The sequence below is a fragment of the Streptomyces sp. NPDC059201 genome, from assembly GCF_042754585.1.
GTDB lineage: Bacteria > Actinomycetota > Actinomycetes > Streptomycetales > Streptomycetaceae > Streptomyces.
In genome coordinates, this window is sequence record NZ_JBHZBB010000007.1 from 222,193 (window position 1) to 279,367 (window position 57,175).

Annotated in this window: 47 protein-coding genes (2 of these 47 running past the window's edge); 30 read left to right on the forward strand and 17 right to left on the reverse strand. The window is 72.9% G+C overall.

Translation table 11 applies throughout. The annotated features are described in order from the left end of the window. The 6 genes from ACFXMG_RS23375 to ACFXMG_RS23400 all read left to right on the forward strand — a co-directional run. Window positions 1–475: the 3' portion of a hypothetical protein gene (locus ACFXMG_RS23375; RefSeq protein ID WP_383814533.1), read on the forward strand. Its footprint begins 8 nt before the window's first position; the window shows 475 of its 483 coding nt (coding positions 9–483); its start codon lies beyond the left edge, outside the window; it ends in the stop codon at window positions 473–475. 4 nt (window positions 476–479) lie between these two features. Beyond that, on the forward strand, window positions 480–1,544 hold the full coding sequence (locus ACFXMG_RS23380; RefSeq protein WP_383814532.1) for an endonuclease/exonuclease/phosphatase family protein: 1,065 nt from the start codon (window positions 480–482) through the stop codon (window positions 1,542–1,544). 17 nt (window positions 1,545–1,561) lie between these two features. Beyond that, window positions 1,562–1,798 (forward strand): DUF2630 family protein, encoded by a 237-nt coding sequence (locus ACFXMG_RS23385; protein WP_383814530.1) that lies wholly within the window; start codon window positions 1,562–1,564, stop codon window positions 1,796–1,798. A gap of 111 nt (window positions 1,799–1,909) precedes the next feature. After that, window positions 1,910–3,895 (forward strand): FUSC family protein, encoded by a 1,986-nt coding sequence (locus ACFXMG_RS23390; protein WP_383814529.1) that lies wholly within the window; start codon window positions 1,910–1,912, stop codon window positions 3,893–3,895. Between the two features lie 333 nt (window positions 3,896–4,228). Beyond that, window positions 4,229–5,701: an APC family permease gene (locus ACFXMG_RS23395; protein ID WP_383814527.1), complete on the forward strand. Its 1,473-nt coding sequence runs from the start codon at window positions 4,229–4,231 to the stop codon at window positions 5,699–5,701. Window positions 5,702–5,765: 64 nt separating this feature from the next. Then, on the forward strand, window positions 5,766–6,755 hold the full coding sequence (locus tag ACFXMG_RS23400; protein WP_383814525.1) for a hypothetical protein: 990 nt from the start codon (window positions 5,766–5,768) through the stop codon (window positions 6,753–6,755). 43 nt (window positions 6,756–6,798) lie between these two features. On the opposite strand, the gene ACFXMG_RS23405 is transcribed toward ACFXMG_RS23400, so the two are convergent. After that, on the reverse strand, window positions 6,799–8,859 hold the full coding sequence (locus ACFXMG_RS23405; RefSeq protein WP_383814524.1) for a PhoX family protein: 2,061 nt from the start codon (window positions 8,857–8,859) through the stop codon (window positions 6,799–6,801). Window positions 8,860–9,097: 238 nt separating this feature from the next. Here ACFXMG_RS23405 and ACFXMG_RS23410 point away from each other — a divergent pair, with 238 nt between their 5' ends. Both ACFXMG_RS23410 and metG read left to right on the forward strand, forming a co-directional pair. Then, window positions 9,098–11,554, forward strand: coding sequence for a VWA domain-containing protein (locus ACFXMG_RS23410; protein ID WP_384338779.1), 2,457 nt, complete (start codon window positions 9,098–9,100; stop codon window positions 11,552–11,554). Between the two features lie 66 nt (window positions 11,555–11,620). Further along, complete coding sequence (metG, locus tag ACFXMG_RS23415) at window positions 11,621–13,228, forward strand: methionine--tRNA ligase (protein ID WP_383814520.1); 1,608 nt, start codon at window positions 11,621–11,623, stop codon at window positions 13,226–13,228. 65 nt (window positions 13,229–13,293) lie between these two features. Here the strand turns inward: metG and ACFXMG_RS23420 are convergent, their stop codons facing one another. Continuing rightward, the gene (locus tag ACFXMG_RS23420; RefSeq protein ID WP_383814518.1) at window positions 13,294–13,635 is read right to left on the reverse strand and encodes a DoxX family protein; all 342 of its coding nucleotides are present in this window, start codon (window positions 13,633–13,635) and stop codon (window positions 13,294–13,296) included. 150 nt (window positions 13,636–13,785) lie between these two features. Here ACFXMG_RS23420 and ACFXMG_RS23425 point away from each other — a divergent pair, with 150 nt between their 5' ends. The 5 genes from ACFXMG_RS23425 (at window position 13,786) to ACFXMG_RS23445 (ending at window position 17,466) form a co-directional block, all read left to right on the forward strand. Further along, window positions 13,786–14,289 carry a hypothetical protein gene (locus ACFXMG_RS23425; RefSeq protein WP_383814516.1) on the forward strand — a complete coding sequence of 168 codons (504 nt, stop codon included), beginning with the start codon at window positions 13,786–13,788 and terminating at the stop codon, window positions 14,287–14,289. 393 nt (window positions 14,290–14,682) lie between these two features. Further along, window positions 14,683–15,717 (forward strand): helix-turn-helix domain-containing protein, encoded by a 1,035-nt coding sequence (locus ACFXMG_RS23430; RefSeq protein ID WP_384902030.1) that lies wholly within the window; start codon window positions 14,683–14,685, stop codon window positions 15,715–15,717. Window positions 15,718–16,248: 531 nt separating this feature from the next. Further along, window positions 16,249–16,755, forward strand: coding sequence for a GNAT family N-acetyltransferase (locus ACFXMG_RS23435; RefSeq protein WP_383814562.1), 507 nt, complete (start codon window positions 16,249–16,251; stop codon window positions 16,753–16,755). A gap of 34 nt (window positions 16,756–16,789) precedes the next feature. After that, entirely contained in the window at window positions 16,790–17,035 is a 246-nt protein-coding gene (locus tag ACFXMG_RS23440) for a ribbon-helix-helix protein, CopG family (RefSeq protein ID WP_383814512.1), read from the forward strand. Further along, on the forward strand, window positions 17,032–17,466 hold the full coding sequence (locus tag ACFXMG_RS23445; RefSeq protein ID WP_383814510.1) for a PIN domain-containing protein: 435 nt from the start codon (window positions 17,032–17,034) through the stop codon (window positions 17,464–17,466). Before ACFXMG_RS23440 ends, ACFXMG_RS23445 begins: the two co-directional genes overlap by 4 nt. 124 nt (window positions 17,467–17,590) lie before the next feature. Here the strand turns inward: ACFXMG_RS23445 and aspS are convergent, their stop codons facing one another. Next, complete coding sequence (gene aspS, locus ACFXMG_RS23450) at window positions 17,591–19,414, reverse strand: aspartate--tRNA ligase (protein WP_383814508.1); 1,824 nt, start codon at window positions 19,412–19,414, stop codon at window positions 17,591–17,593. Between the two features lie 205 nt (window positions 19,415–19,619). Between aspS and ACFXMG_RS23455 the strand changes: the two genes are divergently transcribed. Both ACFXMG_RS23455 and ACFXMG_RS23460 read left to right on the forward strand, forming a co-directional pair. Further along, entirely contained in the window at window positions 19,620–21,809 is a 2,190-nt protein-coding gene (locus tag ACFXMG_RS23455; protein ID WP_384338777.1) for a SpoIIE family protein phosphatase, read from the forward strand. A gap of 133 nt (window positions 21,810–21,942) precedes the next feature. Next, the gene (locus tag ACFXMG_RS23460) at window positions 21,943–22,755 is read left to right on the forward strand and encodes an MBL fold metallo-hydrolase (protein ID WP_383814504.1); all 813 of its coding nucleotides are present in this window, start codon (window positions 21,943–21,945) and stop codon (window positions 22,753–22,755) included. Here ACFXMG_RS23460 and ACFXMG_RS23465 read toward each other — a convergent pair. The 3 genes from ACFXMG_RS23465 to ACFXMG_RS23475 all read right to left on the reverse strand — a co-directional run bounded on the left by ACFXMG_RS23465 (window position 22,752) and on the right by ACFXMG_RS23475 (window position 25,580). Continuing rightward, window positions 22,752–23,819: an AI-2E family transporter gene (locus ACFXMG_RS23465; RefSeq protein WP_383814502.1), complete on the reverse strand. Its 1,068-nt coding sequence runs from the start codon at window positions 23,817–23,819 to the stop codon at window positions 22,752–22,754. The two genes, ACFXMG_RS23460 and ACFXMG_RS23465, sit on opposite strands and share 4 nt — an antisense overlap. 132 nt (window positions 23,820–23,951) lie before the next feature. Next, a complete protein-coding gene (locus tag ACFXMG_RS23470; protein WP_383814500.1) occupies window positions 23,952–24,914 on the reverse strand; it encodes a pirin family protein in 963 nt (320 codons plus the stop codon). Between the two features lie 165 nt (window positions 24,915–25,079). Next, window positions 25,080–25,580 carry an SseB family protein gene (locus ACFXMG_RS23475; protein ID WP_383814498.1) on the reverse strand — a complete coding sequence of 167 codons (501 nt, stop codon included), beginning with the start codon at window positions 25,578–25,580 and terminating at the stop codon, window positions 25,080–25,082. A 208-nt stretch (window positions 25,581–25,788) separates the two neighbouring features. On the opposite strand from ACFXMG_RS23475, the gene ACFXMG_RS23480 reads away from it, so the two are divergent. Together ACFXMG_RS23480 and ACFXMG_RS23485 are read left to right on the forward strand one after the other, a co-directional pair. Then, window positions 25,789–27,618, forward strand: a complete 1,830-nt coding sequence (locus tag ACFXMG_RS23480) for an acyl-CoA dehydrogenase (protein WP_383814496.1) — start codon at window positions 25,789–25,791, stop codon at window positions 27,616–27,618. A gap of 318 nt (window positions 27,619–27,936) precedes the next feature. Beyond that, a complete protein-coding gene (locus tag ACFXMG_RS23485) occupies window positions 27,937–29,244 on the forward strand; it encodes a M18 family aminopeptidase (RefSeq protein WP_383814494.1) in 1,308 nt (435 codons plus the stop codon). Between the two features lie 4 nt (window positions 29,245–29,248). Here ACFXMG_RS23485 and ACFXMG_RS23490 read toward each other — a convergent pair whose 3' ends face one another. Next, window positions 29,249–31,060 carry an NHL domain-containing thioredoxin family protein gene (locus ACFXMG_RS23490; RefSeq protein ID WP_383814493.1) on the reverse strand — a complete coding sequence of 604 codons (1,812 nt, stop codon included), beginning with the start codon at window positions 31,058–31,060 and terminating at the stop codon, window positions 29,249–29,251. Window positions 31,061–31,261: 201 nt separating this feature from the next. Between ACFXMG_RS23490 and ACFXMG_RS23495 the strand changes: the two genes are divergently transcribed. The 3 genes from ACFXMG_RS23495 to ACFXMG_RS23505 all read left to right on the forward strand — a co-directional run bounded on the left by ACFXMG_RS23495 (window position 31,262) and on the right by ACFXMG_RS23505 (window position 34,167). Further along, entirely contained in the window at window positions 31,262–32,857 is a 1,596-nt protein-coding gene (locus ACFXMG_RS23495; protein WP_383814492.1) for a hypothetical protein, read from the forward strand. A 3-nt stretch (window positions 32,858–32,860) separates the two neighbouring features. Beyond that, the gene (locus tag ACFXMG_RS23500; RefSeq protein ID WP_383814491.1) at window positions 32,861–33,610 is read left to right on the forward strand and encodes a hypothetical protein; all 750 of its coding nucleotides are present in this window, start codon (window positions 32,861–32,863) and stop codon (window positions 33,608–33,610) included. Between the two features lie 71 nt (window positions 33,611–33,681). Beyond that, window positions 33,682–34,167, forward strand: coding sequence for an LURP-one-related/scramblase family protein (locus ACFXMG_RS23505; protein WP_384902039.1), 486 nt, complete (start codon window positions 33,682–33,684; stop codon window positions 34,165–34,167). An 18-nt stretch (window positions 34,168–34,185) separates the two neighbouring features. On the opposite strand, the gene ACFXMG_RS23510 is transcribed toward ACFXMG_RS23505, so the two are convergent. Further along, window positions 34,186–35,394 carry a trans-sulfuration enzyme family protein gene (locus ACFXMG_RS23510; RefSeq protein WP_383814488.1) on the reverse strand — a complete coding sequence of 403 codons (1,209 nt, stop codon included), beginning with the start codon at window positions 35,392–35,394 and terminating at the stop codon, window positions 34,186–34,188. A 152-nt stretch (window positions 35,395–35,546) separates the two neighbouring features. Here ACFXMG_RS23510 and ACFXMG_RS23515 point away from each other — a divergent pair, with 152 nt between their 5' ends. Then, complete coding sequence (locus tag ACFXMG_RS23515; protein ID WP_383814486.1) at window positions 35,547–36,155, forward strand: hypothetical protein; 609 nt, start codon at window positions 35,547–35,549, stop codon at window positions 36,153–36,155. Here the strand turns inward: ACFXMG_RS23515 and ACFXMG_RS23520 are convergent. Continuing rightward, window positions 36,124–37,314, reverse strand: coding sequence for an SMI1/KNR4 family protein (locus ACFXMG_RS23520; protein WP_383814484.1), 1,191 nt, complete (start codon window positions 37,312–37,314; stop codon window positions 36,124–36,126). The two genes, ACFXMG_RS23515 and ACFXMG_RS23520, sit on opposite strands and share 32 nt — an antisense overlap. Before the next feature lie 32 nt (window positions 37,315–37,346). Then, on the reverse strand, window positions 37,347–38,150 hold the full coding sequence (locus ACFXMG_RS23525; RefSeq protein ID WP_383814483.1) for a carbon-nitrogen family hydrolase: 804 nt from the start codon (window positions 38,148–38,150) through the stop codon (window positions 37,347–37,349). 163 nt (window positions 38,151–38,313) lie between these two features. Here ACFXMG_RS23525 and ACFXMG_RS23530 point away from each other — a divergent pair, with 163 nt between their 5' ends. Beyond that, window positions 38,314–39,141, forward strand: a complete 828-nt coding sequence (locus tag ACFXMG_RS23530; RefSeq protein WP_383814482.1) for a maleylpyruvate isomerase family mycothiol-dependent enzyme — start codon at window positions 38,314–38,316, stop codon at window positions 39,139–39,141. 13 nt (window positions 39,142–39,154) lie between these two features. Here the strand turns inward: ACFXMG_RS23530 and ACFXMG_RS23535 are convergent, their stop codons facing one another. The 6 genes from ACFXMG_RS23535 to pdhA form a co-directional block, all read right to left on the reverse strand. Continuing rightward, window positions 39,155–40,471, reverse strand: a complete 1,317-nt coding sequence (locus ACFXMG_RS23535; protein ID WP_383814480.1) for a nitrate/nitrite transporter — start codon at window positions 40,469–40,471, stop codon at window positions 39,155–39,157. Then, window positions 40,468–41,142, reverse strand: a complete 675-nt coding sequence (locus ACFXMG_RS23540) for a GntR family transcriptional regulator (protein ID WP_383814478.1) — start codon at window positions 41,140–41,142, stop codon at window positions 40,468–40,470. Before ACFXMG_RS23540 ends, ACFXMG_RS23535 begins: the two co-directional genes overlap by 4 nt. A gap of 98 nt (window positions 41,143–41,240) precedes the next feature. Then, a complete protein-coding gene (locus ACFXMG_RS23545) occupies window positions 41,241–41,711 on the reverse strand; it encodes a hypothetical protein (RefSeq protein WP_383814476.1) in 471 nt (156 codons plus the stop codon). 74 nt (window positions 41,712–41,785) lie between these two features. After that, window positions 41,786–43,189 (reverse strand): dihydrolipoamide acetyltransferase family protein, encoded by a 1,404-nt coding sequence (locus ACFXMG_RS23550; protein ID WP_383814474.1) that lies wholly within the window; start codon window positions 43,187–43,189, stop codon window positions 41,786–41,788. A 10-nt stretch (window positions 43,190–43,199) separates the two neighbouring features. Next, window positions 43,200–44,180 carry an alpha-ketoacid dehydrogenase subunit beta gene (locus ACFXMG_RS23555; protein ID WP_383814472.1) on the reverse strand — a complete coding sequence of 327 codons (981 nt, stop codon included), beginning with the start codon at window positions 44,178–44,180 and terminating at the stop codon, window positions 43,200–43,202. Between the two features lie 2 nt (window positions 44,181–44,182). Continuing rightward, window positions 44,183–45,364 (reverse strand): pyruvate dehydrogenase (acetyl-transferring) E1 component subunit alpha, encoded by a 1,182-nt coding sequence (gene pdhA, locus ACFXMG_RS23560; protein WP_383814470.1) that lies wholly within the window; start codon window positions 45,362–45,364, stop codon window positions 44,183–44,185. Between the two features lie 342 nt (window positions 45,365–45,706). Here pdhA and ACFXMG_RS23565 point away from each other — a divergent pair, with 342 nt between their 5' ends. The 3 genes from ACFXMG_RS23565 to ACFXMG_RS23575 all read left to right on the forward strand — a co-directional run bounded on the left by ACFXMG_RS23565 (window position 45,707) and on the right by ACFXMG_RS23575 (window position 47,983). Next, window positions 45,707–46,366, forward strand: a complete 660-nt coding sequence (locus ACFXMG_RS23565) for a response regulator transcription factor (protein ID WP_351844912.1) — start codon at window positions 45,707–45,709, stop codon at window positions 46,364–46,366. A gap of 153 nt (window positions 46,367–46,519) precedes the next feature. After that, window positions 46,520–46,951: a pyridoxamine 5'-phosphate oxidase family protein gene (locus ACFXMG_RS23570; protein WP_383814468.1), complete on the forward strand. Its 432-nt coding sequence runs from the start codon at window positions 46,520–46,522 to the stop codon at window positions 46,949–46,951. A 15-nt stretch (window positions 46,952–46,966) separates the two neighbouring features. After that, on the forward strand, window positions 46,967–47,983 hold the full coding sequence (locus ACFXMG_RS23575; protein WP_383814466.1) for a phosphotransferase: 1,017 nt from the start codon (window positions 46,967–46,969) through the stop codon (window positions 47,981–47,983). An 8-nt stretch (window positions 47,984–47,991) separates the two neighbouring features. Here the strand turns inward: ACFXMG_RS23575 and ACFXMG_RS23580 are convergent, their stop codons facing one another. Beyond that, complete coding sequence (locus ACFXMG_RS23580; protein WP_383814465.1) at window positions 47,992–49,680, reverse strand: protein kinase; 1,689 nt, start codon at window positions 49,678–49,680, stop codon at window positions 47,992–47,994. Between the two features lie 289 nt (window positions 49,681–49,969). Between ACFXMG_RS23580 and ACFXMG_RS23585 the strand changes: the two genes are divergently transcribed. The 5 genes from ACFXMG_RS23585 to ACFXMG_RS23605 form a co-directional block, all read left to right on the forward strand. Next, window positions 49,970–51,646, forward strand: coding sequence for a protein kinase (locus ACFXMG_RS23585; protein WP_383814463.1), 1,677 nt, complete (start codon window positions 49,970–49,972; stop codon window positions 51,644–51,646). Window positions 51,647–51,865: 219 nt separating this feature from the next. Next, complete coding sequence (locus ACFXMG_RS23590; protein WP_383814461.1) at window positions 51,866–52,753, forward strand: hypothetical protein; 888 nt, start codon at window positions 51,866–51,868, stop codon at window positions 52,751–52,753. 98 nt (window positions 52,754–52,851) lie between these two features. Further along, the gene (locus ACFXMG_RS23595; RefSeq protein WP_383814459.1) at window positions 52,852–53,535 is read left to right on the forward strand and encodes a PadR family transcriptional regulator; all 684 of its coding nucleotides are present in this window, start codon (window positions 52,852–52,854) and stop codon (window positions 53,533–53,535) included. A gap of 140 nt (window positions 53,536–53,675) precedes the next feature. Beyond that, a complete protein-coding gene (locus ACFXMG_RS23600; RefSeq protein ID WP_383814457.1) occupies window positions 53,676–54,419 on the forward strand; it encodes an ABC transporter ATP-binding protein in 744 nt (247 codons plus the stop codon). Then, window positions 54,416–57,175: the 5' portion of an FtsX-like permease family protein gene (locus ACFXMG_RS23605; protein ID WP_383814455.1), read on the forward strand. 102 nt of this gene lie beyond the right edge of the window; only the first 2,760 of its 2,862 coding nucleotides appear in the window; its start codon is at window positions 54,416–54,418; its stop codon lies beyond the right edge, outside the window. The genes ACFXMG_RS23600 and ACFXMG_RS23605 overlap by 4 nt, the downstream gene beginning before the upstream one ends.

A 57,175-nucleotide genomic window follows, 5' to 3' on the forward strand; every position in this document is an offset into this window, starting at 1 on the left:
ACGCACCCGCCCGAAGCCACGGGCGCGGACGGCACGGGCGGCACGGCTCCGGCACACGGCCGGCGCCGTGCTCCTGGCCCTCGCCGTCACGGGCGCGGCCACCGGCTGCGACGCCGCCAAGGACGCCGCCGGGGACATCGTCTCCTCGGCGACCGCCGCCGTCGCCTCGGCCGCGCAGCAGAAGATGGACGAGATCAAGGACGGGGTGAACGCGGCCGGCGACGTGAAGGCCGGGGCGACCTCCGTCGACGGGGACCGTACGGTCGCCACGATCACGGCCACCAACCCCAAGACCTCGACCGCCGACTACACGGTCATGGTCACCTTCCGCGACGACGGCGGGAACTTCCTCGACACGGTCGTCCTGAACATCGACGGCGTCGCCGCCGGAGCCTCCAAGTCCGGTACGGCGCGCAGCAATCGGACGCTGAGCGGGGCGACGACCGCGGAGATCACGCAGGCCCTGCGACACTGAGGGAGTGGACCGAGCCCCCGCCGCCGTACCCGACAAGGACACGGCGGCCGTCACCCCGCCTATGCCTCAGCCCCCGCGCCCATCCCCGCCTCCGCCGCCGCCCCTGCGGCCCAGGCTCCGCACCCGTGCGGCCGCCTGGGCCGCCGGGCTGCTCCTGGTGGTCCCGGGGGTCATCGCCGGGTGCCGGGCGCTCGGCACGGACGGCGTCACGCCCGTCCCCCAGCTGCTCGCCTTCCTCCCCTGGCTCACCGTCCCCGCCGGGCTCGGACTGCTGCTCGCGGCCGTCGCCCGGCGCCGCGGCCTGACGTTCCTCGCCGTCCTCGTCCTCGCCGGCACCGCGTGGACGTCGCTGCCGCACACGCCACTGCTCGCCGTCACGCACGGCATCCCCGTCGCCCGGGTCCGTGTCATCGCCGCCAACGTCGAGTTCGGGCAGGCCACCGGCTCCCTCATCGACCTCGCGCGACGGGAGAAACCCCAGCTCCTGTACGTCTCCGAGTGCGACCCCGCCTGCGGGCGCGCCCTCACCGCCGCGCTCTCCCGGCAGCTCCCGCACCGGGTCTCCGTCGACGCGGAGGGCTCCTCCGGGTCCGTCATCCTCAGCGCCTACCCGCTGCGCGACCGCTCCGACGTGCCCGCCGCGATGGGGATGCCGGGCGCCACCGCGGAGATCGCCGGACGGACGGTACGGCTCCAGCTCGCGCACCCGCTGCCGCCCGTGCCCGGCCAGGTCGGGCTCTGGAAGACCGAACTCGCCCGCCTGCGGGAGGCGGTCGCCGCCCGGCCCCCCGGCGAGAGCCTGATCCTGGCCGGCGACTTCAACGCCTCCCAGGACCACGCCGCCTTCCGCGCCTTCTCCGCCGACCGCATCCTCCTCGACGCGGCCCGCGCCACCGGCTCCTCCCGCACCCCGACCTGGCCGGCCGAGGGCCCGCTGCCGCCGTTCGTCCAGATCGACCACGTCCTCACCACCCCCGACCTCACCGCCGTCGCCACCCGCTTCCTCCCGATCCCCGGCAGCGACCACCGGGCCGTCCTCGCCGACCTCGACCTGCACGACGGACGCTGATCGGCGACGCTGGGAGCATGGACAACGAGCAGATCCTCGACGACATCGGAGCGCTCGTGGAAGAGGAACGCACGCTGCGCCGGCGCACCGGCGGTCTCCTCCCCGAGGAGCGGGCGCGCCTGGCGGAGCTGGAGGTCCGCCTGGACCAGTGCTGGGACCTGCTCCGCCAGCGCCGCGCCAAGTCCGAGTTCGGCGAGGACCCCGACACGGCCGCCCTCCGCCCCGCCGAGGAAGTGGAGTCGTACCGCAACTGACGCGGCGACGGACACCACGACCGTCACCATGACCGACACGGCGACGAACACCACAGCCGCCACCGCATCCGCCACCGCAACCCCCGCCCCCACCCCACGTAAGTTGGGCGCATGGGTCGTGAACGTCGCGGGAATGGTCGGCTTGCTCCTCCCGCGTGGCTGACCGCGGGACTCAAGCCCGCACCCGCGCCCATCCCCTGGGCCGCCGTGGCCCGCGCGTCCCTCGCGCTGTCGCTGCCGCTCGCCGTCGGACTCGCCCTGGACCGGCCCGCCGAAGGCGCCCTCGTCTCCATGGGCGCGCTCTCCGGCGTCATCGGCGACACGGCCGACGCCTACCGGATGCGCGTCTTCAACATCGCCGTCCCCCAGCTCTTCGGCGCCCTCGGCGTCACCCTCGGCACGCTCGTGTTCGGGCACGGCTGGCTCGCGGTCGCGACGCTGACGCTCGTCGCGCTCGTCTCCGGGATGATCTCCTCGATCGGCGCGGTCGCCTCCGCCTCCGGACTCCTCCTGCTGCTCAACGCCGTCGTCGGCGCCGGACTCCCCATGCCGGACCCGTGGTGGAAGGCGCCGCTCCTGCTGAGCCTCGGCGGGCTCGTCGTCCTCGCCCTCACGCTCCTCGGCTGGCCGCTGCGCCGCGTCACGCCCGAGCGGGCGGCGGTGGCCGCCACGTACCGGACGGTCGCCGAGTTGTACGAGGCGGCGGGCTCGGAGACGTACCAGGAGAAGCGCCACGCGGTCACCGCCTCCCTGAACCAGTCGTACGACCTGATCCTGGCCCGCCGCACCCGCCAGCACGGCCGCACCTCCTCCCTCGCCCGGCTGCTGGCCCAGCTCAACGTGCTGGTCCCGCTCCTGGAGGCCGCCCCCGCCGCCGACCTGCGCGTACGGCTCTACGGCCCGCTGCCCCCGGCCGTCGCCACCACCATCCGCGCCCTCGCCGACACCGTGGAGACCGGCCACACGGACACCCACCCCGACACCCACCCCGATCAGCACCCTGAACAGCACCCCGTCTTCCCCTCCCCCGCCCGCCCCGCCGAGAAGGCCGTCGAGCACGCGCTCCGGCACGCCGCCACCGTCGTCCACGAGGCCGAGCCCGACCCCTACAACGTCGACGACCGGCTCGGACGCCCCGCCGCGCTCACCGTCCGCGCCCGCCGGGCCGGGCGCACGATGCTGCTCTCCGAGCCGTCCTGGCGGTACGGGCTCCGCCTGGCGCTCTGCATCGGCCTCGCGCAGTCCCTGGTCTCGCTGGTCCCGGTGGAGCGCTCGTACTGGGTGGCGCTCACCGTCACGTTCGTGATGAAGCCCGACTTCGGCTCGGTCTTCTCGCGCGCCGTGCTCCGCGCCGTCGGCACCTGCCTGGGGCTGGTCTCCGCCGCGCTGGTCCTCTCCGAGGTACCCCGGGGCTGGTGGGACGTGCCGGTGATGGTGGTGCTCGCCGCGCTCATCCCGGCCTTCTCCGCGAAGGGGTACGCCTTCCAGACCGCGGCCATCACCCCCGTCATCCTGCTGCTCTCCGACGCCCTCAACCAGCAGGGCTTCGACCTCGTCCTGCCCCGCCTGTACGACTCCCTCATGGGCTGCGGCATCGCGCTGATCGCCGGCTACCTGCTCTGGCCCGAGTCCTGGCACAGCCGGATCGGCGACCGGCTCGCCGACGCGGTCGCGGACACCGCCGCGTACGTGGACCGGGCCTTCGGCGGCCCGGCCGACGCGGGCCGGCTGCGGGCCCGGCGCAAGCTGTACCGGGACCTGTCGGCGGTCCGCTCCGAGTTCCAGCGCGCGCTCACCGAACCGCCGCCGACCGGCACCCGCGCCGCCGCCTGGTGGCCGCTCGCCATCGCCGTCGAGCGGATCGTGGACGCCACCACCGCCGCCCGCATCCGCGTCGCCCACGGCGCCCCGCCGCCGGACCCGGCGGAAGTCACGGCCGTGGCGCGGGAACTGCGCGAACTCGCCGAGGGCCTGCGCACCACCGACACCCTCGTCGCGGTCGGCACGGAGCTGCCCGGCGACGACGAGGGCGTCCTCGCGCCGGTCCGCCAGGAGGTGCGCGCGGCCCGCGCCATCGCCGGTCCCGAGCTGCGGTAAACCCCTTCCGGGGCGGTACGCGGGGGCGCAGAGGAGGACTTACCGGCGGTCACGGAACGGAACCCTCCTGCCACCGTTACCGGATGCCACCGGGGCGACTACGATGCGCTCGACCGCACCGCCGTCGTCAGCGCCCGCACCCTTGCCCGTGCCCGCTCCCGGCCCGCCAACCGGCACGCCGAACGGGCCACTTCACCCTGCCCGCTCGTCCCGCCCCTCCTCCGTACCCCCTCCGTACCCCTCGCCGTCACGCTTCACCGTTCCCTCCCCCGCCGTACCCCTCCGCCGTCCGGAACCCCCCACATCCGATCCCAGGACTCCGAGGACACCGTCATGCGCACGACCACCAGCAGAGGGCTCCAGCCCAATGTCCTCGGCACCTTCGACACGATCGTGATGGCCGTCGCCGGCAGCGCCCCCGCCTACTCGCTGGCCGCCACCACCGCCGTGCTCTTCGGGGCGGTCGGGCTGGCGGGGCCCGCCGCGCTGCTCTACTGCGCGATACCGATGTTCGGCATCGTCCTCGCCTACGCCCGCCTCGGCCGGATCGACGTCAACGCGGGCGCCGGCTACTCGTGGGTGGGCCGCACCCTCCACCCCTTCCTCGGCTTCCTCTCCGGCTGGGCGCTGGTCTTCGCCGCGACCGTGTTCATGGTGGCGGGCTCGCTGCCGGCCGGAGCGCTCACGCTCGCCCTCTTCGACCAGGACCTCGCCGCCTCCACACCGCTGGCCGCCGCCGTCGGCGCCTGCTGGTTCCTGCTGATGCTCGGCGTCGTCCTGGGCGGCACCCGGCTCACCGTACGGGCCCAACTCCTCATGTCCGGGATCGAGATGGCGATCCTGCTGGCCTTCGTGCTCGCGGCGGTGGCGCACCGCGGCCAGGCCGTCGCCTTCGACTGGTCCTGGTTCGGCCTCGGGCACTTCCACGGGCCGGAGGGCTTCGCGGCGGGCGCGCTGATCGCCGCGTTCTACTACTGGGGCTGGGACGTCACCAGCAACCTCAGCGAGGAGACGCGCGACAGCCGGCGGACGGCCGGGCTCGCCGCGCTGGTCGGCGTCGGCTTCGTCTTCCTCCTCTTCGTGGCGTTCACGGTCGTGGTGAACGTCCTGCTGCCCGCCGACCGGATCCTGGCCGCCGGACCGAACGTCCTCGCCGTCCTCGGCCAGGAGATCTGGCCCGGCGTCGGCGGGAAGCTGCTCGTCGTCGCCGTCGTCCTGTCCACGGTCGCGACCCTGGAGACCACGCTGCTCCAGGTGACCCGCTCGCTCTTCGCGATGGGCCGCGACCGGACCCTGCCCGCCGCCCTCGGCCTCGTCCACCGCCGCTGGAACACCCCGTGGGTGGCCATCGCCGCCGTCGGCGCCGCCGCCCTCGTGCTCTTCGCCGCCGCGGCGTCCGCCGGTTCCGTCCAGCGGATCCTGCGGGACGCGGTCTCCGCGATCGGCCTCCAGATCGCGTTCTACTACGGCCTGGCCGGCATCGCCGCCGCCGTCGCGTACAAGTCCCTGCTGCTGCGCTCCGCGCGGAACCTGCTGCTGGGCGGGGTGTGGCCGCTGCTCGGCTCCGCGTTCATGCTGTGGACCTTCGTCGAGTCGCTCGGCGAGCTGTCCACCACCGCCCTCACCATCGGCCTCGGCGGCCTCGCCGCCGGGCTGATCCCGATGACCGTGTACTGGCGCAAGGGCAGCGACTACTACCGTCCGGCCCGCCTGGACGCCTCCCGCGCCCTCGCCGCCGCGGACGAATCGGCCCCGGTCTCCCCGGGCACCCGCCTGCGGGACAAGAGCTACGCCACGGACTTCTGAAGCCCGGATCAGCAGAGGCGATCGACCGAAGCACCGACCGAAGTACGACCGAAGGAGGTCACCCATGGGCGTACGCCGACGCGCCCTCAGGCGGTCCCGCGGGGAGCGGTTCACGCCCGACTTCGACCCGGACTTCGGTGACCGCGCGCTGACGGAGGCCCGCCACGACATCGTGATCGGCCGCTGGCAGGGCGTACGGGACCTGCTCGCCGTCACCGGTGACGACTGGGCCCGCCGCACGCACCGGATCCGGCTCCTCTCGCACGCCGCCGCCGGCAGCTCCACCGTCGAGACCTGGCGGGCCGCCGAGCCCGGCAGCGCGGACGCGGCGGTGCTGCGGGCGGCGACCGAGGTGGTACGGGTCTTCGACGCGGCCATCGCGGCCGGCCGGGGCGCGACGGTCGACCGGTCCCGGATCGACACCGCCGTGGACGCCTGCCGGGGCGCGGCGGACGCGGCGCCCGCCGACCCGATGCCGTGGGTGTCGCTGCTGTCGGTGGCGCGGCTGTACGAGGGCGGCGTGCCGCGCCGCGAACTGCGGTACTGGTTCGACGAGTTGCGCCGCCGCGACCCGTACAACACCGAGGGTCACGTGCAGGTGCTCCGCTACCTCTCGGCCCGCTGGCACGGCACCCACGGCTCGATGTACGACTTCGCGCGGGACGCGGCGGGCGTGGCCCCGCCCGGCTCGGCGCTGCCGGTCCTGGTGCAGGTGGCGCGGGTGGAGGAGTACCGCTACATCGCGGACGGGGCGCTGGGGCGCGGCCCGGTGCGCGGCTTCGACCAGCACTGGAAGCACGAGCTGGCGGTGACCGAGCTGCGGCGCACGTACGACCGCTGGATCGGCGGCCGGGACCGTACGCGGCCGGTCGCGCCGGAGGAGGTCGGAGACCTCAACTTCCTCGCCCACGCGGCGTGTTACGCGGGCCAGGTGGAGCCGGCGCGGGAGCTCATGCGGATGCTCGGCGTGCGGGGGGCATGGGTCCCGTGGGCGTACACGGGCGAGCCGGAGGAGCAGTTCGTCCGCTTCCGGGAGGGCCTGGGGGTCGACTGACCACCCCCAGGCCCTCCTCAGGCCCCTCTCGATCGGACGCCGATCAGACGCCGATGTCGCGGCCGTCGGCGCGCCAGACGGCGACGACGGACGGGCGGACGATCTTGCCGGGGCCGTCGGGCCAGGTGGAGGCGGGCTTCTCGACGGAGGCGCCGTCGATCTCGCCCGGGTGCTGCACGGCGACGAGGACGCGGCGGTCCTGGATGACCGGGCCGCAGGTCTCGGCGCCCTTGGGGACGGTGAGGAACTGCTTCAGCTCGCCGCGGCGCTCGCCGTGGACGGCGACGCCGAAGAGGCCGTCGTGGGTGCCGAGGGCGTTGCCGTCGGTGGAGATCCACAGGTTGCCGTGCGGGTCGAAGGCGACGTTGTCCGGGCAGGAGATGGGGGAGACCTTCTCCTTCGGGTAGCCGGCGAAGTAGGTGGCCGGGTCGTTCGGGTCGCCGGCGACGAGGAAGAGGCGCCAGGCGAAGCCGTCGGAGGACGGGTCGTCCCAGTGCTCGGCGAGCTCCAGGATCTGCCCGTGCTTGTTGAGGTTGCGCGGGTTGGCCTCGTCGGCGCCCGGGTTGGTGCCCTTGCCGCGGTTGCTGTTGTTGGTCAGGGCGACGTAGACGCGGCCGGTGCGCGGCGACGGCTCGACGTCCTCGGGCCGGTCCATCTTCGTCGCGCCGACCTTGTCGCCGGCGAGGCGGGTGAAGACGAAGACCTCCTCGGCGGTCATGCCGGGCACGTGCGAGACGGCGCCCTCGGGACCGGCCGTGGCCAGCGCGATCCAGGTGCCGGAGCCGTCGAACTCGCCGTCGTTCGGGAGCTTGCCGGTGCCGTCGATCTCGGCGGCGGGGGAGTCGCCGGTCAGCTTGGCGACGTACAGGGTGCCCTCGTCGAGGAGGGTGAGGTTGTGGGCGCGGGCCCGGCGCGAGTCGCCCTTCATCATCCGCTTCGACGAGACGAACTTGTAGAAGTAGTCGAAGCGCTCGTCGTCGCCCATGTAGACGACCGGACGGCCGTCGGCGGTGAGGCGGGGCTGCGCGGCCTCGTGCTTGAAGCGGCCGAGCGCGGTGCGCTTGCGGGGCGTGGACTCGGGGTCGTACGGGTCGAGTTCGACGACCCAGCCGAAGCGGTGGATCTCGTTCGGCTCCTGCGCGAGGTCGAAGCGCTTGTCGAACCGCTCCCACTTGCGCTCGGAGGCGCCGGTGCCGACGCCGTACCGCTTGTCCGTGGTGGACGAGCCGTTGGCGAAGTACTGGTTGAAGTTCTCCTCGCCGTGGAGGGTGGTGCCCCACGGGGTGGTGCCGCCGGCGCAGTTGTTGAGCGTGCCGAGGACGGTACGCCCCTCCGGGTCGGCGGAGGTCCGCACGAGCGCGCCGCCCGCGGCGGGGCCGGTGAGCTCGAACTCGCTGGTGGTGTGCAGGCGCCGGTTCAGGTAGTGCCGGGTGACCGGGGTCAGCTTGCCGCTGCGCCGCTCCTCCTGCACCACGACGACGGAGAGGCCGTGCGCGGCCCAGGCGATCTCGACCTGCTCGCGGGTCGGGTTGGCGGCGTCGTAGCCGCGGAACATCAGGATCTCGTCGGTGTACTCGTGGTTGGCCACGAGCACCTGCCGGTCCCGCTCCCACTTCAGCGGCAGCAGCGACAGGAAGTCGTTGTTGTACCCGAACTGCCCGGCCTGCGCGGCGGCGGTCTGGTTCTCGGAGTCGAAGGCGGGCGCGCCGCGGAGGATCGGCTCGCCCCAGCGGATGACGACGTTCTGCCCGTATCCGGAGGGCACGGTGACCTGGTCGGCGGTGTTGGGCGCGACGGGCGCGAACCGCAGGCCGCGCGCGCCGTCGGCCTTGGGGCCGGGCTTGTGCCCCCGGTGCGCCTCCGCCTCCGGGGCGCCCCCGAGCACCACGGCCCCGCCGGCGGCGGACGCGACGGTGACGACGGCGGCGGCGCGGAGCGCGGAACGGCGCGACAGCGCCCCGGCTATGACGTCGCCGACGTACTCGTTGTCGCTGGTGTTCGGCACTTCCTGGAAGCAGGCGTCACCGCACCGGAACCGGCAGGTGAGGGCGGAACGACCGCTTCCGTGAGGGTGGGAGCCGATCATCGGCAGCAGCTTGCGCACGTGGTCCTCCTCCGGCGCAGCTCTGCGCCGACATGGTGTCGGGAATTCCGTTCGGCCGTGACGGTATGTGTGCACATCTGCACGGGGGCGGCTGCGGAATGAACGCCCGATGAATGCGCGGCAACCGTGACCGACGGGGTCCCGGGAACCGGAGGACGCGGCCGCTAACCTTACGTGTCCGCCCTGGCCAGGGGTGAAGGACGCATACCGCATCCAACTCATGCGAAAGGGTTCGCCCATGGGTATTCGGAGCTTGCTGCGCAAGATGTTCGGCCGCGACCGCGAAACTCCCGCGACCCCCTCCGTCCCCCCCCAGTCCCGCGAACCCGGCGCCCTCCCCGCCCCCCCGCAGGACGAAGCCCCGAAGTCCACTCCAGGCGCCACCGTGGAGGCCGAGCAGGACGCCGCCCGCAAGGCCGCCGACGACCTGGTAGCCGCCTCCTTCGACAACCCCCAAATCCCCAAAGCCCGCACCGAACCAACCCCGACGCCCACCACGGCCCCCGGAGAGCGCACCCCGGAGACAGCGGCCGAGGCCGCGGTCGTGGAACCGGAGACCGTGGCCAAGGCCGCGGCCGCGGAACCGGAGATCGTGGCCGAGACCGTGGCCGCGGAACCGGAGACCGTGGTCGACGCCGTGAAGCCGGCACCGGAGGCCGTGGTCGACGCCGTCGAGACGGAGGCGCTCCCGAGCACGGACACCGTGAAGCCGCAGGCGGAGACCAAGGCGACCGCCGACGCCGACGCCGAAACGGACCCGGCCGAGGCACGCACCGACACGGCGACGAAGGCGTCCAGGGCCGCCGCGAGCGAGACGGCCGACGCTGCCGCCCCCGCCGAAGCGGAGCCGAAGGCCAACACCGTCGAGACCACGCCGGAGGCGCAGCCGGCCACCGCCCCCGCGAACGGGACGGCTGCCGTGGACGCCCCCGCCGAGGCTGGGGCCGCGAGCGAGACGGCCCTCGCGGCCGCCCCCGCCGACTCGGACGCACCGGCGCCCGACGCCGCCGAGGCCACGCCGCAGTCGCACGAGGCCAACGCCCCCACGAGCGAGACCGTCGTCGCGGACGCCCCCGCCGAGGCGGAGCCGAAGCCCGACACCGGCGACGCCACGCCGGAGGCGCAGGCCGAGGCGACCGCCGAAGCGGACGCTGCGGCCACGAACGAGGCCACCTCCGCCGAGGCGGAGGCCGAGGCCGGTACAGGCACGCCCGAAGCCACCCCGGAGGCGCAGGCGACAGCCGCTGCCGACGCAGCCGCGTCGGAGCCGGCCACCGCTGGCGCGGAGTCCGAGCCGGCGGCCGAAGCCGCCACGGAGGAGACCGCCGAGGCGGAGCCGACGGCCGTCATCACCGACGAGATCGCTCCCGCCGTCCCCGCCGAGGCCGCGCCGGAGAGCGCCGCTGGCGCGGCGTCCGAGCCGAAGCCCGAAGCCCCCACCGACGGAACCGCCCTGGCGGAGCCGACGGCCGTCATCACCGACGAGATCGCTCCCGCCGTCCCCGCCGAGGCCGCGCCGGAGAGCGCCGCTGACGCGGAGTCCGAGCCGACGGCCGAAGCCGCCACCGACGGAACCGCCCAGGCCATCCCCGCCGAGGCGGAGCCGAAGGCGCCCGCCACGGACGAGACCGCCCCGGCGGAGCCGACGGCCCTCGTCGCAGAGGAGACCGCCCCCGCCGTCCCCGCCGAGGCGAACGCCTCGGCGGCGGACAGCTCCGAGGCCGCGCCGGAGAGCGCCGCTGACGCGGAGCCCGAGCCGACGGCGGAAGCCGGTACCGACGAGGCCGCCCAGGCCATCCCCGCCGAGGCGGAGCCGAAGGCACCCGCCACCGAGGAGACCGCCCAGGCGGAGCCGACGGCCCTCGTCGCGGACGAGACCGCCCCCGCCGTCCCGGACGGCGCCGAGGCTGCGCCCGAAGGCGCCGCTGACGCGGAGTCCGGGCCGACGGCCGACGCCGGTACCGACGAGGCGGAGCCGGTGGCCGTCCTCGCGGAGGCGGGGGTCGGCACGGGCCGCAAGGTCGCCGCCGCCGTATCCCTGGCTCGGGTCAAGACCGCCGCGCCGCACCTGGTCGACGCGTACAAGGCTGCTGGTGGGGTGCTGCGGAAGGCGGGGCTGGAGGGGGCTCGGGCTCGGGTGTATCTGGTGGTCGACCGGTCGGGGTCGATGCGCGGGTACTTCAAGGACGGGTCCGTGCAGCGCCTCGCCGAGCAGGCCGTCGCGCTCGCCGCGCACCTGGACGAGGACGCGACGGTCACGACCGTGTTCTTCTCGACGGACGTCGACGGCGTCGTCGACCTCACCCCCGCCGACCTCACCCCCACCCGCGTCGAGGAGATCAACGCCGGCCTCGGCCGCCTCGGCCGGACGAACTACCACCGTGCCGTCGAGGAGGTCCTGGCCCGCCACGAGAAGGCCGACCCGGCCCGCCCGGCGCTGGTGATCTTCCAGACGGACGGCGCCCCCGAGTCCCGTACCGCCGCGACGCAGGCCCTCGCGGAGGCCGCCGACCTCCCCCTGCACTGGCGCTTCACGGCCTGGGGCGAGGAGGACGGCAAGGCGTTCGACTACCTGCGGAAGCTCACCACGGACCGCACCGCGACCCGCACCGCGACCCACTTCGCGGGCCCGACCCCGCTCGACACCCCGCACGCGGACTTCTACCAGGGCGTCCTCACCGACCTAAACCTCTAGTCTCCCCGCTCCGCCCCCTGCATATCGATGTGAGTGGATCTTCGTAGGCCCGTTAGGATTTCGACCATGGCGGCCACTGGATCCGAGAAGCAGGGGGCGAAGGCGTTCTACGTCACGACCCCCATTTACTACGTCAACGACGCTCCTCACCTGGGCCACGCCTACACGACCGTCGCAGGCGACGTGCTCACGCGCTGGCACCGTCAGCGCGGCGAGAAGGTGTGGTTCCTCACCGGCACGGACGAGCACGGTCAGAAGATCATGCGCACGGCCGAGGCGAACGACGTCACGCCCCAGGCATGGTGCGACAAGCTCGTGGAGGAGGCGTGGAAGCCCCTCTGGGAGCACCTGAACATCGCGAACGACGACTTCATCCGCACCACCCAGAAGCGTCACACGGACCGCGTCCAGGAGTTCGTGCAGGACCTGTACGACAAGGGCGAGATCTACAAGGGCGGCTACGAGGGCCCGTACTGCGTCGGCTGTGAGGAGTTCAAGCTCCCGGGCGATCTCATCGAGGCGGAGGACGGCACCAAGCTCTGCCCCGTCCACAAGAAGCCGGTGGAGATCCTCAAGGAGGAGAACTACTTCTTCAAGCTGAGCGAGTACGGCCCGAAGCTGCTCGACTTCTACGAGGCGAACCCGGGCTTCATCCAGCCGGAGTCGGCCCGCAACGAGGTGCTGAACTTCGTCAAGCAGGGCCTGGAGGACCTCTCCATCTCGCGCTCGACGTTCGACTGGGGCATCCCGGTCCCGTGGGACAGCGAGCACGTGATCTACGTGTGGATCGACGCGCTGCTGAACTACGCGACGGCCGTCGGCTACAACGAGAACCCGGAGAAGTTCGACGAGACCTTCCCCGCGAACGTCCACCTCATCGGCAAGGACATTCTCCGCTTCCACGCGGTGATCTGGCCGGCGATGCTGATGGCGCAGGGCCTCCCCGTCCCGGGCAGGGTCGCGGCCAACGGCTGGCTGATGGTCGGCGGCGAGAAGATGTCGAAGTCGAACCTGACCGGCATCAAGCCGCAGGACCTGACCTCGCACTTCGGCGTGGACGCGTACCGCTGGTACTTCCTCCGGGCCATCGCCTTCGGCCAGGACGGCTCGTTCTCGTGGGAGGACTTCACCGCTCGCTACACCTCCGAGCTGGCCAACGACTACGGCAACCTCGCCTCCCGCGTCGCGGCCATGGTCGGCAAGTACTTCGACGGCGCGCTGCCGGCCTCGACGGCCGACGGCGACGCGGAGAAGGCGATCCAGGAGGGCCTCGCGAAGGCCGTCGCGACGGCCGACGCCAAGATCGGCGAGGAGCTGGACTTCCAGGCCGGCATCCTGGCGGTCTTCGACTTCGTGAAGCAGGTCAACGGCTACATCACGGAGCAGGAGCCGTGGAAGGTCGCGAAGGACGAGTCGGAGGAGGGCCGGGCCCGCCTGGCGACGATCCTCTACACGGCCGCCGAGTCCCTCCGCGCCGCCGCCGTCCTGCTCAACCCGGTCATGCCGGAGTCCTCCCAGAAGCTGTGGGAGTCCCTCGGCGCCGAGCCGTCCCTGGGCGCCCTGTCCGCCCAGCCCGTCCAGGACGCGGCCCGCTGGGGCCAGCTCCCGGCCGGTGCGACGGTCACGAAGGGCGCGGTGCTCTTCCCGCGCCTGGAGGACCCGAAGAAGGACTGACACCAGGTCCGTACGCCGAAGGCCGCCGCCCCGCACCGGGACGGCGGCCTTCGCCGTCCTCACCTTCAGGACATCAGGACGAGGGCGGCCGCCGCCGGCGCGAGGTAGATCAGCGGAAACGCCACGTGCCCGTACGCCTTCGCCCGCACGACGGTGATCACGGCCCCCGCGAAGTACAGCACCACCCCGACCGCCGCGAGCACCCCGATCACCGGCACCCAGAACCCCACCACCAGCCCGGCGGCCCCCGCCACCTTCGCCACCCCCAGCCAGTTCCACCACGCCCGCGGCACCCCGTAGGCCGCCAGCGGCTCGACGACGAACTTCGCCCGCACGAACACCGCGACCCCGGAGAACCCGGCCATGAAAGCGGCGACGGCGGTGACGACGACTGCGCTGGTGGACATCAGAACTCCTCCGACTCCGGCCCTCGAAAGGGGCCGCACACCCCCCTGACGAACCGAACCCCACCGATGTGACAGCTCCTGCGCACTCCGACTCATATGTCATGTAAACAAGAGTTCCCAAGCCCGGGTCTCGTAAACTAGAGTTGTCACATGACGTTCTCGGAGCAGCTTCCCGCGGAAGAACTGACCGGCCTCGAATCGGCGCTCTACGAGGCCCTGAACCCCCTGGCCGCCGCCCTCCGCTCCCGCACGGCCGGCCAGCCGGAGGAGCGGATGTGGCACGGGGAGCCGGTGGACATCGCGCTCTCCGTCCTGGCCGCCTGGAAGGTGGTGGACCAGGAGGTCAAGCGCCTCACGGCCGTCGCGGCCGGGACGGCGGGCTCGTACGGCGCGAGTTACGAGCAGCTCGGCGCCGTCTGGGGCATCACCCGCCAGGGCGCCCGCAAGAAATGGCCGGACGCGGTGAGCCGCCCGGCGGCCGGCGCCACCGTCCTCGACCTCTTCGGCGGCCGGGCCGAACTGACCCCGGCCGACGGCGCCTGGACATGGGCGGCCATAGCCGCCGACGGCACCAGAAGCGACGCGGCCGCCGCCCCCACGAAGGAGGAGGCGGCGGCGCTCGCGGGCGCGTTCCTGAAGGACCACACCGGCTGAGATCGCCCCGCACCGGAGCCCGGTGGACCGGGATCCGGTGGACCGGACTCCAGTGGACCGGGATCCGGGTGCGTAGGCGCCAAAAGACAAAGAACCGAGGGAAAGAACTCCCACCCACCCACCCTTCCGGCAGCGTGGGAGCGCGGTCACTCGCGCGAGTGAATATGCCAACTCAGGGGGTTTTGGGGAGGGTTGCGTGGTCTACGCTCAGCGACATCAATCGTCCGTACGCAGAAATGCGTCGGCCCCCGCCGGGATTGCCGTCCCAGTGCGAGGGCCTACCAGCCAGGAAGTCAACGCTTCCCGATGGATACTCTCCAGCCTAGTCGGCGCACCCCCGCAGCGTCCCGCTCCCGCGCCAAGAACCACTCTTCCCGGGGTACTTCTCGCGGAGTGGTCCACGAGACCACCCGCCACACCCGCGACTTCACCGTCATCAGCAACCGCCTCCTCCAGCACCGCCACCTAGGCGGCGTGGCGATCGCGGTCGGCTGCCACATGATGTCGGTCGCCGAAGGCACCTCCGTGACCATCAGGAGCCTCAACGAACGCCTCGGCTTCAGCAGGCAGAAGATCGCGGACGCCCTCCACGCCCTGGAGGAGTACGGCTACGTACGCCGCACAGTGATCCGCACCGCACAAGGCCGCCTCATCACCCAAACCACCGTCTACCACAACCCAAACACCCCCCCCCCCAAACCGCCCCCGAACCCGACCCCGGCACCGCCCCCGAAGCCGAAGCCGACCCCGGAACCGACCCCAAAGCCCGAGCCGAACCCGGAACCGGCCCCGAACCCGGAACCGGAACCGGCCCCGAAGCCCGAGCCGGACCCGACCCCGCCCCCGGCGCCCGAGCCGGACCCGGATCCAGCCCCGCCCCCGCCCCCGCCCCCGGCTCCGAAGCCGCCCTCCCCACCCCGCCCCCTCCCACCCGTCCCCCACCCAGGCTTCCCGGCCGGCGAACTCCTCCGCTCCGCCCTCCTCGTCCTCATCGGCCTGCGCGAGACGGACCCCCGCCTGTACTGCTCCGAGGCCGACGCCGCACACCTCACCCCCGGCGTGGCGGCCTGGCTGGAACGCGGAGCCTCCCCCGAGACCATCCGCCACGCCCTGACGACCGACCTCCCCACCCCCCTCCGCCGCCCCGCCGCCCTCCTGGCCCACCGCCTGGCCACCCACCTCCCTCCCGCACCCCCACTCCACCCCACAGAACCCCCAGCCACCCCCGACCCCGACCCCGACTCCGCCCCCACTCCCGCTCCCCTCCCCATCCACGAATGCCTGAACTGCCGAGCCCCATTCCGCTCCGCCCAACCCGCCTACTGCACCGAATGCCAGGCCACGGGCCACCAAATTGACCCCATCCTCCGCTTCTCCCCCGGCCCCACCGCTGACGAGAAGACCGGCGTGACAGCATTCCCAGAGTGACCAACAGCATTTCTCGCCTTCTCGAAATCGCCCCCGCGCCCGGCGATCCGCGCTCCAAGGGCTGGGAAGAGATTGGTGTGAGCAGGTACGGGCCTGGAGTCGTTCGGCAGGCCGCCGCTGTGGTGGAGTGGTTCGGTGAGTGAGGACCGGTTCGAGCTGGCGCTTGAGGGGCTCACTCGGGTGGGGGCCTTGCGGTGGATTCGCCTCAGTGGCGGCCCGCATCCGCTGTACGGGTACCACCACACCCCTTTTCTAGGCTGGGGATTCGTGGAGCCGAGTAACGGGCGGCTACGTATCGTCAGGCGTGCCGTCGAGGCGACGCCGACCTCGATGGAGTGGCGTATCGACACTTCGCGGCGGAACTGGGTTCTTGGTCCTTCACGCCTTCTGGGAGGAACTGAAGGGTCCGCGGCCTCACCGGAGTTCGACGACCGCGTGAACCAGTTGATGCGGGACCAGGACTTCTGCCTCCGGGCGCTCGATGACCTCGATGCGATACTGCGAACCCTGCGCGACTGGGGAGTTGAGGACATGTCGGGGGATGTCATCGTCGAGACGATCACGACCGAGCGGCTGGAGCTTGTGCCGTTGGAGGTCGGGCACGCCGAGGAGATGGCCGGGGTGCTGGGGGATCCGGCGCTGCACCGGTTCATCGGGGGTGAGCCGGAGAGTCTTGAGGAGTTGCGGGCTCGGTATGTGCGGTGGGAGGCCGGGGCGCCGGAGCCGGGGACCACGTGGTGCAACTGGGTGGTGCGGGAGCTCGATGGGGGGCGGCTTGTCGGGACCGTGCAGGCCACCGTCGTCGGGGATCGGGCCGAGGCCGCCTGGGTGGTCGGGAGTGCCTGGCAGGGGCGGGGGTACGCCTCCGAGGCGGCCCGTGCGCTTGTCGGGTGGCTGCGGGACCGGGGGCGTACCGTCGTCGCGCACGTGCATCCCGAGCACGCCGCCTCCGCCGCCGTCGCTCGCGCCGCCGGGCTCGTACCTACGGGAGAGGTCTGCGACGGGGAGGCGCGATGGGCGACGCCACCGCGCGCGTAGGGACGAAACGGGCACGGGTGGTACCATATATGGCATGATAAAGACGACGGTGTATCTACCCGAGGCGCTGGAGTTGCGCCTCGACGCGGAGGCCGCGGCCACCGGCGTCAGCAAGGCGGAGCTCATCCGACGAGCCATCGCCCTGCTCCTGGACTCCTCACCCAGAGCGCAGAAGGGCAGCGGAGCACTCCCCGTCTTCGACAGCGGGCGTCCGCGGTCCGCGGCCGGCATGGATGACGCCGTGTACGAGCACATCAAAGAGCGGAACGCCCGGCGTTGATCATCATCGCGGACACGTCCGCCCTCTACGCGGCCTTCGACGCCGCCCAGCCGGAACACGCCGCTGCCGCGGCACTCCTCGACCGCGAGGTGTTCGCCATCTCGCCGCTCGTGATCACCGAACTGGATCACCTGGTGCACCGGGATCTCGGATTCCCAGCCGCCATGCAGATCATGGAGGCGCTCAACACGAGGATCGAGGCAGGCCAATACAAGCTCGCGGAGCTGCGCCTGGCCGACCTGGTGTCCGCCCACGCGGTCCGGGCGAAGTACGAGGGGCTCCGCCTGGACCTGGCGGACGCCGTGGGCGTCGTGCTCGCGGATCGGTACAGAACCGACCGGATCTTCACTCTCGACCAGCGGGATTACCGTGCGGTCGAGCCGCTCACCCGGGGCCTGCCCGCGTTCCGGATCCTGCCTGTCGACAGCTGAGCCGCCGACGCCCCGGGACACCGATCCCGTCGAAGCCGTCGCCCGCGCCGCCGGGCCGGTACCCACAGACGAGAGGGCCCGGAACCGTGCGTACGGTTCCGGGCCCTTCACGCAGCCGTCAGGCTCAGCGTGCCGCGTCCGGGTGGACCGACTCGCTCACCGGGCGGTCTTCCGTCTTCGGGGCGGACTTCTCGACCGGCTTGCGGAGCTGGATGTTCAGCTCGCGGAGGCGGGCCTCCTCCAGCTCGGTGGGGGCGCCCATCATGAGGTCCTGGGCGTTGCCGTTGAGCGGGAAGGCGATGGTCTCGCGGATGTTGGGCTCGTCGGCGAGGAGCATCACGATGCGGTCGACGCCGGGGGCGATGCCACCGTGCGGCGGGGCGCCGAACTGGAAGGCGCGGAGCATGCCGGCGAACTCGGTCTCGACGGTCTCGCGGCTGTAGCCGGCGATCTCGAACGCCTTGAACATGATGTCGGGCTCGTGGTTCCGGATCGCGCCGGAGGAGAGCTCGATGCCGTTGCAGACGATGTCGTACTGCCAGCCGAGGACGTCCAGCGGGTCCTTCGTCTCCAGGGCCTCAAGGCCGCCCTGCGGCATGGAGAAGGGGTTGTGCGAGAAGTCGATCTTGCCGGTCTCCTCGTCCTTCTCGTACATCGGGAAGTCGACGATCCACGCGAAGCGGAAGACGTTCTCCTCGAACTGGCCGGCGCGCTTGGCGGCCTCGACCCGGACCGGGCCCATGATCTTGGAGACCTCGTCGAACTCGCCCGCGCCGAAGAAGATCGCGTGTCCGGGCTCCAGACCGAGGCGCTCGGTGAGGACCTTGACGTTCTCCTCGGTGAGGAACTTGGCGATCGGGCCGGTCAGCGCACCACCCTCGCCGACGCGCACCCAGGCCAGACCCTTCGCGCCCAGGGAGACCGCGAAGTCGCCGAGCTGGTCGAAGAACTTGCGCGGCTGGTCGCCCGTGTTCGGGACGGCGAGCGCGCGGACGTGCTTGCCGGCGAACGCCTTGAACTCCGACGCCTCGAACACGTCGGAGATGTCGACGAGTTCCAGGGCCGTACGCAGGTCGGGCTTGTCGTTGCCGTACTTGAGCATCGACTCGCGGAACGGGATCCGCGGGAAGGGGGAGGTGACGTGGCGGCCGCCGCCGAACTCCTCGAAGAGCTCCGTCATGAGCTTCTCGATCGGCTGGAAGACGTCCTCCTGCTCGACGAAGCTCATCTCGACGTCGAGCTGGTAGAACTCGCCGGGCGAGCGGTCGGCGCGGGCGTCCTCGTCGCGGAAGCAGGGCGCGATCTGGAAGTAGCGGTCGAAGCCCGAGATCATCAGCAGCTGCTTGAACTGCTGCGGGGCCTGCGGCAGCGCGTAGAACTTGCCCGGGTTCAGGCGGGACGGGACGACGAAGTCACGGGCGCCCTCGGGGGAGGTCGCGGTGAGGATCGGCGTCGCCATCTCGTTGAAGCCGAGGGCCACCATCTTGGAGCGGATGGAGGCGATGACGGCGGAGCGCAGCATGATGTTGCGGTGCATGCGCTCGCGGCGCAGGTCGAGGAAGCGGTACTCCAGGCGCCGCTCCTCGTTGACGCCGTCGTCGGCGTTGATGGTGAAGGGGATCTGCTTGGCGGCGCCGAGGACCTCGACCGCGCCGACCTCGACCTCGACCTCGCCGGTGGGCAGCTCGGCGTTGACGTTCTCCGCGCCGCGCGAGACGACCTTGCCGTCGACGCGGACGACGGACTCCTTCGTCAGCTTGTCGAGGGTCTCGTAGGCCGGCGTGCCGGGGCGGGCGACGAGCTGCGTGATGCCGTAGTGGTCGCGCAGATCGATGAAGAGGATGCCGCCCAGGTCGCGCCGATTGTGCAGCCAGCCGCTCAGCCGGACGTCGGTGCCGACGTCAGAGGCGCGGAGCTCGCCGCAGGTGTGGGACCTGTACCGATGCATCGTCGTTCATCCAGTCTTCGGGATCGTGGTGTGATTCCTGACAATGCCGCGAAGCGGAGTCAGCCGCAGAGCAGTGTCGGCCGCGGGGCATAGTCAGGGCGGACCCAGCCTACCGGGACACCCAAGATCGCGATTCGATTACTCTCGGTCGTGCCCGGTGGGGGCACGGTGGCGACACGGTGTCCGATATTCATAAAGTGGGGCAATGCGCACCGAGGACGTCCTGGCCGCGATCGCCACGGGCCTGTGGCGCTGGGACAACGCTTCCGGGGTCGTCTCGCTCGACGCCGAGGCCGCCCGGCTGCTCGGGCTGCCCGCGGAGCCGGTGCGGCTGACCGAGGCGGCCGTGCGGTCCCGCTTCCATCCGGTGGACTGGAACGAGATCGACGGCGTGGTCAACCTGGCGGTGGCCGAGGGCACGCTGGCCGAGGCCCGGCTGCGGATCATGGACGGGCGGGGCCGGGTGATCCGTACGGTACGGAGCCGGTCCAAGCCGCTGATCGACGGCAGCGACTACCAGCTGGTCGGCACGCTCCAGGAGGTGGCCGATCCGCAGCCGGGGGCCTCCGGGCCGCACACGCCGATCACGGGCGACTGGCGGCGGTCGCGGGAGGCGTTCCTGCTGGACGCGGGGCGGGCGCTGGCGGAGGCGCGGTCGACGGCGGAGGTGCTGCGGGTCGCGGCCTCGCTGTCGATGCCGGGGTTCTCGCCGGACGGGCTCGCGGTCTTCGGCATGTCGGGCGAGCGGCTGACGGTGATCGGGCACCACGGGCACCGGGACGGCGACGAGGGCCCCTTCACGACGATGTCGCTGGGGACGGCCTATCCGGCGGCGGAGGTGGTGCGGACCGGGCGGGCGATCTACCTGCCGTCCCCGGAGGAGTACCGCCGCCGCTTCCCCACGACGTGGCCGCTGGCGGAACGCTTCGGCCGGCAGTCGTGGGCGTACGTGCCGCTGGTGGTGGCGGGGCGGACGATGGGCGCCTGGATGGCGGCCTTCAAGCACCAGGTGGCCTTCACGCCGGACGAGCGGTCGGTGCTGACGACGGTGGCGCGGATGCTGGCGCAGGCGCTGGCCCGGGCCGGGGTGGCGGAGTCGGAGCGGGAGCTGTCGCTGGGACTCCAGCGGACGATGATGCCGGTGCTCGGGCCGGGGATCCCGGGGATCCAGGTGGCGGCGCGGTACGTGCCGACCGGCGGCGGGCTCCAGGTGGGCGGCGACTGGTACGACATGATCCGGCTGCCCGGCGGGACGGGCGGCGGCGCGGGCCGGATCGCGCTGGTCATCGGGGACGTACAGGGGCACGACGTGCGGGCGGCGGCGCTGATGGGCCAGCTGCGGATCGCGCTGCGGGCGTACGCCTCCGAGGGGCACCGGCCGGACGCGGTGCTCTCGCGGGCCTCGCGGTTCCTGTACGGGGTGAACGACGGCGCGAGCGACGACGCGGACGGCGACGGGGCGGCGTACGGCGGTGGGGCGGCGTACGGCACCGGGACGACGTACAGCGGCGGGACGACGTACAGCGGTGGCGGCCCGCGCTTCGCGACCTGTCTGTACCTGGAGGTGGACCTGGAGTCGGGGACGGTGGACATCGCGCGGGCGGGCCACCCGGACCCGGCGGTGCGGATGGTCGACGGGACGGTTCTGCTGAGGCCGACGGCCGGCGGGCTGCCGCTCGGCATCGACGCCGACACCGACTACCCCACCACCCGCCTCACCCTCGACCCCGGCGAGACCCTCATGATCTGCACCGACGGCCTCCTGGAGACCGGCGGGCACGACCTCGACACCGGCTGGGAGCGGGTCAGGCGGCTGCTCGAACAGCACCGGGGCGACGACCTGGAGGAGCTGGCCGACACGCTGGTGGAGGCCGTCCACGGGCCCGGCTCCCACCACACCACCGGGCCGCTCGCCGACCGGCGCGAGGACGACATCGCCGTCCTGCTGCTCTCCCGCCGGCCGGCGACGACGGTACGGGAGACCCCGCGCCGCACCCTGATGACGATCGCCCAGGCCGAGCCGGAGCGGATCGCGGAGGCGCGCGAGCAGGTGCGGCAGCTCCTGCACGACTGGACCGACGGGGACCAGCTCGACTCGGCGGTCCTGATGGTCTCCGAGATGGTCACGAACGTGCTGGTCCACACGGACGGCGACGCGCTCCTCACCGCCGAGGTCGGCTGCCGCGAGGAGGCCCGCCGGCTGCGCGTGGAGGTCTCCGACGCGAGCGACGAGCTCCCGCACAAGCGGCACCCCGGCGAGATGGCCTCCAGCGGGCGGGGCCTGGTGCTGATGGAGATGCTGGCCGACGCGTGGGGCGTGGAGCCGCGCGGCGAGGGCAAGACGATCTGGTTCGAACTGACGGAACCGGCTGGGGCGGAGGGGTGCTGTACGTAGCCGTACCTGGCTGTACGTAGGGGGGTGCGGTTACGCGGCGGGGCCCCGGTTCTGTGGCCGTCGGCGCGCGCGGGGTCCCCGTACGGCGGAGACTGGTGTCGTACGGCCGCCCGGGGGGACCACGGAGCGCGCCATGGACACCCACAAGGTCGGCAGCGACACCACCGTCCTGGCCGACAGCCTGGAAGTGCCGGGGATCGGCCACCTCCCCGCCAACGCCTACGTGGTGACCGCCGCCGAACCCGTCGTCGTCGACACCGGACTCTCGCTCGACGACCGGGACTTCGTCGCCGCGCTCGGCGGGGTGATGGACCCGGAGGACGTGCGCTGGATCTGGCTCACCCACCCGGACCGGGACCACACGGGCGGGATCTTCGCCCTCCTGGACGCCGCTCCGCACGCGCGCGTGGTGACCACTTTTCTCGGCTTCGGCATCATGTCGACCGAGCGGGCGCTGCCGATGGACCGGGTGTACTTCCTCAACCCCGGGCAGTCCCTGGACGTCGGCGACCGCGTGCTGCACGCCTTCCGCCCGCCGCTCTTCGACAACCCGGCGACCGTCGGTTTCTACGACGACCGCACCCGGATCTGCTTCAGCTCGGACTGCTTCGGCGGGCCGATGCCGACCGCCGAACTCGCCGAGAGCGGGCACGCGAGCGACCTGAAGCCGGAGGACCTGCGGGCCGCGCAGCTGCTGTGGGCGACGATCGACAGCCCGTGGGTGCACCTGGTGGACCCGGAGAAGTACCGGGCGAGCCTGGCGCCGCTGCGGGAGATGGCCCCGGACATCGTGCTCTGCACCCACCTCCCGCCGGCCGTGCGGATGACGGACCGGATGCTGGGGACGCTGGCCGACGTGCCGGACTCCGACCCCTTCGTCGGCCCGGACCAGGCGGCCCTGGAGGCCATGCTGAGGTCCTTCGAGCCGGGCGGGGCGGCGGTCTAAGCGGTGTCCTGCGGCTCCGCGCGCGTGCCGTAGCGGGCGCGGAGTTCGCCGAGGACGCCGGTCGCGGCGGCCGTCAGGGGGACGGCGAGGAGCATGCCGAGGATGCCCGCGACGGAGGCGCCGGCGGTGATCGCCAGCATGACGGCGGCCGGGTGCATCTGGACGGTGCGGCTCTGGACCATCGGCTGGAGGACGTTGCCCTCGATGGCCTGGACGGCGAGGACGATGCCGAAGACCCACAGGGCGATGACGAAGCCGCGGTCGGCGAGGGCGACGAGGACGGCGACCGCGCCGGAGAGGAAGGCGCCCAGGTAGGGGATGTAGGCGGTGACGAAGACGAGCGCGGCGAGCCCGACCGCGCCGGGCACCTGGAGCACCAGCAGGCCGATGCCGATGAGGACGGCGTCGACGAAGGCGACGAGGGTGCTGCCGCGCATGAAGCCCTCGACCGCCTCGAAGGCGCGGCGGGCCATGGCCTCGGCGGTGTCGCCGGTGGCGGCCGGGACGAGGGAGCGCAGGGAGTCGACGGCGCGGTCGGAGTCGCGGAGGAAGAAGAAGATCAGGAGGAGGGCGAGGACGGCCGTGGCGAGCATCTGCCCGACCACGCTGAGCCCCGAGATCACCCCGGAGGCGGCCGTCCCGCCGAACTTCTCCAGGAGTTCCTTGGCGTTGGCGGCCAGGTCCTCCAGCGAGGTCCCGGCGGCGCCGAGGTGCTCGGCGATGTCGACGGCCGCCTGCCGCAGCGAGGCGAGGATCTGGTCCCCGGTCTCGATCAGCGCGGCGACCACGATGTACGTGGCTCCGCCGACGACCACGAGCACGGCGAGGACGGTGATGGCGGCGGCGAGGGACCTGCTCACCTTCATCCGCAGCAGCCGCCGGTAGAGCGGCCCGAGCAGCGCCGTCCCGAGGATCGCGAGCAGCACGGGCGTCACGGCGGCCTTGAAGACGACGCAGAGCCAGATGAAGACGGCCGCGACCCCGGCGACGAGGAGCAGGACGGCGCACCAGGCGCCGACCTTGCGGGCGGGCTCGGGCAGCAGGGGCGTTCGACTCGTCTCCACCCGCCCATAAGATCACACCAATGGGCGGGAAACCCGGACATGACGGGCCGTCCGGGCGACGACCCGTCATGTCCGCGCGTACCTCTACTCGCCCATGCCCTGGACCGGCTACTCGCCCATGCCGTGGACGGCCTACTCGCCCATGCCGTGGACCGCCGGGATCGTGCCGAGGCGGCCCGCCTGGAAGTCCTCGAACGCCTGGCGGAGTTCGGCCTGGGTGTTCATGACGAACGGGCCGTAGTGGGCCATGGGCTCGCGGATGGGCTGCCCGCCGAGGAGGACGACCTCCAGGTCCGGGGTGTGGGAGTCCTGCTTCTCGTCGGCGCGGACGGTCAGCGAGCCGCCCTGGCCGAAGACGGCGGTCTGGCCGAGGTGGATCGGGCGCCGCTCGGCGCCGACGGTGCCGCGGCCGGCCATGACGTACGCGAGGCCGTTGAAGTCCTCGCGCCAGGGCAGGGTGATCTCGGCGCCGGGGCGCAGGGTGGCGTGGATCATGGTGATCGGGGTGTGGGTGATGCCGGGGCCCTCGTGCCCGTCGAGCTCGCCGGCGATGACGCGGAGCAGCGCGCCTCCGTCGGGGGAGGTGAGGAGCTGGACCTGGCCGCCGCGGATGTCCTGGTAGCGGGGGGCCATCATCTTGTCGGAGGCGGGCAGGTTGACCCACAGCTGGAGGCCGTGGAAGAGGCCGCCGCTGACGACGAGGGACTCCGGCGGGGCCTCGATGTGGAGGAGGCCGGAGCCGGCGGTCATCCACTGGGTGTCGCCGTTGGTGATGGTGCCGCCGCCGCCGTTGGAGTCCTGGTGGTCGAAGGTGCCGTCGACGATGTAGGTGACGGTCTCGAAGCCGCGGTGCGGGTGCCAGGGGGTGCCCTTGGGCTCGCCGGGCGCGTACTCCACCTCACCCATCTGGTCCATCATGATGAACGGGTCGAGGTACTGGTAGTTGATCCCCGCGAAGGCCCGGCGCACCGGGAATCCTTCGCCCTCGAAGCCCTGGGGGGCCGTGGTGACGGCGAGCACGGGGCGCGGGGCGGCGTCGGCCGGGGCGACGACGCGCGGCAGGGTGAGCGGGTTCTCGACGGTCACGGCGGGCATGGTGGACCTCCTGATGCGGCTTCGTACGGGTCCGGCCTCGGCCTCGCGCGGTCGGGGCCCGTCCTCGTACCACCACTTTAGTTGAATGCTGAACTTCCTGCCACCCGGAACGCGGAACGCCCGGGAGGAATTCCTCCCGGGCGTTCTCCGTGGCCTCAGGATCGGTCAGCCGTACATCCGGCGCATCGCGAAGTCGACCATCTGCTCCACGGCCTTCGCGTCGAAGACCATCCGGTGGTCGCCCTCCATGTCGAGCACGAAGCCGTAGCCGGTCGGGAGGAGGTCGATCACCTCGGCGCCGGTGATCACGAAGTACTTCGACTCCTTGCCCGCGTACCGCCGCAGCTCCTTCAGGGTGGTGAACATCGGGATCACCGGCTGCTGGGTGTTGTGCAGGGCGAGGAAGCCGGGGTTGTCGCCGCGCGGGCAGTAGACCTTCGAGGTCGCGAAGATCTGCTGGAAGTCCTCGGCGGCCAGGGTGCCGGTGGTGAAGGCGCGCACGGCGTCGGCGAGGGAGGGCGGGGAGGGCTCGGGGTAGAGCGGGGCCTGCTGCTGCTGGCCGTACCCGCCGGGCATGCCCGCCTGCGGGGGGTACTGCCCCTGCTGGGGCGGTGCGTACTGCTGCTGGGCGGCGCCGCCGTCCCCGTGCTGCCCGTATCCGTACATGGCCCCAGACTATCGAGGGTCCGGGCACGCGAGGCGTGTCACAGATGGACCGGTAGGGGTTGCTCTTATTACCGGTGGGTAGCATCATCGTAGAGAAGAGTGCGCTACTCGTGAGTAGGACCCGTGGGGGACCCGTCTGGGACCCGAGCGGGACCTGAGTGGCCCTCGGTACGAGGAACCCCTCCCCGATCTTTACGGAGCCGTCGCCATGGGGCACTACAAGTCGAATCTCCGCGACATCGAGTTCAACCTCTTCGAGGTGCTCGGCCGCGACAAGGTGTACGGCACCGGTCCGTTCGAGGAGATGGACGTCGACACCGCCAAGAGCATCCTCGACGAGATCCGCCGCCTCGCCGAGAACGAGCTGGCCGAGTCCTTCGCCGACGCCGACCGCAACCCGCCGGTCTTCGACCCGGAGACCAACACCGCCCCGGTCCCGGCGACCTTCAAGGCTTCGTACAACGCCTTCATGGAGTCGGAGTACTGGCGCCTCGGCATCCCGGAGGAGATCGGCGGCACGGTCTCCCCGCGCTCCCTCATCTGGGCGTACGCGGAGCTGCTCCTCGGCTCGAACCCGGCCATCTGGATGTACTCCTCCGGCCCGGCGTTCGCCGGCATCCTCTACACCGAGGGCAACGAGCAGCAGAAGAAGGCCGCCCAGATCGCCGTCGAGCGCCGCTGGGGCTCCACGATGGTCCTCACCGAGCCCGACGCCGGCTCGGACGTCGGCGCCGGCCGCACCAAGGCCGTCCAGCAGGAGGACGGCTCCTGGCACATCGAGGGCGTCAAGCGCTTCATCACCAGCGGTGAGCACGACATGGAGGAGAACATCCTCCACTACGTCCTCGCCCGCCCCGAGGGCGCCGGCCCCGGCACCAAGGGCCTGAGCCTCTTCCTCGTCCCGAAGTACGAGTTCGACTGGGAGACCGGCGAGCTCGGTGCGCGCAACGGCGCCTACGCCACCAACGTCGAGCACAAGATGGGCCTCAAGGCGTCCAACACGTGCGAGATGACCTTCGGCGACAAGCACCCCGCCAAGGGCTGGCTCATCGGCGACAAGCACGACGGCATCCGCCAGATGTTCCTCATCATCGAGTTCGCCCGCATGATGGTCGGCACGAAGGCGATCTCCACCCTCTCCACGGGCTACCTCAACGCCCTGGAGTACGCCAAGGAGCGCGTCCAGGGCACCGACCTGGCCCACTTCATGGACAAGGCCGCGCCCAAGGTCACCATCACGCACCACCCCGACGTCCGCCGCTCGCTGATGACGCAGAAGGCGTACGCCGAGGGCATGCGCTCCCTCGTCCTCTACACGGCCTCCGTGCAGGACGCCATCCAGGTCGAGGAGGCGGCCGGCCGGGACGCCAAGGCGCTCCACGGCCTCAACGACCTGCTCCTGCCGATCGTGAAGGGCTACGGCTCCGAGAAGGGCTACGAGCAGCTCGCGCAGTCGCTCCAGACCTTCGGCGGCTCCGGCTTCCTCCAGGAGTACCCGATCGAGCAGTACATCCGGGACTCCAAGATCGACACCCTCTACGAGGGCACCACCGCCATCCAGGGCCAGGACTTCTTCTTCCGGAAGATCGTCCGCGACCAGGGCGCGGCGCTGAACACGCTGTCCGAGGAGATCAAGAAGTTCCTCGCGGTCGGCACCGGCGGCGAGGAGCTGGCCGGCGCCCGCGACGCGCTCGCCAAGGCGGCGGTCGACCTGGAGGCGATCGTCGGCAGGATGATCACCGACCTCACCGCCACCGGCGAGGACGTCAAGAACATCTACAAGGTCGGCCTCAACACCACCCGCCTGCTGATGGTCTCCGGCGACGTCGTCGTCGGCTACCTGCTCCTCAAGGGCGCGGCCGTCGCGGCGGAGAAGCTGGCCGCGGGCGCGACCGGCAAGGACGTCGCCTTCTACCAGGGCAAGATCGCGGCCGCGAAGTTCTTCGCCGCCAACGTCCTGCCCGGCGTCACCACCGAACGCCTCCTCGCCGACGGCGTCGACGGCGGCCTGATGGACCTGGACGAGGCAGCGTTCTAAGAACGCCTCTCGTCCTACTGGAACGGCCCGTCCCCGGGGAGGGGGGCGGGCCGTTCCGCTTTTTCTTGAGGGCTCGGTTCGCCTCCGGGGCGCTTCATGCCGGGCTCACGGGCCCGACCGTGCTCGGCCCGCTCGTTCCTCCCGGGCCTGCGCGCGGCCGGACCCGTTCCCCCGGCGCGCCCCTTCGGCTCACTCGCCGGTCCCGCGCGGGGAGGCACCGGCTCCGCGAGGCGAGGTGCGGGCTCGGTTCGCCCGTCCCGCGGGAGGAGGTCACCGGCAGCGGAAGAGGCGCGGAGGGGGCTGCGTAAGGTGGGGCTTATGAGCAGCGCAGCTTCCCGTCCGGCGTCCGCACCCTTCGGAGCCGGCCACACCGATGACCTGATGTCCTTCCTCGCGGCCTCCCCGTCGCCGTACCACGCGGTGGCGAACACCGCGGAGCGGCTGGAGAAGGCGGGCTTCCGCCGGGTCGAGGAGACCGCGGCGTGGGACGGGACCAGCGGCGGGAAGTTCGTGACCCGCGGCGGCGCGATCATCGCCTGGTACGTGCCCGAGGGCGCCGCCCCGCACACCCCGTACCGGATCGTCGGCGCCCACACCGACTCCCCCAACCTGCGCGTGAAGCCCAGCCCCGACATGGGCAACCAGGGCTGGCGGCAGATCGCCGTGGAGATCTACGGCGGCACCCTCCTCAACACCTGGCTCGACCGCGACCTCGGCCTCGCCGGCCGCCTCACCCTGCGCGACGGCAGCCACCGCCTCGTCAACGCGGACCGGCCGCTGCTGCGCGTCCCGCAGCTCGCCATCCACCTCGACCGCGGCGCCAACGACGGGCTCAAGCTCGACCGCCAGCGTCACATGCAGCCCGTGTGGGGCATCGGCGAGGTCCGCGAGGGCGACCTCGTCGAGTTCGTCGCGGGCGAGGCCGGCGTGGACGCCGAGGACGTGGCCGGCTGGGACCTCATGGTCCACGCGGTCGACGCCCCCGCGTACCTCGGCCGCGACCGCGAGCTCGTCGCAGGCCCGCGCATGGACAACCTGCTGTCCGTGCACGCCGCCGTCGCCGCGCTGGCCGCCGTCGCCGCCCGGGACGACCTCCCGTACATCCCGGTCCTCGCCGCCTTCGACCACGAGGAGAACGGCTCCGAGGCCGACACCGGCGCCCAGGGCCCCCTCCTCGGCACCGTCCTGGAGCGCTCCGTCTACGCCCGCGGCGGCACCTACGAGGACCGCGCCCGCGCCTTCGCCGGCACGGTCTGCCTCTCCTCCGACACCGGCCACGCCGTCCACCCCAACTACGCGGAGCGGCACGACCCGACGCACCACCCGCGCGTCAACGGCGGCCCGATCCTCAAGGTCAACGTCAACCAGCGCTACGCCACCGACGGCACCGGCCGCGCCCTCTTCGCCGCCGCCTGCGAGAAGGCGGGCGTGCCGTGGCAGTCGTTCGTCTCCAGCAACGACATGCCCTGCGGCACCACGATCGGCCCCATCACCGCCGCCCGCCACGGCATCACCACCGTCGACATCGGCGTGGCGATCCTCTCCATGCACAGCGCCCGGGAACTCTGCGGCGCCGAAGACCCCTACCTCCTCGCCAACGCCCTGGTCGCCTTCCTGGAGGGCTGAGCCCTCACGCGTCCAGGCCCGCCAGGATCAGGGGGAGGCGGGGCGTGCCGTCTTGCCTGATCTGGAGGGGGACGCCCCAGTCCTGTTGGTGGACGTGGCAGGCCGGGTATTCGTTGGCGGGGTCGTCGTCGCAGGAGGCGGCCATCGCGGAGACGTGGAGGACGCCTTCGGTGAGGGCGGGGTTCAGTTCCAGGTCGCGGAAGAGGTCCGTGCCGGTGCCCTCGCCGGAGAGCAGGAGTTCCGGCGGGGTGGCGGAGACCAGGAGGCGGGTGGACGGGCCGTAGCGCTCGTCCAGCTTCTGGCCCGTCGGGGCCTTGAAGACGACGTCCAGGCGGAGGGCGCCGGGGGCGACCTCGGTGGCCTCGCGCTTCGTGCGGTGCGCGACCGCCTCCACCTGGACGGCCTCCTCCGGGAGGCGCAGCCGGGTGAGGCGGTGGCGCGCCGACTCGACGACGACGATGTCCTCGCCGACCAGCACCGCGTCGCTGGGCTCGCGCAGGTCGGTGGCGAGGGTGGTGACCTCGCCGGTCGCCGGGTCGTAGCGGCGCAGGGCATGGTTGTACGTGTCGGAGACCGCGACCGAGCCGTCGGGCAGGGCCGTCACGCCGAGCGGGTGCTGGAGCAGGGCCTGGCCGGCCGCGCCGTCGCGGTGCCCGAAGTCGAAGAGGCCGGTGCCGACGGCGGTGTGGACGGTGCCGTCGGTGTCGATCCAGCGCAGCGCGCTGGTCTCCGAGTCGGCGATCCAGAGGCGGTCCTCGGTGGCGGCGAGTCCGGACGGCTGGGCGAACCACGCCTCGGCGCCGGGCCCGTCGACGAGCCCCTCGTTGGTCGTGCCCGCCGCGACCTCGACGGTGCGGGACTCGGGGTCGTACGTCCAGATCTGGTGCACACCGGCCATGGCGATCCACACCTTGCCGCGCCACCAGACGACGTCCCACGGCGAGGACAGGTCCACGTCGAGCGCCGGTCCGGAGGTCGGTGAGCCCTGCCACCACTGGTTGCCGGTGCCCGCGATCCGCTCGACCGTGCCGGTCGCCGGGTCGAAGCGCTGGAGCCGGTGGTGGACGGTGTCGGCGACGACGACCGTCCCGTCCGGCAGCGGCGCGAGCCCCTGCGGCTCGCGGAACACGCCCTCGCCGCCGATCCGCCGCACCACGGTCTCCCCGTCGGCGGCGAGCTCGACCAGCTGATGCCGGGTGGTGTCGGAGACGAGGAGGTTCCCGCCCGGCAGCACCACGGCCTTCCCCGGGAAGCGCAGGTCGGTCGCGACCGGCTCCGGCGGCACGTACGGCCCGTCCCCCCGCCGCAGCGTCCCCTTGGCCTCGTGCTCCGCCTCCAGCTCCTCCACCAGCGTCCGGATCGCGTTGGCGTGCCCCTCACCCGCGTGCTGGGCGACGACGTACCCCTCGGGATCGATCACGACCAGCGTCGGCCACGCCCGCACGGCGTACTGCTTCCAGGTGGCGAGCTCCGGGTCGTCGAGCACCGGGTGATGCACCTCGTACCGCTCCACCGCGTCCACGACCGCCTGGTGCTCGGCCTCGTGCACGAACTTCGGCGAGTGCACCCCGACGATGACCAGGGTGTCCCGGTGCTTCTCCTCCAGCTCCCGCAGCTCGTCGAGCACGTGCAGGCAGTTGATGCAGCAGAAGGTCCAGAAGTCGAGCAGGACGATCTTTCCCCGCAGGTCGGCGAGGGTGAGGTCGTCACCGCCGGTGTTCAGCCAGCCGCCCTTGCCGATCAGCTCGGGGGCGCGGACACGGGCGCGGGAACGGGGGGCGGGCGCGGGGGTGGGCGCCGGAGCAGCGTCGTTCATCCTTCCAGCTTGCCATCCGTCCATGAAGGCGTCGTGAAGGGCCTGTCACGCGCATACCGGCAGGTGGGCGTGTGGGTGGACGCGTGTACGGGGTACGGGCGTACGGGCGTACGGGCGTACGGGTGGATCGGTGGGGCCGGGTGGGGGGCGTCGGCGTGTCCTGGGGCGGAGGGGCGGCCGAGGGAGCGGTGGCATGGGCGCATGACGCATGCGGGCAGATCATCCGACTACTCGTGCTTCCGGGGGAGGCGGGGGAGGCGGGCCGTCCGGATCGGGGCCGGGATCCTCGCCGGGGCCCTCGCCGGGGCCCTCGTCCTGCCCTGCCTCGTCCTCAGCGGCGCGGGCACGGCGGCGGCCGGCGGGGCGGGCGACAAGGCGCTGCGGATGAGCATCACCGTCAACACCCGCGGCCACAGCGGATCCCACCCTCCCGCCGTACGGGTCGGGGCCGAGGTGGTGAAGCGGTACCGGCTGAAGAACCGCGGCGAGGCCGACCTGTACGGGGTCCGGGTGCACGACCCGGGCGCCCCCGCGGGCTCCGTCCGCTGCCCCGCGCGCCCGCTCCTCGGCCTCGGCGTCATGGAGTGCGTCGCCCGCTTCCGCGCCCTCCCCGGCGACCACCGCGCCCGCGCCCGCGCCGAGGGCGCGATCCCCTCCCTGGGCCGGACCCTCACCGCCACCGCCCGCTCCGGCTACACGGGCGTCGCCGGGGCCCTCGCGCTGACCGAGCGGATCACCATGGCCCGGCCCGCCGACACCGCCGTCGTCACGTACACCGTCGCCAACCGCGGCAACCGGGCCCTGCACGACGTCCGCGTCACCGACCCCGCGCTGGGCCTCTCCGCGCGGGGCGTCGACTGCGGCACGCGCCCGCTCCGGCTCGCCCCCGGCGCCTCCGCGCGCTGCACGACGACCGTACGGCGGCCCCCCGGCACCCATCGCAGCACCGGCCTCGCCACCGCGACCGACCGCGTCACCACCTACGCCCCCGGCGGACGGCGCCTCCCCGCCCCACAGCTCACCGCGCGCGCCTCGGGTTCGTTCACGGTGCCGGAGGGGGAGGAGGAGAAGCCTCGGCCGGGTGGGGCTCCGGCTGGGGGTGGGGCTGCGCCGGGAGGTGGGGCTTCGCCGGGAGGTGGGGCTTCGCCGGGAGGTGGGGCTTCGCCGGGGGGTGGGGCTTCGCCGGGGGGTGGCTCGCGCCCTGGGGCCGGTGAGGCTCCTGGGGCTGTCGGGGCCCCCGGAGCTCCCGGTGTGCCCGCCGGGGCCGCGGCCGCGGCCGTCCCCGCGCCCGCCGTGGGGGTGCTGCCCGTGGGCCCGCCCGCGCCCGATCCCGTAGCCGTACCCGCTCCTGCCCCCGTACCCGCTCCCCCGCCCGCAGGCGCAGACGCAGCCGCTGCGGCAGCGGGCGCCGCCGCAGCGGCGTTGGAGGCCGCCCCCGGAGCCGTACCCCCAGCAGCCGTACCCCCCGGAGCCGTACCCCCCGGAGCCATCGCACCCGGAGCCGTCGCACCCGCAGCCGTACCCCCCGAAGCGCTGCTCCCCGGAGCCGTACCCCCCGGCACCGCGCTCGGCACCGCGCCCGGGGCGGTCCGTGTCCCGGGCGGTGGCGTGGCGGCCAGTGCCGAGTTGGCGGTCGAGGCCGCGCGGCGGGCCGCCGCGGTCGACGACGAGGGGTTCCTCGGGCGGCTGCGGCGGCGCGGGCAGGAGGCGGACGAGATGGGGGTCGTCGTGATGCTGCTGCTGATCCTGCTGCCGGCGGCCCTCGCCGCCGCGCTCCTCGGCAACCGGAGGACCTGACCCGTGGCCCTGTTCGAAACGCTCTTCGTCGTCCTCGGGGTCGCGCTGCTCGGCGCGCTCGCCGTGGTGGTCAAGACGCGGCTCTTCCCCGTCGGAGAGGACGAGGAACCGCGCGAGGACGTCGCCGAGTACATCGCCATGATGGTCTCGGTGCTCTACGCCATCGTCCTCGGCCTATGCCTGGTCTCCGTCTGGGACACCCGCACCTCCGCCTCCGACCACGTCCAGGCCGAGGCGAGCGCCCTGCACCAGACCTATCTGCTCGCCGACGCGCTCCCCGACGACCGGAGCGAGCCGCTGCGGGAGGCGGCCCGGACGTACGCAGGCCACGTCCTGGACGTCGAGTGGCCGATGATGGCCGCCCGGCAGCCGCTCGACGCGTCCGGCTGGCGGCTGCTCGACCAGCTCCGGCGGGCCGGCGAGGTGGACGACACCGCCACCGTCTCGCAGCAGATCGCCGCGCAGGAGGTGCTCGCCCAGCTCGGTTACGTGGACGACGCCCGGCGCAGCAGGGAGGCGGCCGCGCAGGAGCGCCTGTCACCGGTGCTGTGGACGGGACTGATCCTCGGCGGTTTCCTCACCCTCGCCTTCATGTTCCTCTTCGGGATCAGCCGCAGCACCACGCACGTGGTGATGGTGATGGGCCTGGCCGGCTTCATCGCCTTCACCGTGCTGCTGATCCATCAGCTCAACGCGCCCTTCGGGGAGCTCCTGGGCACCAGCCCGGACGCCTTCACCCGCTATTTCCGGTGAGCCCCGCTACTCCACCTGACTCCACCTGCGTGCGCTGTTTCACGTGAAACAGCGGGAGGGAGACATCTCGCATGAAATACCTCGTACGGGACAAGATCTTCGCGATCGGCGACGACTACTGGATCGAGGACGAGGACGGCCGCCACGCCTTCCTCGTCGACGGCAAGGCGCTGCGGCTGCGCGACACCCTGGAGCTGAAGGACCCGGACGGGCAGGTGCTCGTCACGCTGCGGGAGAAGTTCTTCAGCCTGCGGGACGCGATGACGATCGAGCGGGACGAGCGGCCGCTGGCGAAGATCCGCCGCAAGCGGCTCTCGCTGCTGCGCAACCACTACCGCGTGACGCTCGTCGACGGGACCGAACTCGACGTCAGCGGGCGGATCCTGGACCGGGAGTTCGCCGTCGAGTACGACGGCGAACTCCTCGCCCACATCTCCCGCCGCTGGCTCCACGTCCGCGACACCTACGCGGTGGACGTGGTCCGCGAGGACGCCGACGCGGCGCTGCTCATCGCGGTGGCGGTGTGCGTGATCCGGATGGCCGAGCGGGAGGACTGACCCTGGACCGGCCCTGGATCACAGGGCCTTCGAGAGCGCCTGGTCCACATCCGTCCACAGGTCCTCGACGTGCTCGATGCCGACCGAGAGGCGGACCGTGCCGGGGCCGATGCCGGCCGCCTCCAGGGCGGCGGCGTCGAGCTGGCGGTGCGAGGTGGACGCCGGGTGCATGACCAGGGTCTTCACGTCGCCGAGGGAGACCGACAGGGAGGCCAGCCGGACCGCCTCGACGAAGGCCCGGCCGGCGTCCCGGCCGCCCTCGATGTCGAGCGAGATCACACCGCCCGCGCCGTCCGGCAGCAGCCGCTCGGCGATCGCCCGGTCCGGGTGGCCCGCCAGGCCCGGGTAGCGGACGGCCGCGACCGCCGGGTGCTCCGCGAGCCGGCCGGCGATCTCGGCGGCCGAGGCGCAGTGGCGCTCCATCCGCAGCGACAGCGTCTGCATCCCGCGCAGGGTCAGCCAGGCGGCGAAGGGGTCGGTGGAGGCGCCCATCTCGACGGAGAAGTGACGCAGCCGGGCGAGGAGTTCCAGGTCGTCGCCCGCGACGATGCCGCCGAGGACGTCCGCGTGGCCGCCGAGGAACTTGGTGGCCGAGTGGATGACGAGGTCGGCGCCGAGCGAGAGCGGGCGGCACAGCAGCGGGGACGCGAAGGTGTTGTCGACGGCCACCGGGACGCCGGCCGCGCGGGCGACGGCGGCGAGGGCCGGGATGTCGGAGACGCGGGTGGTGGGGTTGGCGATGGTCTCCAGGTAGAGGAGCCGGGTGGTCGGCCGCAGGGCGGCGGCGACCTCCTCCGGGTCGGTGCCGGAGACGTAGCTGACCTCGACGCCCCAGCGCGCCGCGAGGTCGGTGAGCATCGCGTACGTACCGCCGTACAGGCAGCGCTGGGCGATGACGTGCCCGCCGCCGGAGAGCAGCCCGAGGAGGACGGTGTTGATGGCGCCCATCCCGGAGGCGAAGGAGAGCGCGCCGGCGGCGCCCTCCAGGCGGGCGACGGCCTCCTCCAGGGTGCGGACGGTGGGGTTGCCCATGCGGCTGTAGAGGAAGGAGTCGCCGGAGTGCATCGAGTCGGCGAGGGCGTCGGCGGACTCGAAGGCGAAGACGTGGCCCTGGTGGAGGGGGACGCCGAGCGGCACGCTGCCGGTGATCTCGACCCGGGGCGGGTGGACGGCGAGGGTCTCGGGACGGAGGCCGGAGGTGGCGGAGTGATCGCGTTCGCTGCTCATGTACCCAGTCTCCGGAGAGTGTTCCGTCCCTCCCAGTGCCAATCGCGTTGGATTGGCTCGAAGTTCACCGGGAACTCCGGAGGCGACCCGGTCGGGGGGCTGTTCGTCCGCCGTGCGAGGGTCAAGGGAAGCGAGTCCGCGGGAGGAGCCCCATGCACACCACCGTCACCCCCTTCGCGCTGCGTCCGTGGCGGGAGGGGAAGGGGTACGAGCGGCGGGCCGGCTGGCGCGGTACGTCGGCCGAGTTCGGCGAGGTCACCGTGGAGGCGCCGCTGCGGCAGACCGTGCCGGAGGTGGTCGTCTCCGAGCTGCGGGGCGGGCTGCTCCCGGAGGCGTCGTACGAGGCGCGGGGCGTCCACGCGGACCTGATCCGGCTGCCGACGCTGAACCGGGCGACGCTCCGGCTCGGCGGCGCGCTCGTCCGCATGGAGCGCAACCGCTTCGGCGCGACGGCCCGGCAGCGGGGGCTCCGGCTGCGGTACGGCGGCGACGACTACCGCCTGTGGGCGGAGAACCGGCGCTCCTGGACGCTCACCCGGGAGGCCGACGGCGAGGACCCGGGCGTCCGGGTGGCCGTGCGCGGGGCGGGGCGCGGCGGCCGGCGGCGCCTGGAGGTCACGGTGACGGGCCGGGCGCTCGCGGCGGACCTGACGCTGGCCCTGGTCTTCGCGGGCGTCGACCGCGCGGCGCTCACCCGGGGCGGGGCGGTCCGCGCGGCCTTCTCCCGGGTCACGCGACTGTGGGCGGAGTCCCAGGCGTAGGTGCCGTCCGGGGCTCGTATCCGATGACGTCGATCGGGTCCTCGTGCGCGTACGTGAGGCGGGGGAGCCCTTCGGCGGTGAGCTCGCCGCGCAGCCAGGCGAGCAGGACCTCGGTGAGGGTGCCGGTGAGCGGCGGGCCCACGCGCGCGTGGCGGGGGTCGACGGTCAGCGGCCAGGTCTCGGGGTCGTCGCCCTCGGCGAGCCAGCCCAGCTGGTCGCCGTCGATGGTGGAGGCGAAGGGCAGGAAGCCGCGGGGCTCGGGCCAGACGGCCAGCGGATGGAACTCGGGATAGTCGGCGCGCAGGTCCCGGTAGTTGCCGGTGTACCACTCCGCCCAGGGCGCGAGGTCGTACCGCCCGCTGCCGTGGGGGAGGTGGAAGCGCAGCCAGTCGCACCAGACGCCGCCGCCGTACGTCTCCATCAGACGGACGTACTCGGTCGGGAGGCCGGTGCCGAGCTGGTCGTACGTCCACTCCCAGTCGCGGGCGCCGAGGTACGGCTCCGGGGGCGGCGGGACGAGGGCGGTGAGGGTGTCGAGTCCGGTGCCGCCGCCGGTGAGCGCGGCCCGCTGCTCCGGGGTCGGCGCGGGGCGGCGCGGCGGCGGGGTCCAGAGCGTGGTCACGTCCTCGGCGAGGGCGCTGCGGGCGAGGGTGCGGGGCAGCCCCTCGTCGACGAGGAGGGCGAGGGCGGGCAGGAGGGGCACCCCGAGCCGGCGCCAGGGGTCGCCGTCCGCGCGCTCCCGGTCGGGGCTGTGGACGACGACCGGCCACGCGTCGGGGTCGTCGGAGGCGTTGGTGTCCCAGAAGAGGGTGTCGGCGGTGCGGGTGGAGCCGAAGGGGAGGACGCCGGGGGCCATCCGGCGGTGCTCCCCGACGAAACGGCCGTAGTCGAAGCCGCCGCGGTCGCCCGCGTACGGAGTCTGGATCCAGAGCCGCGCGCCGAGGTCGACGGGGCCGTAGACGGTGGCGACCGCCTTGTAGTCGGCGGGCAGCCGGAGCCCGAGCCACTCCTCCACGGCCTGCCAGGCGACGGGGATCGCGGGCCCCTCGGGCGGCGGCCCGAAGAGCCCGGCGAAGGCGGCGACGTGCCCGGCCGCCGTATCCTCGTCCGCCTTCACGCGCACGTGCCCGTCCGACGTACCCTCGTGCCCTGCCGCCATGCCCTCGTCCCCCTCCACGCGCGCGTGCCCCGTCAGACCCGGGTGCGGCGGGGTGCGGCGAGGCCGAGGACGCGGTCCTTGAGGGCCGGGAACTCCTCGCGGATCGCGGCGGGCTTCGCGGGGTCCAGGACGACGCGCAGGATCTCCTCGCCGGGGCCCGCCTCCGCCAGGATCTCGCCCCACGGGTCGACGACCAGCGAGTGCCCGGCCTGCTCGATGCCCGCGTGGGTGCCCGCGGTACCGCAGGCGAGGACGTACGCCTGGTTCTCGACGGCCCTGGCCTGGGCGAGGAGCCGCCAGTGGGCGAGGCGGCGGGCCGGCCAGCCGGCGGGGACGACGAAGGCTTCGGCGCCGGCGTCGACGAGGCCGCGGAAGAGCTCGGGGAAGCGCAGGTCGTAGCAGGTGCCGACGCCGACGGTGAGGTGCGGCAGGTCGAAGGTGACCAGGTCCTCCCCGGGGGCCATGAGGGCGGCCTCGCCCTTGTCGAAGCCGAAGCGGTGGATCTTCCGGTAGGAGGCGACGAGCTCGCCGTCGGGGGAGAAGACGAGCGAGGTGTTGTGGAGCGCGCCGCCGACGGCCTCCACGAAGGAGCCGGCGTGCAGCCAGACCTCGGCGTCCCGCGCGGCCGCCGCCATCGCCTCGTAGGTGGGGCCGTGGAGGGGCTCGGACTCGGGCTCGAAGAGGTCCGCGGCGAAGGCGCCGACGGGCCACAGCTCGGGGAGGACGACGAGGTCCGCGGCCCCGCGCTCCTCCCGTACGAGGCGGGCCGCGCGGGCCCGCCGGTCGGCGACCGGTTCGTCCGGGTCTACCGCGATCTGGATCAGCGAGGCGCGCACACTACCACCGTCCTGGCGTTGAAGCCGTCAACACCGGCCTACGATCGTCACACGAAAGCACTGCCGGGGTGCTCCCGGGGAGCGTAACTTAGCGTCCGAGCCTCCCATTCCACTGTCGCCCAGTCGTGTTTTCAGCCCGCACCGAAGAACGTCGAGGGGTCCCGTGACCGTCCATCCCAGCCTCCAGAACTACGCCGACGCCTGGACCCACTCCATCGAAGCGATAGCCGAGCTGGTGCAGCCGCTCGTGGAGGGCGAGTGGAACCGGGCGACCCCGTGCCCCGGCTGGTCGGTCCGCGACATCGTGTCCCATGTGATCGGCATGGAGACGGAGATGCTCGGGGACCCGCGGCCGATCCACTCGCTCCCCCGCGACCTGTACCACGTGCGCAGTGAGTTCGCCCGCTACATGGAGGTGCAGGTCGACGTCCGCCGGCACCACACGGCGCCGGAGATGACCTCGGAGCTGGAGTACATCCTGATCCGCCGGGCCCGGCAGCTCCGCAACGAGAACCGCTCCCCCGAGCACGTCATCCGGGCCCCGCTGGGCGCGGAGCAGACCCTGGAGCAGGGCTACCGGCTGCGGGCCTTCGACACCTGGGTGCACGAGCAGGACCTGCGGGTCGCGCTCGGGACGCCGGGGAACCTGGACTCGCCGGGCGCGCTGGTGGCGCGGGACATGCTCCTGGAGGCGCTGCCGAAGGTCGTCGCGAAGGACGCGGGCGCGCCGGCGTCCTCGGCGGTCGTGGTGGACGTGACGGGGCCGGTGGAGTTCCTGCGGACGGTCCGGGTGGACGCGGAGGGGCGGGGTTCGATCGACGGGGCGCCGTCGCTGGGCCCGGCGGTGACGCTGGCGACGGACTGGGAGACGTACGTCCGGCTGGCCTGCGGCCGGGTCCGGCCGGCCGAGGTGGCCGACCGGATCAAGACCGAGGGCGACGCGGACCTGGCCGCCGCGATCCTCGACCACTTCGCGGTGACGCCGAACTAGGGAGCCGCGGTCCCTATACCGGCACGTGGACGGCCTCCACGCGGCTGGCGACGAGGCGTTCGCGCTCGCGCCGGTGGGTGCGGGACTTGAGGCGCAGGATCTGGACGACGCCGAGGGCTTCGAGGACGAAGACCGAGGAGAACGCGATCCGGTAGTTGTCGCCGGTCGCGTCGAGCAGCACGCCGACGGCGAGCAGCGTCGTCATCGAGGCGACGAAACCACCCATGTTGACGATGCCGGAGGCGGTGCCCTGACGCTCCGGCGGGTTGGCCGGGCGGGCGAAGTCGAAGCCGATCATGGACGCCGGTCCGCAGGCCCCGAGGACCAGGCAGAGCGTGACGAGCAGCCACATCGGCGCGTGGTCGCCGGGGTACGCGATCGTCGCGGCCCACAGCAGGGCGGTGGCGGCGACCGTACCGAGGGCGAGCGGGGCGCGGGCTCCGCCGTGCCGGGCGATGATCTGCCCGTATGTGAGGCCGACGGCCATGTTGGAGAGCACGACGAGGGTCAGCAGCTCGCCCGCCGTGCCCCGGGACAGGCCCTGGGCCTCGACGAGGAACGGCAGCCCCCACAGCAGCAGGAACACCATCGCGGGGAACTGGGTGGTGAAGTGCACCCACAGGCCGAGCCGGGTGCCGGGCTCGCGCCAGGACTCGGCGATCTGCCGGCGCACGTAGGCGGCGCCCGCGTGGCGGACGGGAGTGGGCTCGTACCCCTCCGGGTGGTCCTTGAGGAAGACCAGCAGCAGGACCAGGACCAGGACGCCGGCGAGGGAGCTGCCGACGAAGGTGGTGGTCCAGCCGAGGCCGTGCAGGGCGCGGGAGAGGACGACCGTCGAGATCAGGTTGCCCGCCATGCCGATGAGGCCGGCGAGCTGGGCGATGAGCGGCCCGCGGCGGGCCGGGAACCAGCGGCCGCCGAGCCGCAGGACGCTGATGAAGGTCATGGCGTCGCCGCAGCCGAGGAGAGCGCGGGAGGCGAGGGCCATCGGGTACGACGGGGAGAGCGCGAAACCGAGCTGGCCGAGGGTGAAGAGGACGACGCCGAGGGCGAGGACCTTCTTGGTGCCGAGCCGGTCGACCATGAGGCCGACGGGTATCTGCATGCCCGCGTAGACCAGCAGCTGGAGTATGGAGAAGGTGGAGAGCGCGGACGCGCCCACGTGGAAGCGGTCGGCGGCGTCGAGTCCGGCGACGCCGAGCGAGGTCCGGAAGATGACGGCGACGAAGTAGACGGCGACGCCGACGCCCCAGACGAGCGCGGCGCGGCGGCCGCCGGGCGGGTCGCCGGGGAGGGTGACGGCGGAGCCGTAGCCGTTGCGGCCGCTCACCTGTCCTCACCCCGGACCAGGACGCCGACGCGGCCCAGGTGACCGCGGACGGCGGCGGCGGCGCCCTCCGCGTCCCCGGCCCTGAGGCGGTCGAGGATCTCGGCGTGCTCGGCGATGTTCTGGGCGACCCGGTCGGGGTGGGCCTGCATCACGGCGACGCCCATGCGGAGCTGCCGGTCGCGGAGCTGGTCGTAGAGGCGGGACAGGATCTGGTTGCCCGCGTACCGGACGATCTCGGCGTGGAAGCACCGGTCGGTGACGGCGACCTCGGCGAGGTCGCCGGCGCCTGCCTGCCGCTGCTGCTCCTCCAGGAGTTCTTCGAGGCGGGTCAGGAGGGCGGGCGGCGCGGGGACGGCGCGGCGGACGGCGAACTCCTCGACGAGGAGGCGGGTCTCGACGACGTCGGCGATCTCCTGGGCGGAGACGGCGAGGACGAGGGCGCCCTTCTTGGGGTAGAGCTTCAGCAGCCCTTCCATCTCCAGCTTCAGCAGCGCCTCGCGGACGGGGGTGCGCGACACCCCCACGGCCTGGGCCAGCTCCCCCTCGGTGAGCAGGGTCCCGCCCTCGTAACGGCGGTCGAGCACCGCCCGCTTGACGTGGCTGTAGACGCGCTCGGCGGCGGGCGGTTGCTTGACGGGCTGTTCGGCGGAGGGGGGCGCGGCTGATGGCATGCGCACAGCATAGATACAAGTGGGATGCGTCTGACAGCCGCGTCCGCATCTTGGACCCTTACAGCAGACGGGCCCTTACAACAGATCCCCCACCGGACTCAGCGGAGCCTGAAGTCGTAGTAGTCCGCGCCGCCGACGAGGACGGAGGTGAAGTGGACCGGCAGCCCGTCGGGGCGGCGCGGGACCTCCTGGGAGGTGCGGCGGGTGAAGCCGAGGGAGAGGCCGGGGACGAACGGGTCCTCGGTGTCGCCGTCGTGGATGTCGAGCCCGCGCAGGAGTGCGTCGGCGGGGGTGGTGAAGACGTCGCGTCCGCCGAGGAGGACGCGGGTGGTGCTCGTCCGCCCCTCCCCCGGCCACCAGAACTCGACGGCGGTGACCCGGTCGTCCTCCTCCAGGTGCACGTCGACGCCGATGCCGGCGCAGGAGGCGTGGATGGTGTCCGGGCGGGGGCCCGGCCGGACGCGGCTCCGGGGCTCGCCCCAGGGCGCGACGGCGGCCAGGGCCTCGTCGAAGGTCATGCCGAGGCGTACGGGCCCGGCGCCGTGGGGCGGTTCGAGAGGGAGATCCATCCCCCCAGCAGAACATCCGGTGGTGGACGGATGCCACCACCGGATGTTTCACGTGAAACACGCCAACCGGGCTACTACGCCCAGGTCATGAGCCGCTTCGGCTGCTCCAGGACCGCGGCCACGTCGGCGAGGAACTTGGAGCCCAGCTCGCCGTCGACCAGGCGGTGGTCGAAGGAGAGCGCCAGCGTGGTCACCTGACGCGGCTTCACCTTGCCCTTGTGGACCCAGGGCTGGAGCTTGATCGCGCCGACCGCGAGGATCGCGGACTCGCCCGGGTTGAGGATCGGCGTACCGGTGTCGACGCCGAAGACGCCGACGTTGGTGATGGTGAAGGTGCCGCCCTGCATCGCCGCCGGGGTCGTCTTGCCCTCGCGGGCGGTGGCGACCAACTCTCTCAGGGAGCGGGACAGCTCCGGCAGGGTCTGGGCGTGCGCGTCCTTGATGTTCGGCACGATCAGACCGCGCGGGGTGGCCGCGGCGATGCCCAGGTTCACGTAGTGCTTGAGGACGATCTCCTGCGCCGCCTCGTCCCAGGCCGCGTTGATCTCCGGGTTGCGGCGGACCGCGACCAGGACGGCCTTGGCGACGAGGAGGAGCGGGTTGATCCGCAGCCCCGCCATGTCCTTGTCGGCCTTGAGCTCCTCGACCAGCTTCATCGTGCGCGTGATGTCGAAGGTCACGAACTCGGTGACGTGCGGGGCGGTGAAGGCCGAGCCGACCATGGCCGCCGCCGTGGCCTTCCGTACGCCCTTGATCGGGACCCGGGTCTCCCGCGCGTCGCCGGTGGCGACGGCGGCAGGCGCCTGGACCGGGGCCGGCGCGGCCGGAGCCGGGGCCGCCACGACCTCGGGTGCGGCCGGGGCCGCCGGGGCCGGAGCCGCGGCGCGGTGGACGTCGTCGCGGGTGATGATCCCGTCCGGGCCGGTCGGGACGACCGCCTTCAGGTCCACGCCGAGGTCCTTGGCGAGCTTGCGCACCGGCGGCTTGGCCAGCGGCCTCGCCTCGACGGCCACCGAGCCGTGCCCGTTCAGCTGCTCGGGGACCACCACGGAGGGCGCGGTCCTGCGGGCCCGCCGCTTGGTGGAGGAGGCGGCCACGCCGTAGCCGACGAGGACCGGCTGGCGGCCCTGCGGCTCCTCGGCCCCGGCCTCCGCCTCGGGGGCGGCGACGGGAACGGGGGCCGGGGACTCGGCGGGAGCCGGGGCGGCCGGGGCGGGCGCCGTCGCGGGCGCGTCGCCGCCGACGTTCACCGAGATGATGACCTGGCCGACGTCGACCGTGGTGCCCTCGGGGAAGACCAGCTCGTGCACGGTGCCGTCGAAGGGGATCGGCAGCTCCACGGCGGCCTTGGCCGTCTCCACCTCGCAGACGACCTGCCCGTCGGTGACGGTGTCACCGGGCTGGACGTACCACTTGAGGATCTCGGCCTCGGTCAGGCCCTCGCCCACGTCGGGCATCTTGAATTCGCGGATCGTCATCGTGCTCTCCTCAGTACGCCAGCGAGCGGTCGACGGCGTCGAGCACGCGGTCCAGGCCCGGCAGGTACTCCTCCTCCAGGCGCGCCGGCGGGTACGGCGCGTGGTAGCCGCCGACCCGCAGGACGGGGGCCTCCAGGTGGTAGAAGCAGCGCTCGGTGATCCGGGCGGCGATCTCCGCGCCGGAGCCGAAGAACACCGGTGCTTCGTGGACGACGACCAGCCGGCCGGTCTTCTCGACCGAGGTCTGGATGGTGTCGAAGTCGAGCGGGGAGACCGAGCGGAGGTCGACGACCTCGATCGACTTGCCCTCCTCGGCGGCGGCCGCGGCCGCCTCCAGACAGGTCTTCACCATCGGGCCGTAGGCCACCAGGGTGAGGTCGGTGCCCTCGCGGGCGACCCGGGCCCTGTGGAGCTCGCCGGGGATCGCCTCGACGTCGACGTCGCCCTTGTCCCAGTAGCGGCGCTTGGGCTCGAAGAAGATGACCGGGTCGTCGCTCTGGATCGCCTGCTGGAGCATCCAGTAGGCGTCGGAGGAGTTCGCCGGGGTGACCACCTTGAGGCCCGCGACGTGCGCGAAGAGCGACTCGGGGGACTCGGAGTGGTGCTCGACGGCTCCGATGCCGCCGCCGTACGGGATGCGGATGACGACCGGCATCTTCACCGTGCCGAGCGAGCGGGCCCGCATCTTGGCCAGCTGGGTGACGATCTGGTCGTACGCCGGGAAGACGAAGCCGTCGAACTGGATCTCCACGACGGGGCGGTAGCCGCGCAGCGCGAGGCCGATCGCGGTGCCGACGATGCCGGACTCGGCGAGCGGGGTGTCGATGACCCGGTCCTCGCCGAAGTCCTTCTGGAGGCCGTCGGTGATGCGGAAGACACCGCCGAGCTTGCCGACGTCCAGGCCCATGACGACGACCTTGGGGTCGGTCTCCAGGGCCTTGCGCAGCGACTCGTTGAGCGCCTTCGCGAGGGGAAGCTTCTGCACAGCCATGATTACTCGGCCTCTCCGTTCGCGAAGGACGCCTGGTAGGCGGCGAACTCCGCACGCTCCTCGTCGACGAGCGCGTGCCCGTCCGCGTACACGTTGTCGAAGATCGCCATGTGCTCCGGGACCGGCATGGCGCGGACGACCTCGCGGACGTGCTTGCCGAGGGTCTCGCTCTCGGCCTCCAGCTCCTCGAAGAAGGCCGCGTCGGCGTGGCCCTCGTTCTCCATGTACGTCCTCAGGCGCTGGATCGGGTCCTTCGCCTCCCACTCCTCGCGCTCCGCGTCGCGGCGGTAGCGCGTCGGGTCGTCGGAGGTGGTGTGGGCGGCCATGCGGTAGGTGAACGCCTCGACGAGCGTCGGGCCCTCGCCGCGGCGGGCGCGCTCCAGGGCCGAGCGGGTGACGGCCAGGCACGCGAGGACGTCGTTGCCGTCGACGCGGACGCCGGGGAAGCCGAAGCCGCGGGCGCGCTGGTAGAGCGGGACGCGGGTCTGCTTCTCGATGGGCTCGGAGATGGCCCACTGGTTGTTCTGGCAGAAGAAGACGACCGGCGCGTTGTAGACCGCCGAGAAGACGAACGACTCGTTGACGTCGCCCTGGCTGGAGGCGCCGTCGCCGAAGTAGGCGAGTACGGCGGAGTCCGCGCCGTCCTTGGCGATGCCCATGGCGTAGCCGGTGGCGTGCAGGGTCTGCGAGCCGAGGACGATCGTGTACAGGTGGAAGTTGTTGCTGTTCGGGTCCCAGCCGCCGTGGTTCACGCCGCGGAACATGCCGAGCAGGTTGGTCGGGTCGACGCCGCGGCACCAGGCCACGCCGTGCTCGCGGTAGGTCGGGAAGACGTAGTCGTCGTCCCGCAGGGCCCGGCCCGAGCCGATCTGGGCGGCCTCCTGGCCGAGCAGCGAGGCCCACAGGCCCAGCTCGCCCTGGCGCTGGAGCGCGGTCGCCTCGGCGTCGAAGCGGCGGGTGAGGACCATGTCGCGGTAGAGACCGCGCAGTTCCTCGGCGCTCAGGTCGATGTCGTAGTCGGGGTGCTGGACGCGCTCGCCCTCGGGCGTCAGCAGCTGAACGAGCTCGGGCTCCCCGGCCGGGGCCTGGTCGGCCTTCTTGGCGCCGGCGCTGGCGCCGGTGGCGCGCTTGGCGCCGCTGCTGCGTCGCGTCGTCTTGCGCGCGGCAGTGCTCTCCACGGTCACGTGCGTGCTCCTCCGTCGGTCCGGCCCCCGGGTTCGCCGGCTGGGCCAGTGCGGCTCTCCGCCTTATCCGTACCCTGCGCACGGGGTGGGTGCGACGCGGCCGGGGTCGGGCGTGACAGTTGTCCCGGCGAGCGCCTCATCAAGCACGTTACCCATTGCACGGCATTCCTGCGAAACCCCACTTGACCTGCGATTTTGCTTGGATTTCCAAGTAAATCGAGAAAAGCGGGAGCTCGCGCTGGTCAGCGCACCCTGGAACGGCCCGACACCCTCGTCGGAACATCCGGCACCGTAACCCGCGCACCCCGGGCACCGGAAGAGCCAATATGTGAGACTGGCTTCGTGCGCGAAGAAGGAAAAATCCGGGTATTTCTGCTGGACGACCATGAAGTGGTCCGGCGCGGCGTCCACGAGTTGCTTTCCGTGGAGGACGACATCGAGGTGGTCGGCGAGGCCGGAACCGCGGCCGACGCCCTGGTCAGGATCCCCGCGACCCGCCCCGACGTGGCGGTGCTCGACGTGCGGCTGCCGGACGGCAGCGGTGTCGAGGTCTGCCGCGAGGTCCGCTCCCAGGACGAGTCGATCAAATGTCTGATGCTGACCTCGTACGCCGACGACGAGGCGCTTTTCGACGCGATCATGGCCGGGGCCTCGGGGTACGTCCTCAAGGCCATCCGCGGCAACGAGCTGCTGAACGCGGTCCGGGACGTGGCGGCGGGCAAGTCGCTGCTCGACCCGGTGGCGACGGCGCGGGTGCTTGAGCGGCTGCGGGACGGCAACAACCCGAAGGGCGACGACAAGCTCGCCCACCTCACCGAGCAGGAGCGCAAGATCCTCGATCTGATCGGCGAGGGCCTGACCAACCGGGCCATCGGCGAGCGCCTCCACCTCGCGGAGAAGACCATCAAGAACTACGTCTCCAGCCTGCTGTCGAAGCTCGGCATGGAGCGCCGCTCGCAGGCCGCCGCCTACGTGGCGCGGATGCAGGCCGAGCGGCACTGAGCCGGCGGACCCCCTGACGGGCCCGGCCCTCCCCGACGGTCTCACCCGAAGGGAGCAGTCCGGGCCCGCGGACGGCATTCGGGACCTACGTCCCCGCCGACGCGGGGCCGGGGCCCCTTTCCCGACGGGGTGCCGGTGGCGGAGAGTGGAGGCATGTCCACCGAGGAGATCCGCGCCATCGAACTGCTCGGCCGTGCGTCGTACGGCCGGGTCGCCACGAGCATGCGGGCGATGCCCTTCGTCGCACCCGCCCGGCACATCGTGTCCGGCGGCAGCGTGCTGATCCGCATGCACGAGGGGCTCGGCTACCACCAGGCGTGCAACGGCAGCGTCGTCGCCTACGGGGCGGACGACCTCGATCCCGAGTCCGGCTCCCTGTGTTCGGTGCAGTTCACCGGCACCGCCGAGATCGTCGAGCCGACCGCGGCGGAACTGGCCGCCTTCGGCCCCGAACCGGTGAGCGTGGACGGCGAGCCCTTCGTCCCCGTCTTCATGCGGATCGAACCCCAGTTCGTCACCGTGCACAGCATCGACTACGGCCCCCGGGCCGCCTCCGCACCGCGACACCTGCATCACGCGGCGTGATCTAACATCTGCGGAGTGCCGCGCTCATCTGAACATTCCGCTCCTCCGGTCGGCGCCCTGCTCCGCCGCCACCCGCACGCCGGCGAGCCCCTGTCCTGCGTCCCCGTCACCGAGGGCCTGCTCAACCGCGGCTACCGGCTCGCCACCACCCGCGGCCACTACTTCCTCAAGCAGCACCTCGACGCGCCCACCGCCGACCGGGCCACCATCACCCGCCAGCACCGCGCCACCCAGCGGCTGCACGCCCTCGGCCTGCCGGTGGCCCCGCCGCTGCCCGACAGCCGCGGCCGCACCGTCGCCGTCATCGGCGGCCGCTGCTACGCCCTGCACCCCTGGGTCGAGGGCCGGCACCGCGACGGCGCCCAGCTGACCACCGGGGGCTCCCGCCGCCTCGGCGCCCTCCTCGGGCGCGTCCACACCACCCTCGACCGGGTCATGGAGCCCCCGCCGCCCGGCGACCGGAACGACAGCGCCCGCCCCGAGGACACCTTCACGGACATCGCCGAGCTGATCCGCCTCGCCCGCGCCCACCGCCCGCACGGCAGCTTCGACGCGCTCGCAGAGCACCGGCTGCGGGAGCGCCGCCGGCTCCTCGCCCAGCACGCCCACCGGCGCCCTCCGGCGCCCGCCGCGGCCGGCTGGGTGCACGGGGACTTCCACCCGCTGAACGTGCTCTACCGGGGCGCCGAACCGGCCGCGATCGTCGACTGGGACCGCCTGGGCGTCCGCCCCCGCGCGGAGGAGGCCGTCCGGGCCGCCGCGATCTTCTTCGTACGGCCGGGGGGCGAGCTGGCGCTGGAGAAGGTACGGGCCTACGCGCGCGCGTACCGGGGGGCCACCGGCGCCGACGGCACCGAGCTGGCCACGGCGGTGCACCGGGTGTGGTGGGAGCGGCTCAACGACTTCTGGACGCTGCGCTGGCGCTACCAGCTGAACGACCACAGGGCCGACCCGCAGTTTCCCGCGGTGTCGGCCCTGGCCGTGTGGTGGACCCGGGAGTACGACGCCGTCCGCGACGCCTTCTCCGCCTGACTGGGTCTCTAGGGGATGGTCCCGGTGTCGCCCGTGTCGCCGGGCTGCTGCGTGTTCGGGTCGCCGTTGCTGCCACCGGACGCGTCGGTCTCGCCGCCGCCGGTCTCGGTGCCGCCGTCCGACGGCTCCGTCGTCTGCTCCTCGCTGGGCGTCGGCTCCGTGCTCGGCTCGCCGGTCTCCGTCGGCTCGGTCGTCGGCGCCTCGGTGGGCGTCGGCTCCGTGGTCGGCGGCGTCGTCGTCGGAGGCGTCGTCGTCGGGTCGGTCGGCGGGTTCCACGGCTCGTACGTGGTGCTGCCGCTGCCGCCGCCGTCGGTGTCGCTCGGCTGCTCGGTGCTCGGCTCCTCCGAGGGCTCCTCGGACGGGGTGGGCTCCTCCGAGGTCGTGGACGGCGACTGCGACACCGACGTCGGCGTCGTGACCGGGTCCTTCTTCTTGTCGTCGCCGCCGGCCATCTGCACCGCGAAGACGACACCGGCGACGATCGCGACCACGGCGAGCGCCGCGAACAGCACCATCCTGGAGCGCTTGCCCCCGTCGCCGTCCTGGCCGCCGTAGCCGCCGTTCTGCCCATAGCCGCCGGTACCGCCCGTGCCACCGGTGCCGGGGCCCTCGGCGTAGCCGCCGTAGTAGCCGCCGTCGTCGGGGTTGGGCAGCGGGACGAGCCGGCCCTGGGCCGTCTCGCCGTGCGGCGGGTGGCCCATGGCCGTCGTCGCCGTCATGCCGTGGACGGGGGTGTGCCCGCCCTCGTGCAGGGTCACCGGGCCGGTGCTCCAGGTGCCGGTGTGACCGCCCTGCTGCTGGAGCATCTCCAGGCCGTACTGGATCAGCCCGCGCATCTCCTCGGCGCTCTGGAAGCGGTCGTCCGGCTCCTTCGCGAGCGAGCGCATCACCAGACCGTCCAGCTCCGGCGGCGTCGAGCCGCGGACCTCGGACGGCGGGACCGGGATGTCCTGCACGTGCTGGTAGACCACCGACAGCGGCGTCTCACCGGTGAAGGGGGGCCGCAGCGCGAGGAGTTCGTAGAGCAGGCAGCCCGTCGCGTACAGGTCCGAGCGGTGGTCGACGGCCTTGCCGAGCGCCTGCTCGGGGGAGAGGTACTGCGGCGTGCCCATGACCATGCCGGTCTGCGTCATCGTGGCCTGCGCCCCGTGCAGCGCGCGGGCGATGCCGAAGTCCATGACCTTGACGGCGCCGGCGTGCGTGATGATCACGTTGGCCGGCTTGATGTCGCGGTGCACGATGCCGTGCTGGTGCGAGTACGCCAGCGCCTCCAGGACGCCGGAGACGATCACGAGCGCCTGCTCGGGCCCGGGCGCCTCCGCGCTGACCAGCAGGTCACGGATGGTGCGGCCCTCGACGAGCTCCATCACGATGTACGGCACCGGGCGGCCGTCCACGACGTCCTCGCCGGAGTCGTACACCGCCACGATCGCATGGTGGTTGAGGCCGGCGACCGACTGCGCCTCGCGCGTGAACCGGGCCTTGGAGACCGGGTCCTCCGCGAGGTCGGAGCGCAGCAGCTTCACCGCGACGGTGCGGCCGAGCCGCACGTCCTCCGCGGCGAAGACCTCGGCCATGCCGCCGCGCCCGAGACGGTGCGTCAGGCGGTAGCGGCCGTCGCCGACGACGCGGTCGAGCCCCCATGACTCCCCGGCAGCGCCCGGCACACCGCCACCTGCGTCGGATCCGGGTTCCATGAGTCCTCGCCGTCGTCTGTGCGTGCCGTGTCCAGTCGTCACGCTACAGGCTTCGTACGACATCACGGTCCGCGGTGACCGGCCATCCAACCCTTCTCGTGTACGCCTGTGCAAATTCCGTGAGTTTCGTCCGCCCCCTCCGCGACACCGGCTGTGCGGAGGGTCACGGAACGGGCACCCGGCTTGACGTGTCAGGGGCCTCGGGCAGACTTGGCGCAGAATCGGCGGGACATCGGGGCCCGGCCGCAGACGACGGACCGACGCCGCGGGGCGCAGGGGGACAGCACACATGAGCCACGACGGCGCTCAGGGCGGCCGCTACTCGGGCCGTTCGGTCGCGAACGGCCGCTACCAGCTGCGCGACCTCCTCGGCGAGGGCGGCATGGCCTCGGTCCACCTCGCGTACGACAGCGCGCTGGACCGCCAGGTCGCGATCAAGACGCTCCACACGGAGCTGGGCCGCGAGCAGTCCTTCCGCGAGCGGTTCCGCCGCGAGGCGCAGGCGGTGGCGAAGCTCTCGCACACCAACATCGTCTCCGTCTTCGACACCGGCGAGGACACCCTCGACGGCGGACTCATGCCGTACATCGTCATGGAGTACGTGGAGGGGCAACCGCTCGGCTCGGTCCTCGCCGCCGACATCCGCCAGTACGGGGCGATGCCCGCCGACAAGGCGCTGAAGGTGACGGCGGACGTGCTCGCCGCCCTGGAGGTCAGTCACGAGATGGGGCTGGTCCACCGTGACATCAAGCCCGGCAACGTGATGATGACCAAGCGCGGCGTCGTGAAGGTCATGGACTTCGGCATCGCCCGCGCCATGCAGTCCGGCGTCACCTCGATGACCCAGACGGGCATGGTCGTCGGCACCCCCCAGTACCTCTCCCCCGAGCAGGCCCTGGGCCGGCCGGTGGACGCCCGCTCCGACCTTTATTCGGTCGGCATCATGCTCTTCCAGCTGCTGACGGGCCGCCTCCCCTTCGACGCGGACTCGCCGCTCGCCATCGCGTACGCGCACGTGCAGGAGGAGCCGGTCGCCCCGTCCTCCGTCAACCGCTCCGTGACGCCCGCGATGGACGCGCTGGTCGGCCGCGCGCTGCGCAAGAACCCGAACGAGCGCTTCCCCAGCGCCGCCGCCATGCGCGACGAGTGCCTGCGGGTGCTCTCCGCCGGCCAGTCCGCCGCCCCCGTGATCGTCGCGGGCGGCCCGGTGAACAGCGGCTCGGGCGTCGGCTCGGCCGTCTTCCCGCCGGTCGGCCAGACCCCGCCGCCGCACCAGAGCGCCCCGCACGTCCAGCAGCCGTACCAGGCACCGGCCCCGCAGCCCGGCCCGTACGGCCCGCCGACCCCGGCGCCCACCCCGATGCCCGGCCCGGTGCCCGGCCCCGCGTACGGCTACCCGCAGCAGGCGCCGACGCCGGCTCCCGGCTACGGGACCCCGCCGCCGGTCTCCTACGCGCACGCGCCCGCGCACGTGCCGGCCCACGTCCCGGCCGCCGCCCCGCGCCGGAACACGCCGGTGATCGTCGGCGCGATCCTCGTCGCCCTGCTCGCCGTCGGCGGTGTCCTCATCGCCCTCGACCCGTGGGGGACGGAGAAGGACCCCACCGCGGGCGGCACCGGCGGCGGGACCGGCGGCACCGCCACCGAACAGACCCAGCCCGACAGGCCCGGCCACAAGGGCCCGGACCTGTCGAAGACCATCGACACGAAGAAGTGCACCGAGCCGAGGGAGTCGAGCGACGACCCCGAGAAGTTCGAGGTGCCGGACTTCACCTACAAGAACCTCGCCTCGGTGAAGGACTGCGTCCGCGCGGCCGGCTGGAAGATCATCAAGCAGAACCCGACGGACGAGAACACGTACGGCGAGGACACGATCATGAACCAGTACCCGTCGGCCGGTACGGACATCAGCGTGGACGACGCCGAGTTCACGCTGGAGATCTCCACGGGCAACCCCCAGAAGTAGCCGCCCGGAACAGCTGCCCGGAGTAGCCGCCTGGAGTAGCCGCCCGGATGCCGGAATCATCCCTGTATGTGACGCTGAGTCGGACACCTCGGCGGCACGGCAGGGAAGGGTTTCCCGGTGACTCCCAGACACGGCGGGACCGGCGGACGCGGTAACGGCGCACGTGGAGACGGTGGTCTCGGACGCGGTGAACCCGGTGGCGGTGCCTTCGGCGTACACGTGAGGGGTCGAGCCCTCCGGAGGGCCGCGCTCGCGCCCGCCCTGGCCTGCGCCTTCACCCTGTACGGCATCACCGGCGCGCCCCTCGCCACGGCCGCCGGAACCCCCGCCGGCTCCTCCTCGGGGGCCCCCGCCGGACGCGCCGTCTCCCCCGCGCGCGGCCCCGCCCACGGGCCCACCGCGCCCGCCGCCTCCCTCCCCAGCCTGCGGCCCTCCTCCGCGCCCGCGTCGGCGTCCGCCTCCGCCTCTGTGTCCTCTTCTCCGTCGGCGTCCGCCACGTCCGGTCGTCCCGCCCCGACCCGCCGGCCGGGTACGCCCCCGGGGCCGGGCGCCAGTACCGGGACCGGCCGGCCGCCCGCGCCCGCGCCCACCGGGACCGGCGTCCCCGGTACGACCGCGCCCGCGCCCACCGCGACCGGCGGAACCGGCACCACCGCACCCGCCGGGACCCGCGGCCCCCGCCCCGGCAAGCCCGCCGCGCCCGCGCCCGCCCCCGAGCCCGCCCGCACCAGCGACGCGCCGACGCCCACCGGTTCCCCCTCCCTCGCCGGGCGGCCCGCCGGAGAGGGCCGCACCCGGCCCGGCCGCCCCGAACCGGCCACCCCCACGGAGGACAGCGCCTCCGCGACCCCCACACGTGACAGAACCGCTACAGAATCCCGCCCCGCCGAGGGCCTCCCGGAGGAGGAGGCCGAGGTACCCGAGGAGGAGGCGTCCGTCCGCCCCGAAGCGGCCCGCGGCAGCCGGCCCGCCGTCGCCCCGCAGTTCGCCGTGCGGAACTCCGCCACCGCCACCGACCAGCGCGTTCCCCTGCTCACCCTCGGCGTGGGACTGACCCTGATGGGCCTCGGCCTCGGCTTCCTCGGGCTGCGGCTGCGCCGCCGCTGAGCGCCCGCCCGACCCCGCCCGCTCCCTCCTGAGGCGGACCCTCCGGGTCCCCCTCACGACGGTTGCCGCCCTCGGCATACCCGGTATACATACTCGGTATGTCGATCCGCCACGGGCTCCTCGCCCTCCTCGAACACGGCCCTCGCTACGGCTCCCAGCTGCGCACCGAGTTCGAGTCCCGCACCGGCTCCACCTGGCCCCTGAACGTCGGCCAGGTGTACACGACCCTGGGCCGGCTCGAACGGGACGGCCTGGTCGGCCAGAGCGGCGAGGACGGCGCCGGGCACGCGCTCTACGCGATCACCGAGGCCGGCCGCGCCGAACTGCGCACCTGGTTCGAGAAGCCCGTGGACCGCACCAGCCCCGCCCGCGACGAGCTCGCCATCAAGCTCGCCATGGCCGTCGGGGCACCCGGCGTCGACATCCGCGAGGTCATCCAGTCCCAGCGCCGGCACACCGTGAAGGCGATGCAGGACTACACCCGGCTCAAGGCCCAGGCCCTCACCGCCCTCGAAACCGGCGGCTCGCGCGAACGCGACGACGTGGCCTGGCTCCTCGTCCTGGAGCAGCTGATCTTCCAGACCGAGGCCGAGGCCCGCTGGCTCGACCACTGCGAGGCCCGGCTGATCCGCCTCTCCGCCACCGCCACCGCCCCCGCCGTCGCCGATGCGGGGTCAGGGGCCGGGGCTCGGCGCGGGCTTGGGGCGAGGGTGGGGGAGCGGGAGGCGGGGGTCGGGTCGGGGGGTCCGCCGGGGGCCGGGGCCGGGGGCGGGGGCCGCTGACCCGGGGCCCGAGCCTCGTACCGCACGCGTTTCTTTCCTCGCTCAGCCTGTCTGTTCATCGCACCGCACGCGCTTCTTTCACCACACCGCTCGTATCCGTGCGCGGCCGTTCGCCGCGCGCGTCCAAGGGGGACCCCTCCATGACCACACCGCTCGCCGCGCAGCCCGTGCTGCGCCTTCAGAACCTGACCCGGGTGCACGGGTCCGGCGCCACCGAGGTGCACGCGCTGCGCGGCATCGACCTCGACGTGCACCCCGGCGAACTCGTCGCCGTCATGGGGCCGTCGGGCTCCGGCAAGTCCACGCTGCTCACCATCGCCGGCGGGCTCGACACCCCGACCTCCGGCCGGGTGATCGTCGAGGACACCGACATCACCACCGCCGGGGTCAAGGAACTCGCCGCCCTGCGCCGCCGCAGCATCGGATACGTCTTCCAGGACTACAACCTCATCCCGGCGCTGACCGCCGCCGAGAACGTCTCCCTGCCGAGGGAGCTGGACGGCACCTCCGCGCGCAAGGCGCGCGTCGAGGCCCTCGCCGCCCTGGAGGAGATGGGCCTCGGCCACCTCGCCGACCGCTTCCCCGACGAGATGTCCGGCGGCCAGCAGCAGCGCGTCGCCATCGCCCGCGCCCTCGTCGGCGACCGCCGTCTCGTCCTCGCCGACGAGCCCACCGGCGCCCTCGACTCCGAGACCGGCGAGTCCGTCCTCGCCCTGCTCCGCTCCCGCTGCGACGCGGGCGCCGCCGGCGTCCTCGTCACCCACGAGCCGCGCTTCGCCGCCTGGGCCGACCGGGTCGTCTTCCTGCGCGACGGCGCCATCGTCGATCAGACCGTGCGCAGCGAGGCCGACTCCCTCCTGACGGGCCGGGTGGCGGACGCGTGAAGACCTGGTTCCACTCCTGGCGGGCGGCCATCCGCATCGCCCGCCGCGACGCCTGGCGCGCCAAGGGCCGCAGCGCGCTCGTCCTCGCGATGATCGCCCTCCCCATCCTCGGGGTCAGCGCCGCCGATCTCACCATCCGCAGCTCCGAACTCTCCGTCGGCGAGAAGCTGGAACGTTCCCTCGGCGCCGCCGACGCCTCCTTCAGCGACCCCGGCTTCGGCGGCCAGGCCCTCTTCCAGACCCCCGCCGGTGACAACTTCGCCCCGGCGAAGGAGGACGACACCTCCCCCTGGCCCAGCGGCTCCACCGACCCCCGCAAGGCGATACCCGCCGGTGCCCGCTGGATCACCGACACCCAGGGCGGGGCCAAGCTGACCACCGTGCACGGCCTGCTCCAGGCCGACGTCCGGGAGCTGAAGTCGGACGACCCGATGGCCGCCGGCATGCTCACCCTCCTCGACGGGCGGCATCCGCAGAAGGCCGACGAGGTGATCGCCACCTCCGCGTTCCTGGAGCAGAGCGGTCTCTCGATCGGCTCGACCGTTTCCGCTCGCAATTTCGAGCGGCCGTACCGGATCGTCGGCTCCTACGAGCTGCCCGACAGCCTGAACTCCGCCCAGATCACCGCCCTTCCGGGGGCGTTCCTCGCCCCGTACGGAAAGGCCGTGGAGAAGGCCGGCGGGCTCGCCCCCGGCTCCTCCACGACCTATCTGGTGCAGCGCGCCGGTGGTTTCACGTGGAACGACGTGAAGGAGATCAACACCAAGGGCATCACGGTCGTCTCCCGGGCCGTCCAGCTCGACCCGCCCGCCGACTCCGAGGTCCCGCTCTACCAGCGGGAGGGCTGGGGCGACTACGAGTCCAGCGGCGCCGCGAACGCCATGGTCCTCGCCTCCATCGCCACCGTCGTCGGCCTGGCCATGCTGGAGATCTGCCTGCTCGCCGGCCCCGCCTTCGCGGTCGGCGCCCGCCGCTCCCGCCGCCAGCTCGGCCTGGTCGGCGCCAACGGCGGCTCCCGCAGCCACATCCGCGCCATCGTGCTCAGCGGCGGCCTCGTCATCGGTGTCGCCGCCGCCGTCGTCGGCACGGTGCTCGCCCTGGTCCTCACCCTGGCCCTCCAGCCCTTCCTGGAGGAGTACCTGGGGCAGCGGTTCGGCTCCTTCGACATCCGGCCGCTCGAACTCCTCGGCATCGCGCTGCTCGCCGTCCTCACCGGTCTGCTCGCCGCCATCGTCCCGGCCGTCACCGCCTCCCGGCAGACCGTGCTCGCCTCGCTCACCGGCCGCCGCGGCGTCCGCTCCACCAGCAAGGTGCTGCCCGTCCTCGGCCTGGTGGCGCTCCTCCTCGGCGCGGCGATCGCCCTCTACGGCTCCGTCGTCACCGACCAGTTCATCATCGTCGCCGGCGGCTCGGCCCTCGCCGAGCTGGGCGTGGTCGCCATGACCCCCGCCATCGTCGGGCTCTTCGGGCGGGTCGGCCGCTGGCTGCCGCTCTCGCCGCGGCTCGCGCTCCGTGACGCCGTCCGCAACCGGGGCCGTACGGCTCCGGCGGTCGCCGCCGTCCTCGCCGCCGTCGCCGGTACCGTCGCCGTCGCCACGTACACCTCCAGCAGCGACGCCCAGTACCGGGCCGAGTACACCGCCAGCCTGCCGCACGGCGCCGTCTCCTTCTTCCAGATGGACGAGAACGGCCGGGACGTCCCCGCCGTCGCCGCCGCCGTCCAGCGCTACCTGCCGGTCGAGACCCGCGCCGACGTCTCCCGCGTCGCCATCGGCAAGCCCGGCTGCCCGCCCTGGGGCGGCGGCGCCGGCTGCGGCCAATACGAGGTGCTGGTGCCGCCCGCCAACGAGTGCCCCATGTGGGCCGCGACCACCGACGGCAGCGACCCGTCCGAGAAGTTCACCCCCGAGCAGCGGCGCACGATGATGCGCGAGGACTGGCGCTGCGAGCAGACCCGGGGCGGCGGCGTCTACGTCGACGGCGGACTCCTCGTCGGCGACGCCCGCCTCCTGAAGGTCCTCGGCATCGACGACCCGGGCGCCGTCCGTGCCCTCGCCGAGGGCAAGGCCGTCACCTTCCACAAGCCGCTGGTCGCCAAGGACGGCACGGTCGGCATCAAGGTGATCACCGACGTGCGGGCCGCCGAGAAGGCGTCGATGGAGAACAAGCCCCGTCCGGGCCGGACCGTCTCGGTCCCCGCCCACCAGGTGGCCGGCAGCCCGAAGTCCTACGGCCTCCAGGTGCTGATGACCCCCGCGACCGCCAAGGCCGCCGGTCTCCCCACCGTCCCCGTCGGCGCCTACTTCAGCACCGACAAGCTGCCCGGCAGCGAGCAGCGCCAGAAGCTCGACGCCGAGATCGCCGGCCTCGGCGCCGGGATCGACCTCACCGTCGAGGAGGGGTACGTCTCCGACGACGGCATCTTCCTGCTCGCGCTGACCGTCTTCGCCGGCCTGGTCACCATCGGCGCCGCCGGCATCGCGACCGGTCTCGCCCAGGCCGACGCCGAGGCCGACCTGAAGACGCTGGCCGCCGTCGGCGCCCCGCCGCGCGTCCGCCGCACCCTCAGCGGCTTCCAGTGCGGGGTGGTCGCCGCGATGGGCGTCGTCCTCGGCTCGGTCGCGGGACTGCTCCCCGCGCTGGGCCTGCGGCTCACCGAGGAGCGCCAGCAGCTCCGCTTCCACGAGCAAAGCATCGCGGAGGGCTGGGGCGGCGACCTCACCCCGCCGTACGTGCCGATCGTGGTGCCCTGGGAG

What these genes read in the sequence shown, in the direction of transcription:
- ACFXMG_RS23440 (WP_383814512.1), top strand. Translation starts at nt 16,790, where the DNA reads ATGATAAAGACGACGGTGTATCTACCCGAGGCGCTGGAGTTGCGCCTC.
- ACFXMG_RS23485 (WP_383814494.1), top strand. Translation starts at nt 27,937, where the DNA reads ATGAGCAGCGCAGCTTCCCGTCCGGCGTCCGCACCCTTCGGAGCCGGC.
- ACFXMG_RS23455 (WP_384338777.1), top strand. Translation starts at nt 19,620, where the DNA reads ATGCGCACCGAGGACGTCCTGGCCGCGATCGCCACGGGCCTGTGGCGC.
- ACFXMG_RS23495 (WP_383814492.1), top strand. Translation starts at nt 31,262, where the DNA reads ATGACGCATGCGGGCAGATCATCCGACTACTCGTGCTTCCGGGGGAGG.
- ACFXMG_RS23540 (WP_383814478.1), bottom strand. Translation starts at nt 41,142, where the DNA reads ATGCCATCAGCCGCGCCCCCCTCCGCCGAACAGCCCGTCAAGCAACCG.
- ACFXMG_RS23410 (WP_384338779.1), top strand. Translation starts at nt 9,098, where the DNA reads ATGGGTATTCGGAGCTTGCTGCGCAAGATGTTCGGCCGCGACCGCGAA.
- ACFXMG_RS23550 (WP_383814474.1), bottom strand. Translation starts at nt 43,189, where the DNA reads ATGACGATCCGCGAATTCAAGATGCCCGACGTGGGCGAGGGCCTGACC.
- ACFXMG_RS23555 (WP_383814472.1), bottom strand. Translation starts at nt 44,180, where the DNA reads ATGGCTGTGCAGAAGCTTCCCCTCGCGAAGGCGCTCAACGAGTCGCTG.
- ACFXMG_RS23460 (WP_383814504.1), top strand. Translation starts at nt 21,943, where the DNA reads ATGGACACCCACAAGGTCGGCAGCGACACCACCGTCCTGGCCGACAGC.
- ACFXMG_RS23400 (WP_383814525.1), top strand. Translation starts at nt 5,766, where the DNA reads ATGGGCGTACGCCGACGCGCCCTCAGGCGGTCCCGCGGGGAGCGGTTC.
- ACFXMG_RS23595 (WP_383814459.1), top strand. Translation starts at nt 52,852, where the DNA reads ATGTCGATCCGCCACGGGCTCCTCGCCCTCCTCGAACACGGCCCTCGC.
- ACFXMG_RS23420 (WP_383814518.1), bottom strand. Translation starts at nt 13,635, where the DNA reads ATGTCCACCAGCGCAGTCGTCGTCACCGCCGTCGCCGCTTTCATGGCC.
- ACFXMG_RS23435 (WP_383814562.1), top strand. Translation starts at nt 16,249, where the DNA reads ATGTCGGGGGATGTCATCGTCGAGACGATCACGACCGAGCGGCTGGAG.
- ACFXMG_RS23390 (WP_383814529.1), top strand. Translation starts at nt 1,910, where the DNA reads ATGGGTCGTGAACGTCGCGGGAATGGTCGGCTTGCTCCTCCCGCGTGG.
- ACFXMG_RS23585 (WP_383814463.1), top strand. Translation starts at nt 49,970, where the DNA reads ATGAGCCACGACGGCGCTCAGGGCGGCCGCTACTCGGGCCGTTCGGTC.
- ACFXMG_RS23480 (WP_383814496.1), top strand. Translation starts at nt 25,789, where the DNA reads ATGGGGCACTACAAGTCGAATCTCCGCGACATCGAGTTCAACCTCTTC.
- aspS (WP_383814508.1), bottom strand. Translation starts at nt 19,414, where the DNA reads ATGCATCGGTACAGGTCCCACACCTGCGGCGAGCTCCGCGCCTCTGAC.
- ACFXMG_RS23600 (WP_383814457.1), top strand. Translation starts at nt 53,676, where the DNA reads ATGACCACACCGCTCGCCGCGCAGCCCGTGCTGCGCCTTCAGAACCTG.
- ACFXMG_RS23490 (WP_383814493.1), bottom strand. Translation starts at nt 31,060, where the DNA reads ATGAACGACGCTGCTCCGGCGCCCACCCCCGCGCCCGCCCCCCGTTCC.
- ACFXMG_RS23470 (WP_383814500.1), bottom strand. Translation starts at nt 24,914, where the DNA reads ATGCCCGCCGTGACCGTCGAGAACCCGCTCACCCTGCCGCGCGTCGTC.
- ACFXMG_RS23395 (WP_383814527.1), top strand. Translation starts at nt 4,229, where the DNA reads ATGCGCACGACCACCAGCAGAGGGCTCCAGCCCAATGTCCTCGGCACC.
- ACFXMG_RS23545 (WP_383814476.1), bottom strand. Translation starts at nt 41,711, where the DNA reads ATGGATCTCCCTCTCGAACCGCCCCACGGCGCCGGGCCCGTACGCCTC.
- ACFXMG_RS23425 (WP_383814516.1), top strand. Translation starts at nt 13,786, where the DNA reads ATGACGTTCTCGGAGCAGCTTCCCGCGGAAGAACTGACCGGCCTCGAA.
- ACFXMG_RS23580 (WP_383814465.1), bottom strand. Translation starts at nt 49,680, where the DNA reads ATGGAACCCGGATCCGACGCAGGTGGCGGTGTGCCGGGCGCTGCCGGG.
- metG (WP_383814520.1), top strand. Translation starts at nt 11,621, where the DNA reads ATGGCGGCCACTGGATCCGAGAAGCAGGGGGCGAAGGCGTTCTACGTC.
- ACFXMG_RS23385 (WP_383814530.1), top strand. Translation starts at nt 1,562, where the DNA reads ATGGACAACGAGCAGATCCTCGACGACATCGGAGCGCTCGTGGAAGAG.
- ACFXMG_RS23510 (WP_383814488.1), bottom strand. Translation starts at nt 35,394, where the DNA reads ATGAGCAGCGAACGCGATCACTCCGCCACCTCCGGCCTCCGTCCCGAG.
- ACFXMG_RS23515 (WP_383814486.1), top strand. Translation starts at nt 35,547, where the DNA reads ATGCACACCACCGTCACCCCCTTCGCGCTGCGTCCGTGGCGGGAGGGG.
- ACFXMG_RS23520 (WP_383814484.1), bottom strand. Translation starts at nt 37,314, where the DNA reads ATGGCGGCAGGGCACGAGGGTACGTCGGACGGGCACGTGCGCGTGAAG.
- ACFXMG_RS23475 (WP_383814498.1), bottom strand. Translation starts at nt 25,580, where the DNA reads ATGTACGGATACGGGCAGCACGGGGACGGCGGCGCCGCCCAGCAGCAG.
- ACFXMG_RS23505 (WP_384902039.1), top strand. Translation starts at nt 33,682, where the DNA reads ATGAAATACCTCGTACGGGACAAGATCTTCGCGATCGGCGACGACTAC.
- ACFXMG_RS23570 (WP_383814468.1), top strand. Translation starts at nt 46,520, where the DNA reads ATGTCCACCGAGGAGATCCGCGCCATCGAACTGCTCGGCCGTGCGTCG.